The sequence below is a fragment of the uncultured Gimesia sp. genome (assembly GCF_963976445.1).
Taxonomy (GTDB): domain Bacteria; phylum Planctomycetota; class Planctomycetia; order Planctomycetales; family Planctomycetaceae; genus Gimesia.
On the sequence record NZ_CAXBKP010000017.1, the window covers coordinates 115,344 to 159,577 of the forward strand.

23 protein-coding genes (1 of these 23 only partly in view) are annotated in these 44,234 nt (G+C 48.9%); 11 read left to right on the forward strand and 12 right to left on the reverse strand.

Annotation, left to right across the window (positions count from 1 at the left end; translation table 11 throughout):
• On the forward strand, window positions 1–524 hold the final stretch of the coding sequence (locus AAC022_RS18230) for an Ldh family oxidoreductase (protein WP_339733361.1). It extends 598 nt beyond the left edge of the window; only the last 524 of its 1,122 coding nucleotides appear in the window; the start codon falls outside the window, past its left edge; its stop codon occupies window positions 522–524.
• 10 nt (window positions 525–534) lie between these two features.
• The gene (locus tag AAC022_RS18235; protein WP_339733362.1) at window positions 535–2,160 is read left to right on the forward strand and encodes a sodium:solute symporter; all 1,626 of its coding nucleotides are present in this window, start codon (window positions 535–537) and stop codon (window positions 2,158–2,160) included.
• Between the two features lie 21 nt (window positions 2,161–2,181).
• On the opposite strand, the gene AAC022_RS18240 is transcribed toward AAC022_RS18235, so the two are convergent.
• The 6 genes from AAC022_RS18240 to AAC022_RS18265 form a co-directional block, all read right to left on the reverse strand.
• Complete coding sequence (locus AAC022_RS18240; protein WP_339733363.1) at window positions 2,182–2,838, reverse strand: TlpA disulfide reductase family protein; 657 nt, start codon at window positions 2,836–2,838, stop codon at window positions 2,182–2,184.
• 44 nt (window positions 2,839–2,882) lie between these two features.
• Complete coding sequence (locus tag AAC022_RS18245; protein WP_339733364.1) at window positions 2,883–4,748, reverse strand: beta-propeller fold lactonase family protein; 1,866 nt, start codon at window positions 4,746–4,748, stop codon at window positions 2,883–2,885.
• A 120-nt stretch (window positions 4,749–4,868) separates the two neighbouring features.
• Entirely contained in the window at window positions 4,869–5,423 is a 555-nt protein-coding gene (locus AAC022_RS18250) for a hypothetical protein (RefSeq protein WP_339733365.1), read from the reverse strand.
• A gap of 200 nt (window positions 5,424–5,623) precedes the next feature.
• Window positions 5,624–8,305 (reverse strand): PQQ-binding-like beta-propeller repeat protein, encoded by a 2,682-nt coding sequence (locus AAC022_RS18255; protein ID WP_339733366.1) that lies wholly within the window; start codon window positions 8,303–8,305, stop codon window positions 5,624–5,626.
• Between the two features lie 280 nt (window positions 8,306–8,585).
• Window positions 8,586–9,875, reverse strand: a complete 1,290-nt coding sequence (locus AAC022_RS18260) for a DUF1501 domain-containing protein (protein ID WP_339733367.1) — start codon at window positions 9,873–9,875, stop codon at window positions 8,586–8,588.
• Between the two features lie 86 nt (window positions 9,876–9,961).
• On the reverse strand, window positions 9,962–11,941 hold the full coding sequence (locus AAC022_RS18265; RefSeq protein ID WP_339733368.1) for a DUF1549 domain-containing protein: 1,980 nt from the start codon (window positions 11,939–11,941) through the stop codon (window positions 9,962–9,964).
• Window positions 11,942–13,074: 1,133 nt separating this feature from the next.
• Here AAC022_RS18265 and AAC022_RS18270 point away from each other — a divergent pair.
• Together AAC022_RS18270 and AAC022_RS18275 are read left to right on the forward strand one after the other, a co-directional pair.
• Complete coding sequence (locus tag AAC022_RS18270) at window positions 13,075–16,086, forward strand: PVC-type heme-binding CxxCH protein (protein ID WP_339733370.1); 3,012 nt, start codon at window positions 13,075–13,077, stop codon at window positions 16,084–16,086.
• A 489-nt stretch (window positions 16,087–16,575) separates the two neighbouring features.
• A complete protein-coding gene (locus AAC022_RS18275) occupies window positions 16,576–17,757 on the forward strand; it encodes a fasciclin domain-containing protein (RefSeq protein WP_339733371.1) in 1,182 nt (393 codons plus the stop codon).
• Window positions 17,758–17,839: 82 nt separating this feature from the next.
• On the opposite strand, the gene AAC022_RS18280 is transcribed toward AAC022_RS18275, so the two are convergent.
• Window positions 17,840–18,460 carry a GntR family transcriptional regulator gene (locus AAC022_RS18280; protein ID WP_339733372.1) on the reverse strand — a complete coding sequence of 207 codons (621 nt, stop codon included), beginning with the start codon at window positions 18,458–18,460 and terminating at the stop codon, window positions 17,840–17,842.
• A gap of 328 nt (window positions 18,461–18,788) precedes the next feature.
• Between AAC022_RS18280 and AAC022_RS18285 the strand changes: the two genes are divergently transcribed.
• The 3 genes from AAC022_RS18285 to AAC022_RS18295 all read left to right on the forward strand — a co-directional run bounded on the left by AAC022_RS18285 (window position 18,789) and on the right by AAC022_RS18295 (window position 28,410).
• Complete coding sequence (locus AAC022_RS18285) at window positions 18,789–23,978, forward strand: PVC-type heme-binding CxxCH protein (protein ID WP_339733373.1); 5,190 nt, start codon at window positions 18,789–18,791, stop codon at window positions 23,976–23,978.
• Between the two features lie 521 nt (window positions 23,979–24,499).
• Window positions 24,500–26,875: an ABC transporter substrate-binding protein gene (locus AAC022_RS18290; RefSeq protein ID WP_339733374.1), complete on the forward strand. Its 2,376-nt coding sequence runs from the start codon at window positions 24,500–24,502 to the stop codon at window positions 26,873–26,875.
• 332 nt (window positions 26,876–27,207) lie between these two features.
• A complete protein-coding gene (locus AAC022_RS18295; RefSeq protein WP_339733375.1) occupies window positions 27,208–28,410 on the forward strand; it encodes a serine/threonine-protein kinase in 1,203 nt (400 codons plus the stop codon).
• Between the two features lie 51 nt (window positions 28,411–28,461).
• Here AAC022_RS18295 and AAC022_RS18300 read toward each other — a convergent pair whose 3' ends face one another.
• The 5 genes from AAC022_RS18300 to AAC022_RS18320 form a co-directional block, all read right to left on the reverse strand.
• A complete protein-coding gene (locus AAC022_RS18300; protein WP_339733376.1) occupies window positions 28,462–31,374 on the reverse strand; it encodes a serine/threonine-protein kinase in 2,913 nt (970 codons plus the stop codon).
• A 55-nt stretch (window positions 31,375–31,429) separates the two neighbouring features.
• Window positions 31,430–32,062, reverse strand: a complete 633-nt coding sequence (locus tag AAC022_RS18305) for a sigma-70 family RNA polymerase sigma factor (RefSeq protein ID WP_339733377.1) — start codon at window positions 32,060–32,062, stop codon at window positions 31,430–31,432.
• 197 nt (window positions 32,063–32,259) lie between these two features.
• Entirely contained in the window at window positions 32,260–33,909 is a 1,650-nt protein-coding gene (locus AAC022_RS18310; RefSeq protein ID WP_339733378.1) for a hypothetical protein, read from the reverse strand.
• Between the two features lie 15 nt (window positions 33,910–33,924).
• Window positions 33,925–35,850 (reverse strand): multiheme c-type cytochrome, encoded by a 1,926-nt coding sequence (locus AAC022_RS18315; RefSeq protein WP_339733379.1) that lies wholly within the window; start codon window positions 35,848–35,850, stop codon window positions 33,925–33,927.
• Window positions 35,851–36,153: 303 nt separating this feature from the next.
• Window positions 36,154–37,896, reverse strand: a complete 1,743-nt coding sequence (locus AAC022_RS18320; protein ID WP_339733380.1) for an adenylate/guanylate cyclase domain-containing protein — start codon at window positions 37,894–37,896, stop codon at window positions 36,154–36,156.
• A gap of 351 nt (window positions 37,897–38,247) precedes the next feature.
• On the opposite strand from AAC022_RS18320, the gene AAC022_RS18325 reads away from it, so the two are divergent.
• The 4 genes from AAC022_RS18325 to AAC022_RS18340 are packed head-to-tail and all read left to right on the forward strand — an operon-like array spanning window position 38,248 to window position 44,197.
• A complete protein-coding gene (locus tag AAC022_RS18325; RefSeq protein WP_339733381.1) occupies window positions 38,248–39,438 on the forward strand; it encodes a multiheme c-type cytochrome in 1,191 nt (396 codons plus the stop codon).
• A 42-nt stretch (window positions 39,439–39,480) separates the two neighbouring features.
• On the forward strand, window positions 39,481–41,220 hold the full coding sequence (locus tag AAC022_RS18330; RefSeq protein ID WP_339733382.1) for a cyclic nucleotide-binding domain-containing protein: 1,740 nt from the start codon (window positions 39,481–39,483) through the stop codon (window positions 41,218–41,220).
• Entirely contained in the window at window positions 41,217–42,041 is an 825-nt protein-coding gene (locus AAC022_RS18335; RefSeq protein ID WP_339733383.1) for a hypothetical protein, read from the forward strand. The genes AAC022_RS18330 and AAC022_RS18335 overlap by 4 nt, the downstream gene beginning before the upstream one ends.
• Window positions 42,038–44,197, forward strand: coding sequence for a hypothetical protein (locus AAC022_RS18340; RefSeq protein WP_339733384.1), 2,160 nt, complete (start codon window positions 42,038–42,040; stop codon window positions 44,195–44,197). The genes AAC022_RS18335 and AAC022_RS18340 overlap by 4 nt, the downstream gene beginning before the upstream one ends.
• The last annotated feature ends 37 nt before the right edge of the window (window positions 44,198–44,234 follow it).

Here is a 44,234-nt window from a genome sequence, read left to right on the forward strand (position 1 = left end):
GGGTTTCCATTCCAGAAGACTGGGCTTTGGACTCGAATGGGCAGGGAACTACTGATCCGAATGAAGTCGTTGCGTTGTTTCCGTTCGGTGGATTCAAAGGCTCGGGCTTGGGGTTGATGATCGACGTTTTGTGCGCGCTTCTGGGGGGCGCACCGATTGGACCTGACATTCCCAAAATGTACGGCGACCTTTCTCAAAGACGATTGCTGGGAGGCTTGGTCGGCGCGATTGATATCAGCCGGTTCACTTCTGTCGATTCATTTCAGGAACGGATTACAGAGATGATTCAGCGCTGGGGTGGGTTGCAGCCACTTCACAAAGACGGGAAAGTCTATTATCCTGGTGAGCCAGAAGAGGTAGCGCGCTTGGAACGATTTAAAACTGGAATTCCCGTGGGGTGTCAGTTGATTAAGCAATTCAATCAAATGGCTCTACAATCTGGCCTGTCTCCTCTCGACGTTTCTGATTTGCATCCTGACGTGGATAATACTCTGGAAACTTCTCCTACCGAATCTCTGACTTGATTGAACATCTATGAACGGGCCATTCCTGTCGGCTGCCACCCAACTTAATATTTCATTACTCGATTCTGCAATCATTCTGGCGTATCTGATTTTGATCACCGGGTTGGGATTGTACGTCGGCCGCAAGCAAAAGCAGACTGTCGATGGCTATTTCCTCGCGGGACGTTCCCTCAAATGGCCTACAATTGGGTTGTCTTTATTTGCGACCAATATCTCGACAGTGCATTTGATTGGTCTCGCCGCAGACGGATATCGCGTAGGATTAGTCGTGGGGAACTTCGAGTGCCTGGCGGCATTCACATTGATCATCTTAGGGCTGGTATTTGCGCCAATCTATCATCGCAGTGGTGTGGTGACGCTCCCCGATTTTCTGGAACAACGTTTTAGCGCGGGGTCTCGGATCGTATTGGCGATCATGGGGGTTGTTGCGGCGTTGTTTATTCATATCGGCATGACCCTTTATGCCGGTTCCACTATCATGCATGAGTTCTTCGGGATTGATGTCTTTACCTCGGTGATCGTGATTTCTGCAATCACAACGTTGTATACCGTGATGGGGGGATTGAAGGCGGTCGTGATTACGGAGTCTATTCAAACAGTGCTGCTGATTATCGGGTCGATTGCAATCACCTGGTTTGCAGTGGGTGCTTTGAATGAGCAGGGAATCGATTCCTTTACCAAGCTCCGTGCAGCACTCCCGGAAAAGCACATGAGCATGCTGCATGAGAGCGGTGGCTTTTCCTGGTTCGCATTCGTTTTGGGATATCCGGTTCTGGGAATTTGGTACTGGTGTGCCGATCAGACCATCGTGCAGCGGGTTTTGGGTGCCGAGACCGAAAAGGATGCTCAGTTTGGACCGTTCTTTGCAGGCTTCATTAAAATTCTGCCATTGATGATTATGGTTTTTCCTGGAGTTCTCGCGTATGTCCTGTTTCAAGATCAAATTGGAGATAATCCCAATAGCGCGCTCCCCGTCTTAATCAGTCAACTGATTCCTGAAGGCCTGAAAGGCATGATTGCGGCTGGCTTGCTGGCAGCACTAATGAGTACGATTGCCGGTGCCTTGAACAGTACGGGGACGTTAATCAGTATCGACGTTGTGAAAAAACTCAAACCGGAAACAAGCGATGCACGTCTGGTGGTGGTGGGACGAATTACTGCAGTGGTCGTGATGATTCTGGCAATTGGCTGGTCAACAATGGGCAGCAAGTTCGAGAGCATATTTTCCGGGCTGAACAGCATGATTGCCTGTCTGGCTCCTCCGATTACGGTGGTCTTTATCTGGGGCGTTCTCTGGAAACGGGGAACGGCAAAAGCTTCACTGGTCACTTTGATCGTCGGCTCAATTTTAGGTGCGCTGACTTTTGCATTAGACTTCGGCTTTGGAATGATCACAAACGATTTAGGAATTCCCTTCATGCTGCAGGCATGGTGGCTGTTTGTGATTTGTTCGGTGGTCTTTGTGGTTGTCAGTCTACTCACACCACCGCCGACCGCTGATCAGATCGAAATGATGTGCTGGAAAAACCCGTTGAAAGAAATTGTATTTCACAAACTTACCGGCGTGACCGACCCGCGCCTGATTGCGTTACTGCTGGCGGGGATCATGTCTTCGATTTATATCACGTTTGCTTGAACGGGTAGAGCTCATAGGTGATTATTCCGGCTTCTGCTGTGCAGGCTTCAGCATCTTATCGATCAGCGGTTCGATATGTTTCTCGTATGTGAAACCTTCCTGACCATATTCGAGCGTTTCATTATCGAATCGTTTTTTCAGCTTGCCATCAGGACCGTAGACATAGGCTGCCGGGATCGCAGCCAGATTCAGGCTCTCGTAGAGTTTCTCATCAGGAGTGCTGGAAATCAGATTGACGATGTCTGCTTTCTGTTTGGAATAAAATTCCATGAGTTCTTCGCTATTGGATTCAGGAGGAGAATCCTTGCTCCCGATATAGTTCAGATTAAAAGAAACGCAGACCACTTTTTCCGGATACTTCTTTTGTAATGCGACCAGCTGCGGAAATTCGCGGAGACAAGGTTCGCACCACGTTGACCACAAATCTACAACGACAACTTTTCCCTTTTGTTTTTTGATGAATTCCTGTGCTTCTTCCCAGCTGGCGATTTCCGCCGTGACGCCGTCTTTCTCAAATGTTTTTGCGCCGGGAATAGCAGATTCTTTTTTATCGACCATTACCGAAGCCGTTTCAGAGGCTGCTTCGGTTTCAGGAGAAGTGGTGGGAGCGGGTGTGTTCTGACTGCAGCCGTGCAGCAGTATCAACGAGAATACAAAACAGATTGATTTTGCAGACATAAGAAAAGTCTTTCTGGTAGTTGTCTTAAACACGCTTAAGTAGATCACTTCGCTACTTTGACCATCCCTGCAGATTTTGCTTGGGGGACAGGGTCTTCAAAGGGAAGCGCCTTCAGGAATTCGACAAGGTCGGCGAGTTCCTGTTTCGAAAGCTGACTTGTGTTTCCGTGTTTGTTGTCATGATTATAAATGGTGAATACTTCCTCGAGCGATTCCGCTTTACCGTGATGCAGGTAGGGAGCCGTCCGATAGATGCCGAGCAACGTCGGCGTGTCGTACGCGGGTCCCGTCTTCTCACCAGGGTTATCAACGGCAGTCCCTACATCATGTCGAATAATATTCTCTGTGGGAACGGAGTCTGTCAGAAAGGGACCACTATGACAAGTGGCGCATTTCGTTTGTTTTGATAAGAAGAGTTCGCGTCCCCGTTTCGCAGCTGAGTTGAGACCTTTTTTAGCATAAGGACTCATTGTAAAGTTATGTGTATTCGAATAAGCGGCCATCGCGTCCAGTGCCTGCGATAAGCCTTTGTTGGGGGCATCCAGTGAAGAATTGATTTTTCCTCTCACCAGTCCGTATCCCTGCATCAAAGGGCCGCGGATGGTGTGCTCGAAATCCTGCACTTCGTCTCGATCTGCTGACCAATGAATCGGATGCGTCCAGGCCATGCCGGCCAGTGATTGTGTGTTTCTTAAGCCTTCCGGATTATGCCAGGTTCTTCCATCAGACTGCCCGTCGGGATGACAGCTTGCACAGGAAATCCACAAACGGCTTGTCATAGGCTGCAGTGCCGTATAGAAGAGCTGTTTTCCCAGGAGAATTTCTTCTCCCAAGGGGTTCTCAGTCACATCAATTATCGCTTGGGGACGCAGTGTTTGCGTGTCGTAAGCAACGACGTTGAAGTCCAGTGCATTATAAACGTAAAAGGTGTTTCCATCGGGAGCAACCTGTACTGCGCGGGGATTATGTCCCAGTTTGATTGAATCGCGAAATGTTAATTCGCGGTAATCATCGTCGATCACATTGCAGACGTAGAGGTCGTCTGTCCCGGCAAATACGACAAAGAACGTTTTTCCATCTGGGGTGATTGCGGTGTCCCAGGGGTTGCATGTCACACGGGCTCCACGAAAGGAATCCATGGGGATCTTCCGTCTTCGTTTTCCTTCACTGGCTATGGTATCAACAATTGAGACAATGGGAAAAATCGAACCGGCACCGTGTGCTACAGTAATCCGTGAGCGAATATGAGGCAGATACGCCTTCGCCCGACGGGGATGTAATGTGATCTGACGAGAAAGATTGTCCGTACTTCCTCCTGGCCATTCATCAGTTGTTCGGCCGCTGGCGATATCAATCTGTCGAACCAGGGCGGTATAGTATTCGGTCGTAAAGAGGCTTTGATTGTCATTAGAAATTGCGATGCCGCGTAAATGACTTCCCGATGAAAATTCTCGTGTGACTTTTTTGGACTTTGGATCGATTTCCACAATCTGACCCGGATAATCGAGCGTAACGAAGATCCGGGAGCCGTCATTTGTGGAGACAACGCCATACGGTTCATCAAACACTTCTGTTTGACCCGTAATCTTGCCGGCGTCTGCATCGAGAAACACAACCCGGTCTTCGTCATAGACGGCGACCGCTAGCTGATGGCGGTTACCCAGAAACGTCACGCCTTCCGGATGTTTGCCGACTTTGATTTCACTTTGTTTTTTATTTGATGCCAGATCGACAATTGTGACCGTTCCACTGTCACGGTTCGAACAGGCAAGCAGTTTGCCGTCTGCGGAAATATCCATCAGACTGTTGGATTGACCGGCGTCAGCACGAGGTGATCCCATCAACAGGCAAATGAAACAGAGAACTGTCAGCTGTGGAAAATAACGAACGGACCTTGCACTGAGATACATTGAAACCCCTCTACGAAATGTGAAGATTCGTTTTGGCTTAACGCGGCGGGAAATAGAAACCCCGCTAACCGGTTCAGGAAAGCGGGGTCTACTCAATTGATAAGAGATCGTCTCAAATCGTTAGTTCAAGATTTTGGAAGTATCTTTAACGATTTTATTGATCTTGTCTTTTGACAGATCGCTCTTCTTCAAAGCGTGATTGACTTTCACTTTTCCTCCAACCCACATCAAAACTGTGACGTCGGCGTCTTTGGAAATTTTGTAAGAAGAAGGACCGGCTTCGCCTTCGAAGTTTGTCAAAGGTGTGTTCTTGATCTTTTTGCTGTCAGCGATTTTTTTAAGTGATGCACTGGATTTGTCAGCATCGTCAGTCAGGTGAACAACAAACGCTGCCATTTTCTGATTTCGGTTTGCGCCAACTTTGGCATCAATCTGGGCAATCAGATCCTGGACATCCCCATTCATTTCGCGTGCGAAGATGTTGACTACGGGACGGCCACCATAGCTGCAGCGATAGCAAAGTGACTTACCAGCGTTCGGGCCCGTACAATCATTGACTGTATATGCTCCAGGTCTTCCGCCTACTTCGATACCAGATTTCAGCTCTGCTGCAGAACTGAAAGAACTGGCTGCAACGAACATTAACGCAACTGAGAGTGTAAGCAGACTTTTCATGTATTTCTCCTTGATTTCCAATGCTTGACAAAAAATCCTGCAGGAGCAGGGGATACGTTAGTACTAACGTATCGGTGAATTTTAATGTGAGTGAATCGGGAGTGCAAACGATTTCGCACTTTTTCTTTGGGCTGCCGGAATCATATCTTCATGTGATCTTAATCAGTTCAGCGAACATCCTCGAAGTAAGATCTTATACATCAAGGCCTTTCCCAGATAGCGGGCAATATTTTCGAATCCTCTCCAAAAGTCTGTGAGACCACAAAACCACTGGCCTGAGAGGTATAAAAAATTCGTCCATTTGAAACGACCGCTCCTAGACACTCGCGAGAATCAATGGCAGGACCCGTTGAAACCAGCTTGCCGTTGTCAGACAAATCAATCATATCCATATTTGCTCCCAAGACGTAAGGCTCTGAGAGCGTAAATCGACAGCAGGCATAGTTGTGCCCAATACTGCTGAGGACCTTGCCCGTTTGATGATCAAAGACGTTGCCTTTTCCCCGTAACGCATTGGAGAAAATAAAGTCTTTGCCGACGGTCACGACATTCAGGGCCGACGTGACCGCATCCGATTGCCATACCAGCGATCCGTCTTTCGCATTCAGGCACCAGACAAATCGATCCTGTGTCTTTTCATTCGCACGATTATAACCGCCAATATAAATCCGGCCATCACGCGCACTCAGCGTACATTTCGAGGTGACATAATATTTGTTCGTCAGCCAGACGACCTTACCTGTTTGGGGATCGAGACAGGCGGTAATGCCGTTATTCTCGACGGGCAACCCACGTCGTCTGCGCTGGCTGCTGGCGTAACCAAAAAAGGTCGAGTAGTATAATTTGCCATCCAGAATGGCGATGCCACAATCGTTACCGCCACGTCCATATTCAGAGAAATCTTTTTCCCACACAATCTTGCCCGTATCCAGATCCCAGGCCCAGATTCGGGGACGGTGATCTTTGGGGTAATAAGGATTGTCATTCGAATAAATCCAGCTCATGACTTCACGTCCGTCTGGTTTGATCGCTGGTGTACCGCCGAACGTGAATGCCTTTTCTGTTCCCTGAGCAGCATATTCACCGGAACCGGAAGCATAGATTGCGATCTTACCATGCACGACCGGCGGAAACTGACGACTCCAACTAGGCGATCCGGTAAAGGGTGCCTCCCAGAGCAATTTTCCGGTAGCGGCATCCAGACAACGCATGCGTGACTTTTTGATGCCCGCCTGTGGAATCAATAGTTTTCCATCAATATAAAGAGGCGAGGTGAATGACAGATACACATCAGGCCAATAACGTCTCCATAACAGCCGCCCTGTATCCTGCTCGACAGCAATGATTTGTCCTTCGGCTGTATGTGTATAAAGTCGGCCACCACCACAGACGGGAAGATGTTTCACAGTCCCTTCCAGTCGGCGTGCCCAACGCATTCGCAAAGGTGGCTTCAGTCCCTGAGCATTCGCATTTGTTCCACCAAAGTCTCCATAGTTGGTATACCAGTCGTATTTCGAACTGGCCAAAGGGCCGGTGAGTGGACTACGGATTTTCCAGATCTCCAGATCCTGTTCTGGCAGAGCAACCTCAGTCTTTGGAGTAGTACCGTCTGCATTTAGCACATACAGATAACCATCCTCGCACGGAACATAAATCTTACCGTTGGCAATTGCGACCGGAGCCGTAATCGGCGCATCAAAGGCAGTCGTGAACGTGGTCGGCTTACCTCCCGCCAGAGGTACCACATAGAGCTTTCCATCGAGTCCACCATAAACAGCATGGTCACGCGTTATCACGGGCGAACAAACAGAAGCCGCTTCGCAGAGCACTTCGGTTTTCTCCTCACCAATCGCGTGCCGACATAAGCCGAGACCTGCTTCGGGGCGTACGCGATACACATCGTTCCCGCGGATACTGACAGAGGCAAAGCTGAGCAGGCCCGGATCGCGAATCGATGTTTGTGTCCCTTTAATATAGTCTGCTTGAATTTGGTCACCTTCCAGCCGCATCATTTCCACGCGACCGGCATTATCCCTTCGATGCCATTGCACATACACATTCCCCGCTGCATCAGCACTCTGGCCGAATGTCGCCGGGTATTCTGAACCGGCATATTTGGGGATCTCTCCCACGGCACGAAGTCGGGGCGTTTTTCCTGCATCATCCAGAAAAACAGTACGGCCTCCCGCCGGGATCACGATGCTATTCCCCGCCAGGCAGAGATCGCGCGAGCAGACAAAATGGTCTCGCCACGTCACGCGATCTTTACGATGGGCCAACCAGTCTGCGCCGCTCCAGCGATTCCCGTCGAACTTGACCACTTCTTTGACAAAGTCCCACGTCCAGGCGACTTCACCGTCCGGTTCGACTGCATATACCTGAGCGCCGAGTGTCGCAAAATAGACGCGGTTGTTATTGACAACGGGAGCCGAAAAAACAGGCTCGCGGCAGTCAATTTCTTTTACAACCGAGCCATCCTTAAGAGCAAGTACATAATAATAGCCGGCGGTTGTGCCAACATGCAGGTACTGATCGATAATCGCCGGTGAAGCGACATTGCTGCAGTTTCCCGTGCCTCCTTTGGTGACGAACTTCCACAGAATCTGATTCGTTTTCCCGTCAATTGCGAAGACCACTCCTGATCCATCTACGACGAACACTTTTCCATCGCTGATAACTGGAGAGGTGTAGATACCGTCCGTTAACGGAATTGCTGCTGCCAGAGACAACGGCGGCTGGATCGAAATATTTTCTACGTTTCCCGATCGCTGACCGTTTCCCTTCAATTGCAGCCAGTTTTCGTCTGCTTGTGCTGTCGTGCAGCACACAACAAGACTCATGGCTAGTGGAAACAATACAGAAGGCAGTCTGACTTTCTTCATCGGAATGAACTTTCTCAAGTTGCAGTTTTGAGGAAATATAGGAGGGCAACTCTTGTTACAAACAGGCGATTTCTTTGGCTCGACTGTTTGAGGTCGTCTGGTCAGCTTGGCAGGACCCATTTTACAGGGAATCAACATCCGATCATAAACCGAAAAAATTGGGGAAGCTACTATTTTAACATTATTTCGAAAATATCGCCGAAATAAATCTGTGCTGATGACTCAACAAAAAAACGGCTTCCACAGAGGAAGCCGTTTTTTTGTTGAGTCTTTACTGCTGTTACAACAACTTGGTAACAGCTTCACCATCGTGGGCCACCTTGAAGGGGCGGCCGTCGGGTGAGAAGATTTCTTTATCGAGTGGCAGGTTCAATGCTGTGGCAATCGTCGCATTGAAGTCGGCTGGTAATACGCCGTCTTCATCAACACTCTGACCACCTGCATCAGATTTACCATAGAAGTGGCCTCCTTTAATTCCGCCACCCATCAAGGCGGCAGAGAAGACACCAGGGTGATGATCGCGACCTGCATTTTTGTTGATCACAGGAGTACGACCGAATTCGGTCGTGAGGACCACAAGCGTCTCGTCGAGTAGACCAAGATCAGACAAATCTTTCAAAAGACTGCCCAATGCTTTATCCAGAATTCCTGCCCGCGTGGGCAGCGTGCGGTCTTCATAGATATCACGGTGCATATCCCAGCCGCCGAACGTGACTTCCACGCAGCGAACATCGTTCTGCACCAGACGGCGTGCCAGCATACAGCCTTGACCGAAGGAGTTTCGGCCGTACTTATCGCGGTCTTCTGCTTTCTCTTCGTTCAAGTCAAAGGCTTTGAGCTCATCACTGGAAAGCAGGCTGGTTGCCTGGGAATAGAAGTCCGTGTAAGCCAAGACATCTTTCGTCTTGAATTTGTTCTGAAACTTGCGATCGAATTTGTTGATCAGGTCCATTCGCTTTTCGAATGAATTGTCAGACAAGTAAGATGGAGATTTCGTGTTCTCCAGTCCGCGATTGGGGTCGCCAATCGGCAAGGGACTAAAAGAAGGATCCAGAAATCCGGCACTTGGGTGACGGGCGGGCGCACTAACCAGAACGGTATCGGGAAGATTTTGATTTTGACGCCCCTTGAAACGCTGAATCCACGGTCCCATTGAAGGATGACGGGTCGTCGCGATCTTTTTATAGCTGGTCCGCATCATGTATTCGCCCGGGCCATGAGCTCCGGTTTCCGTATACATGGAATTGATGACCGCCATTTTGTCAAACTCTTCAGCCAGCGTTGGCAGGAATTCACTGATCTTCGCACCGGGGACACTGGTCTTAATTGCCTTCGTTTCCCCTTGATTCTTATGACCTGGTTTCAAGTCAAACGTGTCCAGGTGTGACATCGCACCGGCCATATAAAGATAGATCAACCGCTTGGCCTTGCCACCTTTAGTCTTAGTGGGAGCCGCGTCAACCATTTGATTGAAAACCGGAAGCACGCTGACTCCCAATGCCGATTTCGCAGCATATTCAAGAAACTGCCGCCGACCCACTCCGTCGAGTTTTGAAAGGAGATCTCGCATTTACTGTGCCTTTTATATTTAAATTGGATTCGTTGTCATTTAATAACATCCCGACTCGTTTGTCGGGATGTTGGGGTTGATAAAGACTATTGAATGAATAGAAACTCGCGTGTATTCACGAGTGACCAGATGACATTTCCATAACCGGCCGGCCCATTCTTGTCAATTTCACCCATGGCAATCTTGGCCTCTTCGCTATCAGGATGTCGATTTAGAATTGTCATGAAAATGACATCGACACCATCTTTAACTGTTTTTTGTCCGACCACGTTATTGTAGATCGTCGAACCTTTTTCCAGCATCATATGTGTCACCGGGCCATTAAACATAAACAGGATCTGTGGCACAGAACCGGAATCAGAAGAAGCCGAGATCAGTTCACGATCCGATTGACCAAAGGTCCGCAGAAAGTGACTGGGTGAGACCGGGGAAGGAAGTTCCGAAGCACGCGCCAGTAATTGGCCTTTGTACTTATATTTCTTTTCCCGTTTATAACGCGTTTTGTCAATCTCGGCGCGTTTCTTTACATCAGCGTCCAGAACTTCCCGAGCCGTTGCCGTATTCAGGTTCACGGCGACAATCTCCGATTGTACATTCGAGGGCAATTCTCGATACTCTTCGGGATCGACAACAGCCAGGGTTAAGAAAGAATCCCAAGCCTGCTCCGCTGTCATCCGACGTAGAACCGGACCTGGAAAATGGTATTGTTCGGTCAAAGGAACGTCAGTTGTAGAAGCTTGTCGCTGATAGGTTTTCGTATTGAACAGAATCCGCAGGTATTCTTTCATATCGAAGTTGAGCCGTTTCATCTCGGATTCGAGATATTTCATCAGCTCCGGATTCTCTGCGACTGTGGAGTCCATCATGTCGTCCACAGGTTCAATCTGGCCGCGGCCGAACACCTGTGTCCACAGCCGATTGGAAATCGTCAGAGCAAAGCGGGGATTGTCTTTGGAAACCATCCAGCGGGCAAACGCCTGACGCGGTGCTTCTCCCTTTTTGATGTCAGCTGGTTTCCCAAAAATGGTTTTTGGTTGCACCACCGATTTCGGCTTGGCATCGGAATAAGCATAATCATGAGGCAGCTGAATCTTACGGTTAACCTGGTCAGTGACAACCATCATATTTACCCGGATCATCCGGTTGAATCGTCCCTGATTACGGCGTCGGTCTTTTTCTTCCTGACCCATCTCCTGGTATTCTTTTCGCAGACGTCTATTTGGGTCGCCGTTGGTGTAAAGATCTTTATTTCTGCCACTCGCGCGGGTTGAGGAGCCGAATGTAAAGGCCGCCATCTCGTAGAACTCTTTTTGCTTCCAGCGATCGAACGGATGATCGTGACATTGAGCACAGCCAATCCGCGTCCCCAGGAAGATACGAACGGTGTTATTCATATTGTCCAGAGGCATTCCGGAATCACGTTGCAGATATCCAGTAGCAGGGTTTTCCCAGATCAGCCCTTCAGCTGAGATCATTTCTTCGACCATTTTGTCCCAAGGCTTATTTTCTGCCAGAGACTGTTTAATCCACTGTCGATAAGGGCCGCCATCAACGTTGTTATTCAAGCGGTCGGTGTAACGTAAGACATCGGCCCAGTAATTGAAGTAGTGGCTGGCATAACCATCGCTGTCCAACAGGCGATCGATCAGCCGCTTACGTTTATCCGGATGACGTGATGCCAGGAAGTAACGGGTTTCCCGATAGGTGGGAATCGTTCCAGTGATATCCAGGTAGACGCGACGCAGGAATTGTTCATCCGTCGCCAGCGGATTGGGTTTCACTTTATGTTTTGAATAATTGGTTTCAACGAATTTATCAATTTTCTCGGCTGACTTTAGAGCCGCCGAAGATTTGACAGGACTAACCGGTTTGGATTTCACCATGAACCGTGGAGGCAGGGGTTCTTCTTTTTTCGGTGCCGCTTTTTTGGATGATTTTCTTCGTGGTGCCGCCTCAGAGTCGGGCAGGCATGAAAAAATGAGAAACGTTAAAACGACAGCACAACTTCCATACATTTTCCAGTGCCGCGTAAGTCCACCCGGGCAACTGACCTGTTTTCCTGACATGCAATAACTCCCACAGTCGTTCCTTGATTAATCAGATATGATCGAACACCAGACTATAGCAAAGATTATGGTCTGATCTCGCATCAATTTATTTTACACAAAATAGATCAGGAATGACTAATGCAAACTCGATTAATTTTATCTTAAGAGTTTGAAATTTGCGAAGAAAACAGGGTACAAACAGTAACTGTTCACTGAGAGATCAGTCTGCATTTCCTGTTATACAATTGTTATGAATTGGTTCGATATTCCTGACAATAATAACACCTCTTTTACTCCCTCAATCTCATTGTTTATTTGTGAAGAATTTTCAGTTCTTGACACATTCGTGACCCTGTCTAAGCTACGCCCAGTTGTGTGTCGCGCGCGAGAAAATGCTTTTTTCAGTAGAGCTCTTCTTCACCTGTTGATGTTGTCACTATAAAACCCTCTGGTTTGACGCAGTTCAGTATCTGAACAGTTTGAATATATGACGGATTATGACTGTCAAAATTGTGTCGTTCGACGCACATCGCACGCACATCGGACGTCATCGGTGTGCTTTCAGAATGCATTCGATGCCGTTTCAACCCATGATGGCGCTTGACTGAATGACGTCGTTCGCGAATATAAACCGCGACCGAAGCGAACATGAGAAAAGAAATACAGAATAGAATCGACATCAGCAACCTCGACAAATTTAGCATCCTTGTTTCCAGCAGCCTCCCTCTGACGGCAACGACAGTCTGCGTTCCCTGAAACAGGAGACGACAGCTCAGGCCGACATATTCTACTCGATAGCCAGCTTCGCGTTGTAAATGAAAATCGAGTAGTAGTGATGAAGTGAAAGCAACTGATGAAATCGTCTGGTTCTTTATTAATTTAGCGATTTTTATCAGGAGTGGAGCCGAATGAAATTCGGGCCGAGCGCAGCGAGCAGGAAATCTCAGAGTGACCGTGCTATGAAGTGAAAATGTCAGTTTCGCTGTCAACGGATCAGTCACACGACGTCGTATTTCGGAATTTTCAGTCACTTTCCTCATCCTTTCCTTCATACTGCCCCTGCCAGTTCTCTATAATAAATGAAACTTAGATAATCGGGACGCTCAAACACGCCCTCATCATGCCTCAAGAGACCTCAACAGGATCCTTCCATGCCGCTGTTTTCCTCTATGAAACAGATTCGTCTGACATTCGTACTAACTGCTGTATTCTCCGTGTTCCTGATCAGTCTGACGGTCACGGCAATCTCTGCAGATAAAACGGACGAATCAAAACCCAAGGTCGATTATTCAACCGAGATGCCTCGTATCCTGCCACGAACACCGGCCGAAGCGTTGAAGTCATTCAAGCTCCATGATGATTTTCAAATCGAACTCGTCGCGGCTGAACCGTTGGTCCGTGATCCGGTCGCCATGTGTTTTGATGAACGGGGGCGTGCTTACGTCATTGAAATGCCCGAGTACAACGACGCCAAGAAAGAAGGCTACAGTTCGGTCAAACTCCTGGAAGACACGAACGGCGATGGCAAATATGACAAGAGTTTTCCTTTTCTGACGGATATGACACTGCCCACTGCGGTTTGCAGTTACAAAGGAGGCGTCTTCGTCGGAGCACCTCCCTATGTTTATTACTGTAAAGACACAGACGGCGATCGCAAAGCCGATGTTCGCGAAATCGTGATGACTGGCTTCGGACGCGACAAAGGGGACGAAGGCATGGTCAATTCGTTCCGCTGGGGCCTCGATAACAAAATTCATTTTTCCACAGGCACTGATGGGGGTGTGATTACAGTTGCCGCCGATAAACAGAAGCGAAAGTACAACACCCGGGGCCGTGGCGTGATTCTCGATCCCGAAACCCGTACGATCGAACTCACTACAGGCGGCGGTCAGCATGGTATGAGTCTGGGAATTTGGAATCGCAACTTCGTATGCTCGAACGGTATTCCCATGCAGGTTCTGATGTACGATGACCGCTATATTGCCCGCAATCCTTATCTGGCACCACCCGCAGCCCCTGTTTCGATTGCCCCCGGTGGCAAATTTACGAAGCTGTTACGCATCAGCCAGATCGAACCCTGGCGGATTCTACGAACTCGCCTTCGCGCCCAGAGTGCGAAAGGGGATTATGAAAAAGGGAATCCGTCCGGTTACTTCACAGCGGCCACCGGTGTCACCGTGTATCGAGGAGACGCCTGGCCTGAAGAATTTCAAGGCAATATCTTCGTCGGCGAGCCTGCAAATAACCTGGTCTATCGCGCGGCTCCCAAGCCGAATGGATTATCGCTGGTTGCGCCACGTGCCGATCAGGACGCCGAGTTCCTCGCATCAACCGACGTCTGGTTCCGCCCGGTACAGTTTGAAAATGGACCAGATGGAGCCTTGTATGTTCTGGATATGTACCGCGAGTTGATCGAAGGTGCCCCCTTCATTCCAGAAGAAATTCTGAAACACATCAATCCAGTCGGAGGGCAAGATAAAGGACGCATCTATCGCATCGTTCCTAAAGGATTTCAACAGCCGTCGCTTCCCGATTACGGAAAACTTTCGTCAAAGGAACTGGTTGCGTTACTGGAAAGTGGCAATGGCTGGACCCGGGATACCGCCCAGCGCCTGTTGTTCGAACGCCAGGACACATCGGTCAGTAATGATTTAATACAACTGGCAAGATCATCCAGCAAGCCGATTACCCGGGCGACCGCACTCTGGTCACTGCAGGGGACGAAGTCATTAGACGAAGGAACACTGCTCAAAGGGCTCAGCGACGAGAGTTTTCAAGTCAGAAAACAAGCATTACAAATCGCAGAACAGTATGCGCATTCGCCAATGATTCAAAAACAGATGCTGGTACTGGCTAACGATCCGTCTTTAGAAGTTCAGTATCAGACTGCTTTTTCCCTAGGCGCCTTCAATTCAACAGTGCGCAATCAGGCACTCGCCAATCTGCTGGCACGCCATGTTGAGAATCGTTGGATGCGGATGGCCGTTCAGAGTTCGCTGAATCAGGGAGCGGGCGAAGTCTTTGAACTCCTCACGAAGAATCCAACTTTGATCAAACAGAAACCGGCTCGCGCGTTTCTCGTCGCGCTGGCGGTACAGATCGGAGCCCAGAAGGAAGCAGGGGACGTCAAGCGGTTCCTGGCAGCACTGGAATCGATGCCGAAAACAGATCAGAAATTAGCCGAAATCTTGTTCAGAAATTTACTCTCACGCGCTTCGGGAACAACCAAAAGTGTGATCGCCCAATCAACCAGCGCCCATACCGCCAGGCTGCTCAAGGGGATGATGCAAACCGCTATCCAGCAGGCAACCAATGCCAAACTGCCCGTCAAAGCACGCGTCGATGCCATTCCCACATTGAGTATCGGAAAATTTGATGATACGCAGGATGTATTCGAAGAACTGCTTACCGTGCAGCAACCTCTGCCAGTCCGCCAACGTGCGATCACGGCGCTCGGGTTGATCAATGATCCCCGTGTTGCCGAAATGCTCATCGAAGCCTGGCCCAGCTTGAGTCCGCAGTTACGAATGAGCGCCGTCGAAACACTGTTTTCCCGCAAGCCCTGGCTGCTGAGCTTATTGGGAGCGATCGAGGCCGGAAAGATTAACCCCGGCGATATCAGCCCCGAACGAGTACAACTGCTGAAAAAGAATCAGGACAGCAAGATCAAAAAACAGGCCGAAGCGCTGTTTCATAACCAACGTTTGACCGGTCGCTCCGAGATCGTCAAAGAATATCAGGCCGCCCTCAAGCTCAAGGGAGATCCCGCGAACGGGAAGCATGTATTCAAGAAAGCCTGCTCTGCCTGCCATCGCCTGGAAAATGTCGGCGTACAACTCGGAGCCGACTTGAAAGCAATCAAAGACCGCGGAACCGAAGCGGTCCTGCTCAATATTCTTGATCCAAACCGGGAAGTGAAACCGCAGTATGTGACGTATCTACTTGTTACCACTCAAGGCAGGACTATCACAGGATTGATCAAAGAGGAAAATGCCAACAGCATCACCATCGCCCGCGCTGATGGAACCAAAGACACGGTGCTCCGCATCGACATCGATGAATTGATCAGTTCAAGGCTCTCCTTCATGCCCGAAGGGCTGGAAAAACAGATCAACAAACAGGAAATGGCCGACTTACTCGCTTATCTGAATGCGAGCAAATAAAGGCGATTCAGCTGAGTCGTTTGAAGGTGATTCTTGGGGAGGTCTGAATTGAATTCGGACTTTCCCGCTTTTGCCAAAGACAAACAAAAAGACAAACAAGTCGTCTTGTCCCTATGCCCATGAGCACGACGGAAAACTCTACGTCGTGTATTCCATCGGTAAAGAAGATTGTGGCCTGTCGATTCTGCCTGTTGATTCAATGCAGGTTCCTGCTGTTTCTAATTCAGGGGAGTAAGCGGAAGCACTTTCTTTTCTCGGTCTTGGTGAGATACGCCGCTTAAAGTCTTTGAGATTCCCAGATCGAAGATGTACGGTCTGAGGTGCGCGAATTTGGTTCCAGAAGATTTCGCGAAATTTCGAAATGGTCTGCTTGTCAAAGATCCCTGCTGCTCTAAGGTTCTTGTAACTGAACTGTAGTGGCCACTCATGTTTCAGCGAATACTTTAGTAACCGAGTCAATTACCTCCACACATCCAAGGAGCCAGTTTGATGAAACATTTATTGAAACAGACAGCGGCATTGGCAGCCGTTTCCGCTGTTTTGTTAACGGCCACTTTAACACATGCTGCTGAGAAAAAAGACATCGTTGATACGGCCGTTGCCGCCGGTTCTTTCAAGACACTGGCTGCCGCGCTCGGTGCCGCTGATTTGGTAGAAGCTCTCAAGGGCGAAGGGCCGTTTACGGTTTTCGCTCCCACCGATGCGGCATTCCAGAAACTGCCGGCAGGGACCGTGGAGACTCTGCTTAAGCCGGAGAATAAAGACCAGCTGATCGCGATCCTCACCTATCATGTCGTGCAGGGGAAAGTCGCTGCCAAAGATGTCGTAAAATTGAAAGGCGCAAAGACTCTAAATGGTCAGCGAGCCGACATTCAGACTCAGGACGGCAAAGTCAAAGTAGATGGAGCCACCGTGGAAGCGGTTGACATACAATGTTCAAACGGCATCATCCATGTGATTGACGCTGTGATACTTCCCAGTGATAAAAATATTGTGGTGACTGCCTCTGAAGCAGAAAAATTTAAGACACTACTCGCAGCAGCTCAAGCAGCCGGTCTGGCAGAAGTACTAGCCAGCAAAGGGCCTTTTACCGTCTTTGCTCCGACCGATGCAGCCTTTGCAAAACTTCAGGAAGGCACCGTCGCCAGTCTTTTGAAACCTGAGAATAAAGAGAAGCTGGCGGCCATTTTGAAGTACCATGTCGTTGCAGGACGCGTTTATTCCGAAGACGCTCTCGCTGCCGGTAAAGCGAAGACTCTCCAAGGTAAGAAAGTCAAAATCAGCGTCTTAAATGGTGTCGCTAAAGTGAATGGCGCCAAGTTAATTGCGACAGACATTGATGCCTCCAATGGAGTCATTCACGTGATTGACAGCGTGCTCATACCTCCCGATGACAAAAAAATCAGTGCCTCGGAAGCGTGTGAGAAAATCAAACACACAGTCACACGCGGGTCAAATTTGTATAATTGCGGTCACTACGGTGAAACAACAATGTTATACAAAAAAACAATGCAAACCATGTTGAATAGCGTAGATAATATGCCGGAAGAAATTCGCGTAAATATGAAGCGGGCACTAACCCACTCTGGGAAAATGCACTGCGCTTCACAGCAGGCATGGACTCTGAGGCATGCATTGGATCATGCTTACATGAAAATGTCGGCTCTCTAAAATTAAAGTCTCTTCTCTTCTGAACTCCCGTAGTCATGGTGTAGGCTGCGGGAGTTTTTTCAATCACAGGCGGATATTGAGTTCAATCAATATTCGAAATCAGCGCCTGGATAGAGACCTCAAGTTTTCCGGTCCGAAACATCGCCACAATCGCCACGTGCTCGTAATAAATTTTCATCGGATCATGGGGTTTCTGGAATCCTTCCAGGAAGTGACGCCGTAATCGGGAGACGAGTGTGATCCAGATCGACATCAAACCCTGTTCCGATGATTTCGCGACGATTGACTGATGAAACTTGATATCCAGCTCGGCAAGTTGGACATAGTCATGGGTTTCACAGGCGGTTTTCATTTCTTCCAGAATGGAATCCCATTCTGCGAAATCGGATTCATCCAAGTTAGCGAAGATCGATTTCAAGGCAAACGATTCTACTGTCTGCCTCAGCGGAATGACTAGCTCCTGCATGGAATCGGATGAGGACGGTGCCACGCGGACTCCGCAATTGGGTTTCGACTCAACCATGCCCTCGTGAGCCAGTTGCTTTAAGGCTTCTCGAATGGGAGCCCGGCTGACCTGGAACCGTTCTGCTAAATTCACCTCACGTAACGGCAGGCCTTCCTGGATTCGCCCCGTAATGATTTCCATCCGTAGCTGGTCAACGATCTCTTGTTTCTGGTTCTGGACTAACTCGGTTTGACTCATAAAGGCACCAGTAAATAATCTGTGACAGGGGGCTGTTTTAGATCTCAATTTGCATAATTGTAAACAATATGGTGCTGGGAATCCAGTATGAGTTCTGAAGAATAAGAAGCAGTCCTGGCAGGGTAACCTCTTTTTTTTAGCAGATAAGTTGAGGTGTTCTTGGTTTTGTGACCTGATGGTGAAGATGAGAGGTTTTAGATATTGTATGCAATCAGTGGGTCGCTATGTTGACACACGACTGGTCTTCCACCAGACTAAAAGAGACGGTGTCCTATTGGATTTCGGGAAATAGATCGTGCTTGATTGGTTTGGCTATGGAGAAACTAAGATGACTGTTCCGTTCACTTTGTCCCCTGAAAGTGGCTCAACAAACCGTGGTTATAAGTTGCTGGCTCTGTTGTTATCGAGTCTTAGTTGCTGCTTTGCTTCCACTCTCACCGCGGCAGAGCAACCATCGAATGCGGGAAACCGTCTGGTCTATCTCGATCAGGATGATCCTTATTATGTCTCGCAGAATTTTCCGAAATTGGTCACGCCCCAATGGTATGGCGACACAAAAGTCAAAGCGGTCTGCGTGCTTGCCATTGACGACATGCGCGACATTCAGAAGTACGAAGCCTATCTGCGTCCGATTCTGGAACGGCTCAAAGAAATCAACGGTCGTGCCGGTGCGAGCATTATGACGTGCCGGGTAAATCCGGAAGATCCCCATTTGCAAAAGTGGATCAAAGAAGGGGTGAGTATTGAGGTTCATACTTATGACCATCCCTGTCCTTTATTAAAGGATCGCGACTTCGCAAAAGCCAAGGGGACCGTTGATCGTTGTGTTGATTTACTGAATGAGATTCCCAACAGCCAGCCTGTTGCCTACCGCATGCCTTGCTGTGATTCATTGAATACGGTGAGCCCGCGGTTTTTTACCGAGATTTTCAATCGCCGGTCTCCCCAGGGAAACTTTCTGCAGATCGATACCTCGGTATTTCATGTGTTCACAGCCAATGATCCGGAACTTCCAAAAGAATACGTGATTGATCCCGATGGGCAGGGCAAAATTGAAAAATACGTTCCCACTGATCGCGGCTTTGTAAATACGATTTTCGATTACCCCTATCCCTACCCGATCTCGCGACTCTGCTGGGAGTTTTCCTGCGTGACTCCCAGTGACTGGTCGGCTCAGCATCGGCAAAAGCCGTTCAATCCACTGACTGTGAAGGACTGGACCGCCGTTCTGGATGCCACCGTGGTGAAGCAGGGAACCTTCAATCTGGTCTATCACCCGCACGGCTGGATCAGCAACGAGCAGGTTATCAAACTGATTGATCATGCTGTTGAGAAGCATGGTTCCGCGGTGCAGTTCCTCTCGTTTCAGGATGTGCTCAAGCGGATGAATCAAAACCTCCTGGCAGGTCAGCCATTACGAAATGCACGCGGTGCTGATAACGGCGTGCGATTGCTGGACTTGAACAACGATGGGTTTATGGATGTCGTGATTGGAAATGAAAGCGTTCAGAGAACCCGCATCTGGAATCCAAAACAGCAGACCTGGACAGAATCAAGTTTTCCCACACGTCTGGTTTCCCAGCCTGATGCCGCAGGAAAGCAGGCCACACGTGGCCGCTTTGGTGTGCTAAATAGTCAGGCGATTTTGTTAACTTTGACACCGGAAGAATCCACCGCCAGGCGGTTTCAAGCGGGGAACTGGGTTGAAGACAAACGGCTGCTCGCAGGTTTGCCCACGGGCAACACGGCTCTGTTCACGCTCAAAGACGGCATTGATCAGGGAGTCCGGCTGCGGGATTTGAATAACGACGGCCAATGCGAACTCATCGTGTCCAACCCGTCTCAACAGGCGGTCTTTGCCTGGTCGGAAGCAGATTCCCGCTGGCAAAAATTGCCCTGGTCACTCCCGAAAAATGCGACCATTGTTGACAATCAGGGACGAGACGCCGGCCTGCGTTTTGCGGATATCAATGAAGATGGTTTTGCGGATGCTCTGTTTTCGAATGAGAGCCAGTATTCATTGCACCTCTTCTCATCGTTAAAAGATGGCTGGAAGAAAGTATTCCACAAGCAGCGTCAGGATGGCGATGATATGCCTGCGATTTCGCGAAATGGAACCAATAACGGCGCCTGGTTTCATTCTCGGCATTTATGGGTCCAGAACGAAAACACCGCCAAATTAAAACATCTGGTGGCGGGAAAATCATTTGATGAATTACTGGAAGCACAGGGACCGCAGCCCAAGTCACCCGCCGCTGCTTTGAAATCGATCCAGGTTACACCCGGGTTCCACGTCGAGTTAGTCGCGTCCGAACCACTGGTGCAAGACCCGGTCGCCTTTGATTGGGGCCCGGATGGAAAACTCTGGGTGGCGGAAATGGCCGACTATCCGTTGGGCATCGATGAAAAAGGGGAATTCGCCGGGCGCGTGCGTTATCTGGAAGACACCAACGGTGATGGCAAATACGACAAATCGACGCTGTTTGTGGAAAAACTGGGCTACCCTACGGGAGTTATGGCCTGGCGAAAAGGCGTGATCGTGACGACCGCGCCAGAAGTCTTTTATGCGGAAGATACGAACGGCGATGGCAAGGCCGACTTGCACGAATCGTTGTATACCGGCTTTGGAGAAGGCAACCAGCAGCATCGGGTGAATGGCCTGCGCTGGGGCCTCGATAACTGGGTTTATCTGGCGAACGGCGATTCCGGCGGGGAACTGCTGTCGGCCAAAACCGGTGAGAAACTGAATCTCAGCCGCCGTGATTTGCGGATCAGGCCTGATGCCGGCTTGATGGATCCACAGTCCGGTCAGACTCAGTTCGGGCGAGAACGGGACGACTGGGGGAACTGGTTTGGCAGCAATAATAGTAATCCCGCGTTTCATTACGCGCTGGCAGATCATTATCTGCGTCGAAATAAGAACCTCATCGCGCCGAATGCGAAAGTGCAGGTTTCCATTCAACCGGGGGCGGCAACCATCTTCCCCGTCAGTCGCACTCAAGTCCGCTTTAATGACTTGAACAAAGTGAACCGCATCACGTCCGCCTGTGGATTGTGCTTTTATCGCGATCAGTTACTGGGGCCGGAGTTTGTCGGCAATTCCTTTATCTGCGAGCCCGTACATAATCTGGTGCATCGAGAAATCGTTTCACCAAAAGGAGCTACCTTCTCCAGCCGTCGCGCAGAGAACGAACAGAGCTCCGAGTTCATGGCGTCAACGGACAACTGGTTTCGTCCCACAATGGCGCGCACGGGACCCGACGGCGGATTGTGGGTCGCAGACATGTATCGGCACGTGATTGAGCATCCGCAATGGATTCCCAAAGAGATGCAGGCGAAACTCGATCTGCGGGCCGGCAAAGAGCAGGGGAGGATCTATCGTGTGGTTCGTGATAGAACGCCACTCCGTCCGATTCCCCGCCTCGATCAGCTTTCTAATGTGGAACTGGTGCAGATTCTGGAAAGTCCCAATGGAACACAGCGGGACATGGCGCATCAATTGATGGTCAGCAGAAAAGACAAAGCCGTTTTTCCGGAATTAAAGAAAATGGTACAACAGGGCAAATCAGCAACCGCCCGCCTGCATGCCCTCTGTGTTTTGGAGGGACTCGCACAAGTTTCAGACGAAACCCTCTTAACTGCACTGAAAGACGAACATCCCGGTGTACGCCGCCATGCGATTCGCATCAGTGAATCGAAATTAAACGAGTCTCCGGAAATCGGGCAGCAGTTACTCAAGCTTGTCAGCGATCAGGATCCGCAGGTACAAATGCAGTTGGCGTATTCGCTGGGCGAGTGGAACGCACCGCAAGCGGGAGCGGCGTTAGCACAAATGGCGCTCGCGCATGATCACGATTCCTTTCTGCGTACGGCTATTTTGAGTTCCGTTGGGAATCACCTGAATTCATTTACTGAGGCACTGTTTCAAGAATTGAAGGGCAAACGACCACCCACACAAATTTTCAATTCTTTGGTGGCGATGGCAGTTTCTGCCAACCAGCAACAGGCACTCGCACAAATTTATGAAATGGTGGGACAAGGTTCAGAGGGGAAACCGTTCGAACTGTGGCAGTTTCAGGCCGTTTCCACTTTGCTCCATTCTTTGGGGCGACGCAATCAGACGCTTCCTCAATATTACCAGCAGGCGAATCCACGTTTACAGGCAGCTTTGGATCAATTGCGACCTTTGTTTCAAAAAGCCCGCGCCATTGCCGGAGATGAAACGGCGTCTACGGAAAACAGAAAGCAGGCTCTACAACTGCTCGGTCGAGGCTTTGATCAGCGGGAACAGGACCTTGAGTTACTGGCTGAGATGTTCTCGCCCCGAAACTCTCGACAGCTCCAAAGTGCGGCAGTTCAGGCCTTCACTCAGTTGGGCAGTCAACGCACGCCTGTCATGCTGCTCGAACGCTGGAAAAGTTTCGGCCCCGGTTTACGCACAGAGGTACTAAGTGCTCTCTTAAGTCGCCAGGCGTGGACTAATTCTGTTTTAGATGCCTTGGAACAGAAAAACATTCTGGCTGCCGACATCGATGCTTCCAGCCGACAAATCCTGCTCAGTCACAAAGACAGCAAATTGCGTGAAAAAGCAAAAACATTACTCGCTTCTTCAGTCGATTCCAATCGGGCAAAAGTTGTGGAGAAATATTCCTCGATTTCCTCACTCAAAGGGAATTCCGAGGTCGGACATCAGATTTTTGTGAAACGTTGTTCTGTTTGTCATCAACTCAATAAAGAGGGCAAGCCCATTGGTCCTGACCTGTCTGCTTTAACCGACAAATCAGAGCGGGCATTACTAACGGCTATTCTGGATCCGAACCGGGCGATTGAAAGCAAGTACCTCAGCTATCTTGCGGTCACCGAGAATGGGTTGATCTTTAATGGTCTGCTCGCTGCCGAAAGTGGTGAAAGCATCACGCTGATTCAGAACGATGGGAAATCGAAAACATTGCTGCGTGGTGATCTGGACGAACTGATGAGTACCGGCAAGTCATTGATGCCAGAGGGGCTCGAAAAGGACATGAACCACCAGGATCTGGCTGATCTAATTGCCTATCTGAATACAACCGAACTGCCGCGAAAAACGTTTACCGGGAATAAGCCTGAGGTAGTGCAGGCCGAAGCGCTGCGCGGCGATTATTTTTTGATCCCTCAACTTGCCGAGATTTATGGTGCGACCCTGAAATTTGAAAACAAGTACAAAAATCTGGGATACTGGCAAAGCGAAAACGACCGTGCGGTCTGGACTCTGGACGTTCCCCAATCCGGCAAATACGACGTCTATCTTGAATTTTCCTGCCCACAAGAAGCTGGCAATCGGGTTTTGCTTGAAGTGGCAGGTCAACGTCTCAACTGGAGTGTGCCTGGCACAGGGAGTTGGGACGTCTATCAAAATCGTAAAATCGGAACCATCAAGCTCCCTTCCGGAAAGATACGACTGGCGATCCGCAGTGAAGGAAAGATCAACAACGCATTATTAGATTTGAAAACAATCCGCTTGCGTGTTTCCAGTCAATAGTTGATCTTTCGTCTTGTTTCTGATTCACTTCTTTCAAGAAATCAGACTCGAATGGGTTTTCCGATGACCTGCAGTCTGCGCCGTGCTAAACTATTGCGTTCCTGCAGGTTATTCCGATGATATGTTCTCCGGAACACCTCTTTTCTGAGCGGACAATAGTTCTGCAGAACGCGAAATATTTGGTGAAAAACAGGTGTAAACGCCAACATTCTACCGTTATTGGGGGTAGTTAGGATGGGATCAACCTGAAGATTCACTTTATGGTCTCACTTTTCAGGGATATTACGCTGACTTTCAAAGAAATCGATTGCGTAAATTTTTTTTATGCACGATGATTCTGTATATCTAGAAATACCTCATTTAAATAGCAGTAGAACAACGTGATTCAATGATGATTTCTGATTCGGGTTTGCCTGGCCAATGAAATGGATTTCAGTCTAAACAGGCAGAATCATTATTGTGTGAGAGTGTTTTGTCTCCTGTATTTCTGTCTTGGACAATCGATCTGAGGGAAGTGACACGTGTCGGACGAAGGTTTTAAAAAACAGACAGAAGAAGAAACCGTAGATGAGTTTCCGCCTGTAGACATCAGCCAGGAAGAAACCATCGACGAATTTCCGCCGATCAATATTAATGAAATCGATAAATCGACGATTGGCGCCGATAGTGCCGCAGAGAACTCGGACAAGCAATCGATTGGCCCTTCCGCAGACAAAGCAGCGGCTTGGATTGGACGAAAATTAGGCAAGTACCAGATCACCGGCCTGTTGGGGCAGGGAGGGATGGGCGTTGTCTATCAGGCGCATGATTCGGCGATTGAACGCGATGTCGCCATCAAGTTGCTGCCAGCGGAACTGGCTTCCGACAAAAAAATGCTGGATCGCTTTCTGGCTGAAGCCAAAGCAGCCGGTCGTTTAACGCACCCCCATGTAGTATCGATTCATGAGATCAGCCAAGATGGCGATGTTTATTTTATTGTGATGGAACTGATGACAGGCGGCAGTGCCGACGATCATCTGGAGTCGATCGGTCCTTATTCTCCCCTGGAAGCAACCCGCATTATTGCGGATGCCTGTGAAGGGCTGATGGTCGCGCATATTTCCGGCCTCGTGCATCGGGATATTAAGCCGGGTAATTTATTACAGTCCAAACATGGGACTATCAAAGTTGCCGATTTCGGTCTGGCCAAGAGAGTCATTCAACAGTCACAACAATTGACTCAGGATGGGCAGCTGATCGGAACGCCTTACTTTATGAGCCCCGAACAGTGTGAGTCAAAACCCGTTGATAATCGAAGTGATCTCTATTCGCTGGGCGCAACGTATTACACACTGCTCACCGGTGATCATCCCTATGAAGGTGCAGGCAGTATCGTACAAATCATGTATGCCCACTGCCATGCCGAGGTGCTGGACCCGCGTGAGGTTGATTCTCAGATTCCTGATAAGTGTGCTGCGATTATCCAGAAGGCAATGGCTAAAAAACCGGAAGATCGATACCAGTCTGCAGAGGAAATGTTGACTGATTTAAAGGCTGTGACAGCCAGTTCCGAACGATACGGCGATACAAAAATTCTTAGCCAGGATGAACTCACGGGAGCTTCAAAACACAAGAACGAAACGTCGCACTTACGGGGTAAGATATTTAATACCGTCATTTTTACAGTTACATTTCTGCTATTAACTCTGATTCCCTACTATTTCTGGTCTGGTCGTGAAAAACAGGAGACAACTGGCGAGACTACCCAGGCAAATTCAGCTCAATCACTGGCGCAAGGGATTACTGCCGACAAAATTCTCTTAGGCACATCAACGGCTATGACAGGCGCCAACAAAGAGCTGGGCAGTAACATGGTGATGGGCATGCAGGCCTGTTTCAAGTCGTTGAATGACGCAGGAGGCATTGGTGGCCGCCAAATTGAATTGATTGTCAAAGATGACGGCTATGAGCCTGATCAGGCACATCAAAATATGCATGAACTCTTTGAAGACGACAAGGTGTTTGCCGTGATCGGAAATGTCGGCACACCGACCGCGGAAGCAACCGTGCCTTATGCCAATGAAAATAAATACCTCTTCTTTGCGCCTTTAACCGGAGCGCAAAGCTTGCGACGCGATCCGCCCGATCGCTATGTTTTTAATTTGCGTGCCAGTTACGCTGACGAAACAGCGGCCATGGTGCATTATTTTGTGGAAAAGAAACGTCTGTCTCCGGACAAAATCGCGGTCTTTGCGCAAAACGATTCCTTTGGTGACGATGGTTTTGCCGGCGTTGCCAAGGCGCTGGAAAAATATAAAGTACAACCGGAAAATATCCTGCGTGTTGGCTATGACCGAAATACAACACAAATTGCAGAAGCCGTCAACACAATCGAACAGAATCAGGATCGCATTGAAGCGTTGATCATGGTCGCGACTTTCAAGCCGGCTGCTTTGATGGTGCAGCAAATCAAAGATCGTAAGCTCGGTATCCAGGTCGCTGCCGTTTCCTTTGTAGGCAGTGAGCTTCTGGCACAGCAGTTCAAAGAAATGGGCGCCGGGTATGCAGAAGATGTAATCGTGACTCAGGTCGTGCCTTACTATCTCTCCAGCGCAAGTGGGGTATTACGTTATCGAGCTGCCATGAAAAAATTCTATCCCTTGTCGAAACCGGGCTTTGTTTCTCTCGAAGGCTTCCTGGCTGCGGAATGTATGGTGGAAGGCTTAAAGAAAACCGAAGCATCCGGAGAAGCTTTGACCACGGAGAATGTGATCGATTCTCTGGAACAGATTAATAATCTGGATCTGGGAATCGGGCCGATTATCAATTTCGGTCCCTCACGGCATCAGGCATCCAATCGTGTTTGGGGGACTGTGCTGGATAAACAAGCAGAATACAAAGAGCTGGAAATGGAATAGGCCTTTATTTCAGGATGCTTCTCGATTTTTGTTCAGAAGACGGACATTGCCCGGATGAAGAATGAAAAAATCAATAATTCTTCAGTAGCAACCGCCATCCCACATTCGTTATTCAGAATGAGCTGGTTTGTGAATTCTGCGCCGCTGTTCCTCTGATGCTCACCTCTTTTGTGGAATTGAGTGAGTTACTTTAAGTGCGATACAGCACAGTGGTTGCCGTTTGATCAGGTCGGTAAGCCTTCCGTATCTATCCCGCCACAGAGACGTTGCGTTGAACTGAGAATAAAGTTCGTCAATAAAAACGAGACTTCAGAATCTCTTGAAGGGTCAACATGAATTCTGATCATCGGACAGAAACAGTCGCGGCCGAGCATATTACCCTCGATGTGTTGGCGAGTCAGTTTGTCGACGAGCATCGACGGTGGTTGAACCCCTCGATCGAAGCGTATGCACTTGCATATCCCGAGTATGCAACCGAGATTCGTGATAGTTTCCCCGTGCTGATTGCTATGGAACAGTGGAAAGGGAATCAGGAATTTTCCAGCTTGCGGCGTCAGCTTCCCGATCCGTCCAGTATCAGGCAACTGGGTGATTGCCGTATCACCCGTGAAATCAGCCGCAATCGGACCGCCGTTTTATACGAAGCGGTGCAGGGGAAGTGGAATCGGTGTGTGTTAGTAAAACTGCTGCCCTGGAAATCAGAAATGACACCCCGTTGGCGAGAGCGATTCGAACGGGAAGCACGTCTGGTCTCGCGGTTACGACACCCGAATATCGTCTCATTTTATAACTCGGGAGAAGATCAAGGGTATTGTTATTCTGTGATGCAACAGGTCAGTGGGGTCGGCCTGGATCAGGTCATTGGGTATTTCGCTGGTGAGAATCATTCGTCTCCGCAGAAATTCAGAGATCATTCTGATCGCGATCAGACAGAAGCAGTCGCAAGCAGTCTGCAGCAGAATCGTTGGTGTGCCTTTGCTGGTGTCGCGTTACAGGTAGCAGACGCTTTGAGGTATGCGCACAGCCGCAAAACATTGCACAATGATCTGAAACCGGAAAATATCTTAATCGATGCGCAAGGGCATGTCTGGGTCAACAATTTCAGTCTGGCCCAATATGCGGAAGGTGCACTCAAACAGCAGCCGGCAAAGACATTGTGTTACCAGGCTCCCGAACGGTTTCAGGGACAGAATCATGAGCAAAGCGACGTTTATTCCCTGGGGATGGTGTTATACGAACTGACAACCCTCACGCCGGCGTTCCTTTCGCGTAATTCAAGCGATCTTGTTGAGCAGATTTTAAATCAGGAACCACAACAACCACGCGAGCGGAATCCGTCGGTCCCCGTTAATTTCGAGAACATCATTTTGAACTGCATCGCAAAGTCACCACAGCAGCGATATCAGTCAGTCGAAACACTCAGTATCGATCTTGTTCGATTGATTCACGGCAGGTCCGTCAAACGTCATGCAAAGCCTCGTACTGTTTTCAACAGGAGCTGGTTTCCATTCTGGAATCGCAAAACAGGTCAGTAAGCAGGATAGCGACGATGCTTAAGAAAACTGCCATTTGCAAACGACAATGTATCATCTCCGAAAGGGGGGGCCGTTTCTTTCACGAGGTGGGCGAGGTTTGTCGTCTCGTGGGGGGGGACCGTCACCACGTTGTGGAGTTCGCCCCTTATTGGACCTACGGCGCATCTCACCCGGATAGCGGGCTTCAAACTCAGCTTCATATTGATTGTGTTTATCCCACATCAGGATGCTGTTTAATTCGTCTTCCGAACGTTGATACAGCCTGGAAAGAGCCTGCGTCGCATCAAGCAGATCCACATAGATATTGGGGGAATCGGATTGTGTTTTTAGTTCTGTTTCCAGGATCTTGATCGAATCCTCGTGGAGTAAAATTGCTTCGGCGTCACTTCCTTTTCGTTCCAGAATCTTTGCCAAATCAAGTTCAAGCTTTGCCAGCCACTGTTGATGTTCTGGCGCTTCCGGAAATTGGTTGGCAAGTTCTCTTTGGAGTCTGATCGCGGTTCTCATAGAGAGTTCGGCTGTATCATGACGATCTCGTATTTCGTTAGTTGTCGTATTCCCCCTGGTTAAAATATTCAGCGCATGCGCCAGTTTATGATGCGCATGGATCAGCGAAATTTTGTATTCCGGGATTGTCGGATAATCGGAAACCAGACGGCTGGCGTGTTGAATCGCTTTTTGCAGGAGTTTCGTAACGGTCTCTTCAATATCCTGGGGAGTTGTATAGCGAAACTCAATTCGCTCATAGGATTTCACAACCGCCTGTCGGTAGTCGGCAACGTGAGGATATTCCTGCACCAGGTTCTCCAGAATTTGAAGCACGCGCGCTTGTTTTTCAGTATCTGCCTGCGATTGGGGATACTGATTGGAAATTTGTTCCTGCAGACAAAGTGCCAGTAAGTAGCGATACTCCGGCTTCGAATGATCGGAGCTGACCAACGGTTCCAGAATCTCAATGGCCTTCTGTGATAGAGTCTGATCAGCTCCCGATTCGTCTTCCGTTGCAGGGAAACGAGGGGCTTGAGGAGGGTTTGGGTGACGTTTCACTTGACCAGGGCGTATTCGATGTGACATCAAAAAATAGGAACGTGCCAGTTCAAAACGGAGTGCAGGCTGCTCCGGATTATTTGCGAGTTCCTGTTTTAGCAACTTCTCCGCTTTCTGATAGGAAGCATTTGCAGCCGTGAGTTGATTGAGATACCAGTGAATTCGGCCAATTTCATTAAAGAGCGTGGCAACTGTGAGTGGATCTGCTTCATCAGAATTTTGATTGTATATCGCGAGCGATTTTTGATACGCGGCGAGTGCCGATTGATAGTCTCCCAGCCGGCGATGAATATCACCAACCTTATGCTGAGCATTGGCTGCCTTGATTTGAAATTCGCGTTGTGATCCGGTTGAATCGGCCAATTGTTCATAGAACTGCACCATCCCTGCCAGCAAGTCAGCCGATTCCCTGGACAACACCGGTTCTGAATAGTCGGCTGCCGAACTGTTGTTTTTTGTTGACGGGGCGCGGCTGGGAACGAAACGATTGAAAACACGATCGAGGGCCGCAGTCGCCAATTGAGATGAAGCTTCTGCCCGCTTTCTTTCCCGTCGTTCATTTTCAAATCCCACTGCCATCGTGATTCCCAGCAGCAGCAGCAAACTCAATGCAAGCCCTGACAGGCTGGCAATCGCCGGGTTGCGTCGGCTCCAGCGCCACAGATGCTCGAAGAGGGTCACCCGTCGGGCACTGATCGGCCGATTTTCGAGAAACCGATTCAGGTCATCCGCCAGGTCACTGGCCTTCAAGTAACGATGTTTCGTATCCGCCGCGACTGCCTTTTGAATGATCGTTTCCAGATCACGGGGGAGTTCAGGATTGACCCGTCTGAGCGACGGGATCGTCCCCCGCGTAATCTGATCGATCATTTCGTGGCGGCTGGTGCGATCAATCGCCGGGCGTTTCGTTAATAATTCATAGAGCGTAATTCCCAAACCATAGATATCACTCTGGCGGCAGGTTTCTCCCCGAAACATTTCGGGGGCCATGTAGCCGAGCGTTCCCACCATATCGGTGGATTTACTCAGATCGGTCTGCTCGGCGGCCCGTGCCAGTCCAAAGTCAGTAATGCAGAGCAGGCCATCACGGTCTAAAAGTAGATTGCCCGGCTTGATATCGCGATGCAAGATTCCCCGGTCATGCGCATATTGTAACGCATTTGCAGCCTGAATACCGAGTGCTGCAATGTTCTGAGGAGAACCGACATACTTTTCAAATTCAGGACTGACCTCATCACAAGGCGTCGATTCTTTTGGAAACTCAATTTGGGAGTCTTCATTGTTGGATAGTGAAGTATCGCTGCCCGTTTGTGTTAGAGACTCGTTTCCTGCTGTGATCTGTTCTAAATTACTGTCAGCAGCAGTGAGCATGATTTTCTGAGTCAGTTCATCCAGACCAACGCCTTCGATCAGTTGCATCACATAGTAGTGAAATCCACTATTCTCGCCGACACCGAAGACGGGAACAATATTGGTGTGATGCAGCGAAGCTGTCAACTCGGCCTCACGGCGAAAACGCCTCAGTTGATTTTCTTCTAACAGTGAATGACGCGGTAACAATTTTAATGCCACCCGCCGATTGAGTGATTCCTGGATGGCTTCATAGACCACGCCCATTCCACCACGCCCAATTTCCCGGACGATTTTAAAGTCACCCAATTGCTGTGGTGTACTGGCGCCTAATGAGACTTTTCCATGAGCCTGACCTGCTTGTTTTCCACCTTCCAATGCGGCAATGGCGGGAAAGAATTCTTTAATCTCGCTGGCATGATCAGGGTAGCGTTTCACGTACTCAGAGATGACAGGCTTCTCGCCGTTACGAATTTGACTGATAAACACGTCAGCGATTTGCTCCAGGTCCAGTTGAGCCGGAGGCGTCAGACTTTTGATCTCGTGATGTGAATCGGGAGATAACATTGCTTGCTGTCCTGTCGATATGTCATGCAATAATACTCGCTTCACAGACGACTGATTACTCTATGATACCGGGAATTTGCACTAGAATGGTGCGTAATCTTGTTAAGGCACGAAAATATCTCATACTCGCGGTTTTAGACTCGATTTCAAGTACCTCCGATGCTTCCAGGTTCGATAATTCTTCAAAATGACGCAGTACTAAAATCTCGCGATCTATTTCATTTAAACTTTCGAGAGCCTCATGTAATTGAGCGGCCAATTCTTCTTTGAGTGCAGCTTGACTCGGAGAAGTCATATCCCCCAGCAAGACATCAGCAATTTGAAAGGAAGTCGACGCGGAAAACACGCGGCGATTTGCTTTGACTTCTCGTCTTACATCTCGTTTTTGTGCTCCCAGGTGACGACGGTGTACGTCGATCAAAGTCTGCCCGATGATGGTTCGTAGCCAGATAAAAAAAGTGGTCGCAGGGTCATTCAGATAATGCGCAATCCGCGTGGCAGCGTCGAGGTACGCTTCTTGCAGAATATCATCCGCATCAACACGGCCCAGCAGTCGTCGATCAAGTCGAAAGTTGACAATCCGCCACAAACGATCTCGATACTGGTTATATTCATCCGCAAGCACGCCTTCCGGGTCCTGACGTAACCGGCTCAGAAACTTTTCTTGATCTTCGTGCTCATCAAACAATTAACATATCTCCCAAGCGGTGCCTGTATCATTGATGGCAATGATTTTAACCGATTGCTTCCGCCGACGACAAGTCGCATCATTCTGGCTCAATTACAGGGGTTGTAATGCTTATCTACCCGCTTAATTGGCAAATTCCATTAGGAGAGGCTACTAGAGATTACTACGTAGGATGTCACGATTCTGACGGAACGGGACTAGAATTTAGCCAGAAATTCAATCCGAGCGCCCGAGGCAACCCCCCGTGATTCCTGTTTGGCGACAAAGCTGTCGAGCAGCATGATCCAATGTTGTCCGATCGCTTTTTGATAGCGGATGGCGCCCCCAATGGCGCCGTCGTTGAGGTCGTTGGTATCTTTGCGGCCCCCAATTTCGAAAATGAGCTGCTGTCGGGTTTTGTCATAGAAGAGTTGATAACCCAGGCTGGCACCGGCGACATTGGTTGCCTGGTTATTCAACGGGGCGCCATATTGTCCCAGACCGGAAGCGGCAAACAGCAGTCCAACCTGCCCCAGAGGCCCGCCTGCCAACGTTCCCCGTGCCGGTGAAGTGAACTGATCGATGGCCCAGAACGCATTAAAATAGACCAGGTCATTCGAATGGTGTGGTGTCAAGGAGATCTGACTGAAGAGTAGTTCCCCCTGGCCGGACGCTGCTGTTTCACCATCGTGAGGAAACGATCCCAACACCTGGAACGAGGTGTTGTAAGTATTGTGGAATCCATGCAAACGCTGAATCGCACTCAATCCGAAGGCCGTCATACTGCCGAATTGCGGGTTGCTGGAATTCACGGTGGCCACATCGGCGTTGACCGTGCTGACTTCAAGATCCGTCTCAGAGAAGATGCCGTACATTTGGGAATCGGGATCGTGAACGTTATTATTCCGGTTGATATCCCCCTCGACATACACGCCTGTAACACGCATATTCAAGATCCCGCCACCATTGATTGTGTTACGGGTGACGGTGACCGCATCAACCATATCTTCGTTGATTAACAATCCCTGTTGAAACGACATCGGCTGCCGACCGACTGAAAAACCGATATCGTATCGATGCACATCATAGGGATCCAGGTTCGGAAAGAGTTCGCCAAAATCGCCTTCAAAGAACAGAGTTTGAATGTCGGCGTTGAGTCCATCTAGCGATTCCCCATCATGGAATTCATAGCTCGTGAACAGTCGCGAGGCAGTCAGTTCTTTATCAAGTGACCGTAGTCCTACGAGAATCCGTTCTGTCCCGGAAAGGTTCAGTTGTCCAAACAGATCCAGTCGATTGGCCCATTCGCTGACGTTGGTTCCCGCACGGTTATCAAAATAGTTGAGCCCAGTACGATAGGTACCAAACACCCAGAAAGAAGGTCTCCAGACCGCGCCTGTGGGAATGACGATTCCCTGGTTCAGGAATCCGATATCCAGAAACTTTTCGTTCGTTTCGATCAACAGATTGGGACGTTCGGGAATCGGTTGTAGTCCGATGGCATGGTCATCCAGTGGTGTTTCCGGACTGTAATGTTCAGAGCACAGCACCCACTGGCCGAAATGGGCCAGAGGCTTAGCCGGTGATGCTAACGCTTCCATTACCATCTCACCGAGCTTTGAGTAAAGTGGTTCGGAATCATGATGCACGTTCGGATCATATTCGACGCGATCGGCGTAAGGGTTGATGTAGTATTCGTCAAATTCATCATATTGATCAGCCGCCTGTTCTTCTGCCGCTGATTCTGGAGAAGGGGGCAAACTGGCGACGCCCGGGGCATCTGGCGCTTGCGCATCAACAATTCCCGAGTACAAAAGAAATGCACTCGCTAGAATCAGGAACAGGAATTGTTGTTTGTTGCTTCTCATTTTGCTGGTTCAATATCAGGGAATACAGACTGTATCCACTTTTTCGTACAATACCATATGTCCGTCCACAACGCCGTCTGCAATTTCACGGGCAGACATTCCATAGTCAAACCCGACGTCCGAGATTTCATGCACTAAATTCACAGGTACCATCCCTGCGATCAGTTGGATGCGAATCGTATAGTTTCCAGGGCCCGTGAGCTGTTTTCTAGAAAGATGATAGTTTGCCAAACGTTTGCTTCTTGGGGGGATATTTTGTTTTTGCTTGCGCGCTCCAATGGGACGCCCTAAAACAGTAAACGGACGTGTGTCCGGCCGAAAGTAGGGAAGTGGGTCGAGAGAATAAGGCACATTCAGAACCTGCTCACGTTCTCCTCCACGAATGTTGCGGGTAATGAATCGCGATTGCAGAGTAAATAATTGCCGGTCGATTGGAATTTTGCCGTTGTGGACATACAGGGAGTGAGAGTCGCGAATATCGCCGTTCGGATCGAGGTCTCCCGATTGAAAGACGAGTTTTCCATTTTGATCCCAGACCATGGTCCGAAGAAAGACAACACGCTCCGCGTCAAATCCGGTTGGTACGCCATGTCCCAACGTGATATTCGAAACGGGAATAGAAAAATCCAATCCGTACCATTTCGCTTTTTCAACTTGAATTTCTCCCAGATGATAGCCGGCTCTCAAAAGTTGCAGTCTTTGTGTTGCCGCCTCTCCCAGTAATTCGTATTGGTCATTCAGAATGTGCCGAGCCTTGATTCGAGTGACCTGATTGTCCCAGGGAGGAGGAAAGTAGACAGCTTGCGTGACAAGCTGTTCGAATTCAGGAGTTCCCCATCCGGCGGCGTCATCAAAGTAAAGCCATTCCCGCATGGTTGCCAGTCCCTGATCGGGTGAGGGCTTTGAGTTTTCTTCTTTGACCGCTTTCGGATTATGCGGAAACAGGCCGCGATGAATAATCGGATAATCGGGACCAATCATCATATGATTCGTATGCTTGCGCACCGGTGTTGACACATTGCCAATGATGGCAGCAGGTGAAAAGGTATATCCCGAGGGAACACCTGGAACGGCCCCCATGTGACAATCCTGACAATTTTCTTTGCACTGCTTGGCGGAAGGGGAGTGTTTGAATTCGCTGAAGGCATCCTCCAACCGGAAACCATTAGGAGCAAACACATCGTGACAGCTGCCACAGAAACCGGGGGTGGTCAATTGAAAAAATTCATACGCTTCCGCATGAATAGCACGCCCTCGAATTGAGGGATCATCGGTTGTTTTCAGAACCCCATATTTATCCGGATTAGCCAGAACTTCGGCCAGAATTTCTCCGCCCGACGGTCCAAAGACCGCCTGGTTAACATCTCCACTCACCAGCGCCTGGCGTCCTGCGATTCCTTTTCCCCATGCTTGATTGATGCGGTGACAGGTGACACAGGTAACACCTTCACGCGAAGTAGGGGACCGGTCCAGATTGCTCATATTGATCGGCTCGGATAAAGCCATGCCGACGGGGGTATGGCAGCGAATGCAAAAATCACCCAGCGTGCCATTATTTAATTTGATTAGTTTATTCGACATCGCATTAAACACAGGGCTTAACTGTGCGTAAGCATGCGGTGATACCGACCATTCGCGATAATGCTGCGGATGACATTTGCCACATTTGGCGGCGGAAGGAAATGGGTTATCTACATAGCACTTGGCATGAGCCTCATCAACAGCAGATTGCATGATTTGGTCAAGCTTGGTGACGGCTTCCGTGTTGGTACTACTCACAGTTCGGAATGAGGTTTGCGCATTGGATTGCCTGATCAGACCTTTATTCTCGGCTCGTGCGTACTGGAAATAGATGTTGGGCAGAAGAATACTCAAAACCACGATTCCAAACGCCAGATACCGCCGGGCCTTGATTCGATTCCTGCGAGGAGAGGACTCCATTCCTATACTCCCGATCTACAATGCGTAGAATAAGCAAAATATTACAATTAAAAATGGTCAATGCGCAGCTTTCCTGTTGCAGGCCTAATGCTCATAATCGGTATAATCGGAATCACTGTTGAATCTTTAACTGAATAACTGGCAAGAATGAGGGGAAAATACATATTCGTATAAACATGTATTCTTTGAGTTACTTGCGCGCTGCCTTGGCTTCTCACTGGATGATTTCTTCTTGCTGCTTCAGTATTAAAAATGAGCAGCACGACATTTCGGACAGTAGATTGAGGTGGGAGGAACGGAGACTTATTTCTTAAGCGCGATTACACCGTCCCAGTTGAAGGGGGCTTCGTAGTTATAGCTGGCAATCTGAAGCAGCAAGAAATCTCTCGCACGATCTTTCGCGGGCAAATGGCCTAACAGATCAAGCGCGCTGTCCCAATCGCCGTCAATAAACGCATTTACGGCTGCTTCAAAGTCTTTGATATTCTGATTCGAAATCGAACTCTTGCCTTCAGTGGGTAATAATTCGTAGACCGAAAGGGGGGCTTCGAAACCAGCCGGGCGAAATATACCAATATGGCGACAGCGTCCTTCTGATTCGGGGAGCAGACTGCGAACATCAGAGGCGGTCGCTTCATCAATCAGAATCGGTACCCCAATTTGCTTTGTCATTCCCTCCAGGCGCGAGGCCAGATTAACCACGGGACCAAAAACGCCCACCTTAGCCTGTTCTTTCGTGCCGATTTTCCCAGCAATGGCATTTCCGCGTGTGATGCCGATTCCGACTTCGAAGCCACTCAATTCATTGAAGTCAGTACTGTTCGAAATCTTGAACATCTGTTGAATTCGTAGTGCGGCCCGGCAGGCAGGAAGTGCACCTTTCGTAAGTGGCAAAGGCCATCCCCAGAAGCCAAGCGCACTATCCCCCTGAAAGTCAGCAATCACACCATTTTGACTACTGATGCTTTGAGTCATGACTCCCAGAGCGTTCTTCAGACGGTCCAGAAATTGTTGCAGGTTTTTTCCTGCCTGTTCCGTCATATGCGAGAATCGTCTCAGGTCGCAAAATAAAACAGCGGTTTCTGTTTCCGTGGGTTCCAGAGTATGCTTTGCGTTGTCCTCTGAAACCACTTTGATAATCGCGGGAGAGAAAAACTGTTCGATTCCGGAAAATCGGTTTTCCAGCTTTCGTACACGTCGGATGGCAGACAGCATATGCGCCAGTAATTCAACCAGGTTCAAATCGTCCTGCAAATCGTTTGTTGATAAATATGCCTGTGATGGTGACTCTTCACCAAAGCGGCCACAGATATAAAGACACCAATTCTGGTTTCCCTCTGTTTTGACTGGAGTGCAGAATGCCCAGCGGCCATTGGCGAGCGGCGTTCCTTTCCGACTACTCTCAACTTCGATGGCTGTCTCGCCTTTCCTCAGGGTGTCACGCACCAGAGATCTGACAATCGAAACACGTCGGAAACCGGGAACGGGTTGCTCCCAATGCGCAACATTCCACTTTTGGGGACCATCACTTTGGATCACAGCCACCACGTCTGCATGCGGCATCACATCTTTGAGCAGCAAGGCGGCCTGTTTTGCCAGATTTTCTTCGTCTTTACAAAGCCATAAACTGGGGACTGTTTTGGAAACGGTTTCAATTCTCAGATCCGTAACCCGCAGACTGGCTTCTGTTAAGATCCCGGAATCAGTATCCAGGTCATCCAGGATTTCCAGAACTCCAGATTGAGATGTCCGTTCAATCGATTGAAACTGAGTCTCACCAATTTGAAACGCATCTCCCACGGTTACGGTCAGTTCACTATGAAATTGCTCGTCAAACTTGATTTGGTTCAGTACACTGGGAAAACACCGGATATTCAGCTGATCTTCATTACGTTGGAATTCAGCGTGCATACGTGAGATGGTAGAATCCCAAGGGATGGCGCAATCGTTTTCAGCGCTCCGACCTAACAACATTTTTTGCGATTCAGGAATATGCCATTCAATTTTTTCGCCCGGCCTTGGCCCTTTTGCAATGAGATGTATCATTGGGTAGGTCCTGTTACTCGTCTGTCTCTTGGAAGATGTGCTTTGCATAGTTTTGACAATGAAGGTTCGGACATGCTTGAATTAATAAAGATCACAGGGCCCTACCTTTAAAACGGATATTCTGATGGGCGGTAACCGCTCTTCGTCCAATTAGTCAGAAAATCTTCAAACTAGTCAATAAAATCTCGTAGTAATACAAGTAGTATACTCGTTAAATAATAACAGTCGTTTTGTTTTCGCATCATACTCTAAGCTCTGAAATTAAGAGTTCTCTGGTTAGAATACGACCATTACAATCCTTAAAATTACTCTATCCCATCTCTAATTCACATGCAAAGAAAGTTTCGCAGAATGAATCTCGCCGATCGCAGATTTCGCTCTCTCAAACCAGCTAATTGCCTGTTCACGCTGATGATGGTTTGCCTGGTCTTGCAAGCCGTTGTTTCAATCTATTCCGAGAAGATGTATGCAACCGAACCTGCGGATTCTACAATATCATTTGTGTCGACCGATGCGGAGACTAAAGCAGAACAAACGAAAAAAACGATGGGGGTGACAGCAGCAGACTGTAAGAAGTGTCATCCTTCTGAAGTCGCAGCCTGGATGAAAACAGTACACTTTCAATCTCCCGATGCTCGACTCTATAAATTTGAAGGAAACACAAAGAAGTATGCAACAGCAATGGGACTGACGAGCGCCGATTTATTGGGTGATTCCATGTGTGCGGATTGTCATGGTACCAAGGCAGTCCGAGACGGTCAGGTGAAAGTTATTTCTGGTGTTTCGTGTGAGAAGTGTCATGGCGCCGCAGGAGGCGAGGATGGCTGGCTCAATCGTCATCAGTCTTATCATGCCAGTATGCCGATTCCCCGTTCGGAAGAAACTCCGGAGCACCGTGCGGAACGGCTCAAATACTGTGACCAGGCCGGCATGAAACGCTCTTCAAATATCTATGGTCAGTCTAAAGCCTGTTTTAAATGTCATATCGTCGGAAATGAAAAACTGATCGCCGCGGGACATAAGGCAGCGAGTGCCTTCGATTATGTCTCCTGGACTGGTGGAGAAGTGAAACACAATTTCCTTGTTGACAAAACCAAAAATGCCGCTGCCCCTTCATTGTGGATGGAGCGGACTGGGGGAACCGCAGAAAATCGTAACCGAGTCAAGTTTGTTGTCGGCACTCTGGTTCAATTAGAAACCGCACTGCGATCGCGCGCCCAGGCAACAAACCCTGCTGTGATTCCTCAACTAAGTGGCATTATCGCAGCGGCAAATGGTAAACTGTCTCAGATCAATGCGGCTGCCCCCACGCCGGAAGTTCAAGCAGTGATCAATCTCATCACACCGATGTTCGGAACACTCTTCGCACCGCTGCCAACCGATAAAGAGACTTACACAAAGGCAGCCGATGAAGTCGCAGAACAGGCAAAACTGTTTGCCAAAAAATATGACGGTGCTGATTTTTCCAGGCTCGATTCGATAATCAAGCGATATCCACCGCATTATTCACAACAGTACCAGGATAAGTTTCTGAAAAAATAAGAAGTTTCAACCAGTTCCACGCAAGCAACAAGTTGTACTCCGATGTCAGAACCATCCATTTCACGTCCGCGTCGCTGGGATAAACCTTTCTCGCTCGAACTGGGGAGTGAGGAGGAGATGACCGATGCAGACGTTGAAGCAATTCTGGAAAATCCGCCTTTCGCACAGATCGACCCTGCAGGATTTAAACGATCCCTCCCACTGCATGACATCATCAAGAACGATGCTCGGATTGTGGGGTTTGATGATGGTGATATCATCGTTCGTCGAGGGGACTGGGGGAACTCTGCCTTTTTTATATTATCGGGCAATGTTCGCGTCGGATTGGAAAGAGGAAAAGAGTCCTTGCCTGATGAAATACTTGGGCGACACATTAGTAAGGTAAAAACAGTCTGGGAAGCTTTCGCTCAACTCTGGCGAAATAACAGAGTCCCGGAAGTCCGTAAGATTGCTTCTAGTTCCAGTAAGTCTACGTTACATACACGTCATACTCACAATGGAACACGAATTTATCTCCAGGAAGTTTCTGCCGTACTCGATAAATATCACACGGCACGACTTGAAACAGGCCATTGGTTTGGAGAACTCGCTGCCTTGGGGCGAACCAGCCGCGTATCAACGGTATTCTCAGAAGGAGTCTCTCAACTCCTCGAAATTCGCTGGCAGGGAATACGTGATATTCTTCGCTATGATCAGAACGGGAAACTGAAACAGTATATTGAAGACGTCTTCCGGGAACGGGCTCTGGATGCATTTCTTCGTACAGATCCTCTGTTTCATGACTGTCAGCCTGAATTGCTGAAAAGAATTATGGAACAGGTTGAGTTTCATACTTTCGGAAACTACGACTCTCCCAAACCGTTTAAGGAGTTACTCGAAGCTAAGAACCATACGACAGATGCTGGGGAGCCAGTCATTATCCGTGAAGGAGATTTTCCCAGTGGAATCGTGATGATTCGAAGCGGGTTGGCCCGCGTCAGCCAGCGGCATTATAATGGTCGACGTACGGTTGGCTACTTATCTCCAGGGCAAATATTCGGTCTGGATGAAATTCGTGCAGAAGTACAATCGTTGACACCCGTCGCTTGCAACGCTCAGCTCAGTGCGATCGGTCATTTGAATGCGGTGCTCGTACCAACACCGCTTGTTGAGGAACTACTCAAGCAGAATGGATCGACCGGATCAGAAGATTTACATGAAGCTCCGATTCGCATTCCTGCAGCAGACAATCACGCTATTAAGATCAACGATGACACACTGCTCAGTCAGCTGGTTGATCACAATTTTGTGCAGGGTACATCGCTGATGGTGATTGACCTTGAACGTTGTACACGCTGTGATGATTGTGTCCGTGCGTGCTCAACCGCCCATGATAATAACCCGCGATTCATTCGCCATGGGCCCATTCTCAATCAATTTATGATCCCTAATTCCTGCTTGCATTGTGTGGATCCGATTTGCATGATCGAGTGCCCCACAGGAGCTATCTTTCGGGATTTCGCTCAAGGTGATATCATCATCAACGAACAAACCTGCATCGGTTGTGCCCAGTGTGCCAGCAACTGTCCCTTTGATGCGATTCGGATGGTTGATATTCGAGATTCAAAAGGAAATATTATCGTCGATTCCCAAACCCGGTCCCCGCTGACTCAAGCCACAAAGTGCGATTTGTGCATCGACCAGAAAGGGGGTCCGGCCTGCGAACGCGCTTGTCCACATGACGCACTCTTCCGCGTGGACATGCAGGATGCGGCACAAGTGGGAGAGGTGTTCTCACGATGAAACACTTTTGGGTGCAACAAAGAATCCCTTTTTTAGCATTCGCAGTGATTTCGCTGATGATTCTCGCGGGCTGCTATTTGTTTTCGATTACCCTCGCGAAGACATCATTCGCCAGTGGAACGATTTTGCTGCTCTGCATTCTTTTCCTGGCCAGTTACCAGTTGCGAAAAAAAATTAACTTTCTACCTCTGGGAAGCAGTTCTGCCTGGCTTCGTTTTCATATCTTTATCGGTTTTCTGTCATTTGTTGTGTTTGCGATACATAGTAAACTGCAGATCCCGAATGGCCTGTTGGAATTTATTCTCTTTCTGACGTATTACACCGTGTTTTTAAGTGGCGTTGTCGGCTTGTTCCTGTCACGCACGATTCCCTATCGACTCCTCTCTCGGGGAGAAGAAGTTCTCTTTGAACGAATTCCCGTGCACAGACGCAAAATTCATGATCGTGTTAAGGTACTGGTGTTTAATAACACTGAGTCAGACCAGGGGACCGCATTGCCTGATTTCTATCACAAACACTTACAGAGTTATTTTGAAGGTCCTCGTCACCAGATAAGTCATATCCTGCATTCGGAACGGCATCTACATCAACTGAAACAGAAAATTTCTGCGCTGCAACCGTTTCTCAATGAACAGGAACAGGTAACGCTACAGCAGATTGCAGAACAGATTCAGTTGAAAGACGATCTCGATTATCAATATATATTTCAGGCTATTATCAAGATGTGGCTCTTCGTGCATGTGCCCTTAACATATTCCCTGATCATTTTTGCCTTCTATCACGCGCTTGCTGCCTGTGCGTTTGCGAGTACCAGCGGATGACTGAACCGTTGCAACCTTTCGACTGGAAGAAAAGTAATTACGAACGCCCTGCAAATACCTGGGTTTGTGGTCGTATGTGCGAAAAAGGTTTGCCTTGTCGGCCCGGTCCGAGCAACAAGGGGGAATGTCAGGTTCAAAGCCAATGCGAGCCTGAAGAGAAGGGGGGCAAATATCTGTGTACCCGTTCCGTATTGAATGAGGGAAAGTGTAAAGCAGGCCCATCCGCCGATGGAACCTGTTGCCAGCCTGATACCAGTTGTCAGCCCCGTCGCAGTCTCTTAGCCAAGAGGCGGTTTCTGGGAGGGATTGCTGCATTTATTGCCGCTTCACTTTGTCTCATCGTCTTCAGTGGTGACTCGCCTTCGTCTCTCCTTTCACCGGGGGAAGTGACTGATGCGCACGCGACAATTGAATCAAACTGTAGTGCCTGTCATACCGCAGCCGAGGGAGGACTTGATACCTGGATTCATCTTGCTTTGAATGGTGATACCACACTCAAAGATTCAGCGCGTTGCTTAAAATGCCACACCGAACTGGGCGCAGAAGCCCTTTTCGCTCACAGTGTTTCTGTTGAACGATTACGTGAAATAACCAATCAAATTCAAACAACAAAGGACTCTAGGGCGACACCCATTGCACTACAACTGGCTTCACTGGCAGGTCATCCCACGACGAACGACAAGCTTGCCTGTTCCACTTGTCACCAGGAGCACCATGGACGAAAGGCTAATCTCACTCATTTGACAGACTTGCAATGTCAGTCCTGTCACGTCAGCCAGTTTACAAGCTTTCAGCGCGGCCATCCCGCTCTGGGAGACTATCCTTATCAGCGTCGTTCGCGGATCTATTTCGATCATAACACGCACTTGAATCGTTATTTCAAAAACGAGGAGTTCAAACGGACGATGCCCGATGGGCTCAAACCCGAATCCTGCAATTCCTGCCACACGCCTGATGCCTCTGGCCGCCTCATGTTGACAGGCAGCTTTGAAACGACCTGTGCCAGTTGTCATGAACCACAAATTGAAGACGTTGAATTTCCAGGAGTTCCGTTCTTTGCACTGCCTGTCATAGCTCCCCGGTTAATGAAATCTCAAGGAGAATGGCCCAATACAGAGGGAGTTTTTGCGACAGCCAAGTTACCTCGTTTAATGGAACTGTTATTGGAAAATGACCCCGGCTACCAAAATGCCATCAAGCAACTGGGGGAGCTTGATTACCGTAAACTAAACAATCTTGACTCCACGCAAGCTGCTGCAGTCACAGAAATTGCCTGGGCTGTTAAAAGTCTGCTCTATGATATTTCGACACGAGGCGAATCGGCATTAACCCAGCGTCTGGGAAAAAACAGTTCGCTGTATCTGCATCTCAAGCCGTCCATTGTTCCAACATTATCACAAGCGCAGCAGCTCTGGTTTCCAAATCTGGCGACCGAAATGCAAGATCACGCCGAAATGCAAGATCACACAAAGAAAAAAGTAATACCAGCCCCAGCTCAGCAGAATGTCGCATCGGCAACATTTACTGTTGCGCGCAATGCCAATAGTGGTTGGTCTGTCTCCAATTCTGATTTTACTGTTCGTTACCGTCCCATTGGCCACGCCGATCCTCTGATTAAAGGTTGGCTGGATCAGGCCGTGCTGGAGAAACGTCCGCGTTTAGACAGCGACAGTATGTGGCGGATTTTCTCAAACCCGACTGCTTCTGGTACGGAAGATTCACACGGAGCACTTGCTTCTGGACGCTGTCTGATGTGTCATTCCGTCGACAAAGATTCTGTCAGTGGACTCTCTCACATCAATTGGAAGCCTTTGCCAACACAGCGGGCAGAAAAAGAGCAATTCACTCCATTCTCGCATGCACCTCATTTATCAACAGGACAATTACAGAAATGTGAAAGTTGTCATGTCTTTGATCAATCAGGAACAGACAGTGCCACCATATTGCAGAGTGATTATTTCATTCGCGATCAATCAAACCTATTCTGGCAGATCAATCAGAATAGCCAGCAGACCTGCACCAGTGGCTTCCAGCCTATCAGCCAGAAAACTTGCGTTACCTGCCATAACAAGGCAACCGCAACCCAAAGCTGCTTGCAATGCCATAACTACCATGCACATCGCCAGCTGACTCACTCGACAAAAAAAGCCCCCTGAAACGTTAGTTTCAGAGGGCTTGGTTGTTTACTGATCC

Coding starts and splice junctions, on each gene's coding strand:
- AAC022_RS18285 (WP_339733373.1), top strand. CDS start 18,789: ATGACTGTTCCGTTCACTTTGTCCCCTGAAAGTGGCTCAACAAACCGT.
- AAC022_RS18325 (WP_339733381.1), top strand. CDS start 38,248: ATGAATCTCGCCGATCGCAGATTTCGCTCTCTCAAACCAGCTAATTGC.
- AAC022_RS18320 (WP_339733380.1), bottom strand. CDS start 37,896: ATGATACATCTCATTGCAAAAGGGCCAAGGCCGGGCGAAAAAATTGAA.
- AAC022_RS18260 (WP_339733367.1), bottom strand. CDS start 9,875: ATGCGAGATCTCCTTTCAAAACTCGACGGAGTGGGTCGGCGGCAGTTT.
- AAC022_RS18245 (WP_339733364.1), bottom strand. CDS start 4,748: ATGTATCTCAGTGCAAGGTCCGTTCGTTATTTTCCACAGCTGACAGTT.
- AAC022_RS18310 (WP_339733378.1), bottom strand. CDS start 33,909: ATGAGAAGCAACAAACAACAATTCCTGTTCCTGATTCTAGCGAGTGCA.
- AAC022_RS18240 (WP_339733363.1), bottom strand. CDS start 2,838: ATGTCTGCAAAATCAATCTGTTTTGTATTCTCGTTGATACTGCTGCAC.
- AAC022_RS18255 (WP_339733366.1), bottom strand. CDS start 8,305: ATGAAGAAAGTCAGACTGCCTTCTGTATTGTTTCCACTAGCCATGAGT.
- AAC022_RS18250 (WP_339733365.1), bottom strand. CDS start 5,423: ATGAAAAGTCTGCTTACACTCTCAGTTGCGTTAATGTTCGTTGCAGCC.
- AAC022_RS18270 (WP_339733370.1), top strand. CDS start 13,075: ATGCCGCTGTTTTCCTCTATGAAACAGATTCGTCTGACATTCGTACTA.
- AAC022_RS18295 (WP_339733375.1), top strand. CDS start 27,208: ATGAATTCTGATCATCGGACAGAAACAGTCGCGGCCGAGCATATTACC.
- AAC022_RS18265 (WP_339733368.1), bottom strand. CDS start 11,941: ATGTCAGGAAAACAGGTCAGTTGCCCGGGTGGACTTACGCGGCACTGG.
- AAC022_RS18340 (WP_339733384.1), top strand. CDS start 42,038: ATGACTGAACCGTTGCAACCTTTCGACTGGAAGAAAAGTAATTACGAA.
- AAC022_RS18335 (WP_339733383.1), top strand. CDS start 41,217: ATGAAACACTTTTGGGTGCAACAAAGAATCCCTTTTTTAGCATTCGCA.
- AAC022_RS18275 (WP_339733371.1), top strand. CDS start 16,576: ATGAAACATTTATTGAAACAGACAGCGGCATTGGCAGCCGTTTCCGCT.
- AAC022_RS18235 (WP_339733362.1), top strand. CDS start 535: ATGAACGGGCCATTCCTGTCGGCTGCCACCCAACTTAATATTTCATTA.
- AAC022_RS18330 (WP_339733382.1), top strand. CDS start 39,481: ATGTCAGAACCATCCATTTCACGTCCGCGTCGCTGGGATAAACCTTTC.
- AAC022_RS18280 (WP_339733372.1), bottom strand. CDS start 18,460: ATGAGTCAAACCGAGTTAGTCCAGAACCAGAAACAAGAGATCGTTGAC.
- AAC022_RS18300 (WP_339733376.1), bottom strand. CDS start 31,374: ATGTTATCTCCCGATTCACATCACGAGATCAAAAGTCTGACGCCTCCG.
- AAC022_RS18315 (WP_339733379.1), bottom strand. CDS start 35,850: ATGGAGTCCTCTCCTCGCAGGAATCGAATCAAGGCCCGGCGGTATCTG.